This window comes from Streptomyces sp. NPDC029169 (genome assembly GCF_055563935.1).
On sequence record NZ_JBVHXA010000007.1, the window covers coordinates 343,412 to 394,581 of the forward strand.

Genomic DNA, 51,170 nt, shown 5'->3' on the forward strand with positions numbered 1-51,170 from the left:
TGCCGCGACAACGACCGCCCGGCCGGTGGCTTCCGTCGTGACGACCGTCCGTCGGGTGGCTTCAACCGTGACGACCGTGGCGGCTTCCGCCGCGACGACCGTCGTGACGACCGCCCGACCGGCGGCCACCGCGGCAGCGACCGCCCGTTCAACCGCGACCGCCGCGACGACCGCCCCGCGGGCGGCTTCCGCTCGGGCGGCGGCGACCGCCCGTACGGCCGCCGCGACGACCACCGCGGCGGCGACCACCGCGGCACCGGCTCGACGGGCGGCTCCTCCTTCGGCCGCCGCGACGAGAAGCCGCGCTGGAAGCGCAACGGCTGACATCGCGTAGAACGCTGAGCAGGGCCCGTACGACACTTCGGTGACGCACGGGCCCTGCTTCTTTGAACAGGTTCGAAAATGCCTTCCGGGGCCTGTGGGGCTGCTGTTAGCATCGCGGCATTCGCATGGGGGCGATGTGGCTGGGGGGCCTTTCTCGCTCGTACTCGCCTGGCTGGATGAGCCGACGCCGTGAGCCCCCTGCCTCATGCCCTGGGGAGGGACCTCACTTTGGCTCGTACGAGCAATGCCCGGCTGCGTGGAAACGGCCGCACCCGTGCCGCTCTCGTCCTGGCGCTGGCGACGCTGACAGCGACCGCATCAGGAATCACGGCGCCTCTGGCGACCGCCGACGCGGCCTCGGACGTGACCGTCCTGCCGGCGGCCCCGCGCTTCGTGCCGCGCGCCACCTCGATCCTCAACGCGGGCGAGACCGGCTACCTGCTGGCACAGGAAGGCGACGACCGCCTGCTGTGGATCGACTATGCGACGGGTTCGGCGACGCCGCTCGCCATCAGCCTGCCCGAGAAGCCGGGTTATGACGTCGAGGAGGGGCACTTCTTCTCCTACGGGGACCTGCACCTCGGAGGCGGTGGCTACTACGGCGACGGCTCTGACACGGTCGCCCTCTACTCCGACGAACCCGCACCGCATGTGACGCTCCAGAAGGGCGCGGGCGCCGTCTTCGCCGACATCGTGCTGCCAGAGGGCCAGTCGTACGTCGGTACGTTCGGTGACACCGTCCTGACGCGTGCCGGCGGGTCGTATGCGCCGACCGTCTACCACTTGCTCCGGCTTGAGTCCGGCGAGGTGACGGACACGCCGATCGCCGGCCTCCCCGAGGGGGCTGCGTTCGACGGCCTGGAGGACGCCGACGCGAAGTCGCTCATCCTCCGGTACAAGGAGTCCGGCGACGCGATGGCGACCACGCGCTGGACGATCGTGGACTTGGCGGACGCGGTGGCGAAACCGCTGCCGGACCGCCCGAGTCCTGACCATCCGAGCGAGGTCAGCGGTTTCCGGCTCGGCGCCGGATCGATCCTGCGGCTGCGTACCGGAAACTCCATGGTCGACGTCCTCGACCGAGGCGCGCCGGACTCGGTGATCCGCACGGTGGGTACGAACCCCGTGTCGTACAACCCGACCTTCGCCATCGTCGGCACGTCCGTCCTCGCCGTCGACCTCCAGAACCCCGACCTCGATCAGTACCGGGGAACGACCCTGTGGCGCCTGGCGGACGGGGACGGGGCCAGTGAGCCGGTGCTGGAGCTGGCGCGTGAGCAGATCGTCGTGGCGCCCGACGGGTCAGCCCTGGTCGCCGGAGCGGCGTCCGCCCCGGAGCGGGGCGACATCGACTGGGCCGTGCACCGGCTCGTACCGAAGGCAGGCGGCGGCCTGGAGAGGCGCCGCATCGCGACGGTCGAGCCCATGCCCGCGCACGTCTACGGACTCTCCCTCGGCAGCGGTGTACTCACCACGGCCGAGAGCAGCACGTACTTCCAGCCGTACACCGAAATCGGCGCCTACCGCAGCACCTGGCTGAGCGCCACGGGGCAGCCGGTCCGTACGACCCGCGACGGGTTCGTCGACCGCTGGGACGGGGACTGTGCGCACCTGGCCGTCGATCGTTGTGTCCCGCTCTTCGCCAGCGGCGACGGGTTCCACGGCCGGAGGCGCGGCACCGAGCAACTCCACACCATGCTCTACAAGAACGGCGAGGCGACGTGGGGACCCCGCGTCACCACCGGCGACGAGAACCCCAAACTCGCTGACCTGTCCGGTCGGTTCGGTGTCGTCAACAGCGGCAGCGGCGATGGTCAGTTCGTCGTCGAGTTCAGGGGTACCGGCTCGGGCGTGGTCCTGGAGAAGCGCACCAAGACCGCCTCCGCCCTGTGGGGATCCACCCTCTGGAGCGCCGGCAAGGACAGCGCGACGGTCACCTCGAAGTCGCTCCCGTCCCGTACGGCCGGCGAGTCGTTCACCACACCCAACCAATGTGTCCCGAGTGAGCTTCAGGCAGCGGGCCGGTGGATCTACTGGGACTGCGGCGACCTGGGCGGCGTCTACGACCGGCAGACCAAGCGATTCACGACCGTGCCGGACGGCAGCGTTCTGCTGGGTGACGGCTACCTCGTCCAGCAGCGCCACGGCGATGGGCTCACGCTCTACGACCTGCATGGCGGGCTCCCCGCGTCCGGGTCGTACGCCGACCTGCCGAAGCGGAAGCTCGTGGGCTACTCCGACCTGGGTACGTCCATCGGCCGCCGTACAGGCTGGACCGTCGACCGCTTCGGCGGCCAGGTCGCCTACGTGGGTGACGACGAGCGCGTCCGCATCGTCTCCACCGGCGTTCCCGCCCCGGCCGTCACCGTGATCGACTCCGCCGTCAGCGGCACAGCGCTCGATCTCGCCACCGCCGGTCAGCGCTGGTCGGGCACCTGGTGGACCTCCAAGCCCGCCGGTGCGTGGCAGCTGTCGCTGAAGGAGTCCGCCACCGGGACGGTGGTCCGTACCGTCTCCGGCACCGAGGCGCGCGGCCGTATCGAGGCCGCCTGGGACGGCAAGGACGCCTCCGGGCAGGTCGTACGGAACGGGTCGTACGTCTGGACCCTGACCGCCAAGCCAGCCGATGGAGTGAACGCCGATCTGACGGTGAGCGGCTCCGTGACCGTGACCGGCGGTGCCCCCGCTCCCAAGCCCCTCCCCAAGTGGCGGGACTTCAGTGGGGACGGCAAGGGTGATCTGCTCGCGCTCACGTCGGGTGGGGTGCTGATCGTGCGGACGGGGACCGGGACCGGGGGGCTTGGTACCGGGGCCTCGGGGACCGGGTGGCCGGCCACGTCGATGGTCGTTCCGTTCGGGGATCTGTCCGGAGACCGGTGCAACGACCTGCTCGTGCGCAGCTCGGCGGGCGTGCTGACGCGACACGACGGTGGCTGCGGGAAGGCCTTCGCGCCCAGCGGGCCGCGGCTGACGCTCGGTTCGGGATGGCAGATCTACAACGCCCTGACCGCGCCCGGCGATCTGACCGGCGACGGCCGGGCGGACCTGCTCGCGCGGACGTCGGCCGGTGAGCTGTGGATGTACGCGGACGACGGTGCGGGCAAGTTCAAGGGCCGCGTGAAGATCGGCGGCGGCTGGCAGATCTACAACGCGGTCGTCGGCGTCGGCGACCTGAACGGCGACAAGGCCGGCGATCTGCTGGCCCGCGACACGGCCGGTGTGCTGTGGCGGTACAACGGCACCGGCAAGGGCACGCTCGGCGGGCGGGTGAGGATCGGCGGTGGCTGGCAGATCTACAACGCGGTCGCGGGCGTCGGTGACATCACCGGCGACGGCAAGGCGGACCTGGTGGCCCGGGACACCGCCGGGGTGCTGTGGCGGTACAACGGGACCGGTGTCGGCACGTTCGGCGGGCGGGTGAAGATCGGCGGCGGCTGGCAGGTGTACAAGACGCTGTCCTGACCTGTGACCTGTAGTTCGGGGCCTGTACGGCGGATGTTCGCCATACGGGCCCCGAGCCATTGAAGGGGTCCGAATCGGGCTGGTGGGCATGGGCTGGGGTCGGTACGACGTGCTGACGTCTCCCGGCGCTGTGAACGGCGACGGGTTCAAGGACCTGATCGCCCGCCAGGCGTCCACCGCCCGGGTCGTGATCGGCAGCCTGTGCTGAGGCGCCGCGCGGAGACGGGGCCGTGTCGGATACCCGATCGGTTCCGGCGATCGATACGGCTATGCTCGGGGGTGCTGCGCCGAGGGCCGTTAGCTCAATTGGCAGAGCAGCGGACTTTTAATCCGTTGGTTGTGGGTTCGAGTCCCACACGGCCTACTGGTCGGCGAATCTTCGTCGACCGTGTGACCTGCGTGATCTGCGGCCCGATCGGGATTTCCCGGTCGGGCCGCAGCTCGTCTGACGGCCTTTCGGGGTGTCTGCGTGCCCAAAGCGTGCCCGAACCGCGCCGAGGCGGTTCCGGCCCGGACCGGCCTACGGGGTACGAGGTTCGCCGCGTCGTCGGCGAGCTTCTGGTCGAGCTCGACGAACCGTGACGTGTACGTGTCGCCTGCGAGCTTGATCGTCGAGTGCCGAAGAACCGTTTTCACCGCGTAGATGTCTCGGCTCGCCGCATAGACGAGGAGGCAGCGACGTGGCGCAGGTCTCGCAGGTTGATCGGCGGGAGATCGGTCGACGCGAGGATGCGCCGGACGCATCGCTCACCTTCTCCGGGGTGCAGCCATGAACCGTCGCCCCCGGTGAACACCTTCCCCGTGTCGAACCACGTCTCGCCGCGCGCCAGTCGGGCCCGCCTCATCATCTGCCACGCGCGCCCGCTCTTGTCGACGAACGTCCTCAATCCCCGGTCGGTGAAGCGTTCGAGGGCGCGCTGCGTGGCCTGCCGGCGGGTGTCGATCCCGAGTAGCGGCGTCGCCGATACCTCGCTGATCACCTGCCGGTATCCGTCCTCGACGCCACGGAGAAGCCCGCGGTGCGTCTCGGTGACGAGCTCGATCGTCTCGGCGGCGAGCCGATCAACGGCCCGGGTGTTCGGGGTGCTGTCTGCGATCCGGCGCGCGTCGCCGTCGGCCAGGGCGCCGAGCTCGGCGAGGCTGGCCCGCGCCCCGATCTCGTATGCCGTCGGTGACGGCCGAGAACACTTCGAGGTCGAGTGCGGTCCCGAGGACGTCGACGACGCCCTGCACCCCACGGCGTAGCGGCTGGACGTCGCGCAGCTTTGCAACCGCCCACCCGGGGGCGTCGAACCCGTCGGCGAGCTGCCGCGCGACGATCCCGAGTAAGCGCTGCTCGGCGTCCGCGTATAGGCCGCGGACAGTGGCCGAGAGATCCTCGACCATTCCAGGGGGGATCAGCACCGCACCCCCCTGTGACACTGCATGGATGATCGACGGCCATGACAGTGGTCTGGAATCTAAGCCCTATCGAGATCGGTTCTTTTCGCCCGACAGCTTTGGGCATATCGGCGTTGACTCGGAGAGCGTGGCTGCCTCTCGCCGATGCCTCGCGAGTACGAACGAATGAACCTTCTAGGCCACGTGCCGTACGCCGGGTGCTAGAGCGTCGTTAGGCGGGCAGGCTAATGTGCACGACTTGCGCGAGGGCGGTGTAATGACAGGTGAGGTGGGAGGCGGGGGCCAGCAACACGGAGACGGGGGGCCAGTTCGAACCGGCTCCCATGCCAGTAGTCATGATCTTGCGATCTTCCTGCTCTCGGCCGTTCCCGTGGGCGGTTTCATTATGGCGCTGGTTGCGGCGTTCGTTCTGCTGCTCGTCGGGGCCTCCGGTAGCCTGGTTGTCGCGACTTTTGTTCTCGCTGCAATTATCATCACCTATTTTCTCGCCACAAGGTTCTGGCAGTATTTGGCTGGGCTAGGAGCCGAGCCTCATGAGAACGGAGAAGCGCCATCCCTGTCGCCATCCATGACTGGTGCGACCCAGCTAGCCGTTACAGTTCAAGGTGTCGTTTTGGGTCTGATCTTCGCGTTCATCAAAGATCGGGCCGCGACTACCACGATTCAAGTCGGCGCAGTGTCATTGGCGGTCGGTGTAGTTCTTGGCCTCCTTCTGTACAGTCTTGTGAATTACGAAGTTTCTGCCGTTGGGTGCAGAGTCATGGCTGCCACGCTGTTCCACATGACGCTTTGGAGTGCCGGGTACGGGCTCGCCTGCATTGCGTGCTCGCTGTTCAGTCAGCCGTTGACAGGTCCGTAGTAAGGTTAGGAATCGGCCAAAATGACCAGCTCTGGCGACCTCGGTGAAATTGTTGAAGGCCTACAAAGTGCCAACTTGTTTCACTATTCCAATGAAGCAATTGGGGCTATTGATGGCTTCTGTGGAACGTTGGCCCAAGCTTCGTCTGACGTGAGGGCAGATGTGTCGAAGGTTAGAGATTTGCTGCATCTCGCGGCGGCCGAGTTTTCGTTGATTCCGTCCTTCGTTGAGTCTCGCAGATTTGACCTTCCCTCTAAGGTAAGCGCTAATGACGCACTGTTGGCGCTGCTCAAGTGTGATACAACGCCGATGACTCCAATTCATAGGCACGCGATGTCTATGGGGCACCCGGGCTTCGTCTCGGCAGTCGATCTTTCTGTTTTCAGTGCGGATGTTTCAAAGCTCTTCCTTTTGGATCCAAGCTGGTGGGACAAGCTCGCTAGTCCAGGAGACCTCTGGCGTTCGGTGTCCCAAATGGAGTCCGCTCACATGGAATGCCCCTGGGAGTCGTTGAAGGATTTGGGGGAGTCGGGGCTTCTGCGACTTCAAGGGCTTCTCTGGGAGCTCCGGTTGACGGTGACGCGGCACAGTGGGTTTGATGACGACGTCCCACAAGTTATTCGCTCATTTGTGAATGAGAGGGGCGACTTTCTTCGGCGGTAATGCTGAAGCTAATAGAAATTGCCCTGTATGGGATCGGGAAGAGCTGCACCGGGTCTCGACCATGATGCGGTCGATCTCGGCTTGCACGTCTGTCGCGTCCCATTCGGGGTGCAGTATCCGCACCTTGGTCTGGGTTGAGACCGCTTGCGCCTGCTGGAGGAGTGACAGGGTCTTTGCGAGCGAGGACGTGTCCTCGGTGATTGTGTCGCCGAAAGTGACGCGGGTCCGCTCGGGCGCAAGACGAGGTGTGAACAGTGCCCGGTCGAGCAGCAGCAGCACGAGCAGCATCTCGGCGACCGGCGGCGTCCAGTGCCTGACTTTCTTGCCTCCTCGGTCGCGGTGACGGCGGCGCCCTGCTCGCCGAGCCCGAACGTCGCCGCGCTGTATCCGGCGCTCATCACCGCAGATGCCTTCCCCGACACCTCGCATGCCCTTGCTGGAGGCGCTGCCTCCCACGCTCATCGTGCAACGCGTTCAGCAGCGACACGAACTCATCAACCGCATGCTCGACAACGGCTACCCGCTGAGCGAGGTGGCTCGAAGAGTCGGCCTGACCGAAAGACCGCCCGACGCTATGGCGACACCGAGCTCGACGTTCTGATTGCGTCCGCCCGAGATCGACGCAATGTCCCACTCGACCGCTACAAGCCGTTCCTCCAGGCACAGTTCGCATCGGGCACAACCAGCGCGAAGGAGCTCTACGACCAGATTCGCGCGCAGGGGTTCCAGGGCGGGTACTCAACTCTGTCTCGCTACGTTCTGTCTCTCCGCAAGGGAATAGCCGTCGCGGCACCGGCACAGATTCCCAGCCCTCGATCTATTACGACGTGGATCATGCGCCCCAGAGAAAACCTGTCGGCGAGCGAGGCAGCTCGGCTCGACGAGGTTCGAATCGCATGCCCCGACATCACCGAAGCCTGCAACCTTGCGCGTGCCTTCACCGACCTGGTACGGCATCGCCGCGGCGCACTGCTCGGGCAACGGATCCGAGAGGCAGAGCAGTCCACGATCGGACCTCTCCGGTCGTTCGGCAGCTTCCTGCGGCAGGACATCGACGCGGTGACGGCCGGCCTGACCCTGCCCTACAGCTCAGGCGTCGTCGAAGGTCACGTCTGCCGCGTGAAACTGCTGAAGAGAAGCATGTACGGCCGCGCGTCCTTCGCCCTCCTTCGTGCCCGTATCCTCACTCCGCCCTAGGAGTACTTCATCAGCGTCTCGAAGCCAACCGCGTCGCAGTACGCCGACACGCGCTTCTCCGCGTCCCGGTCGTTGTGCGAGACCGCTTGGGACGTGTCGTTCAGGATGTGGCTGCCCCCGTAGTCGAGGTGCTCGCGGTCAATGACCTTCGCCGCGGAGATCACCGCCGCGGCGGTGAGCCCGGGCTCGTTGTCGTAGCCCTTCTCGGGCGGGTCGTGGGTGATCCGCTGCCAGGTCGACAGGTCCCAGCAGTAGTCCTCCCGCCAGGACGCGACCCGTTCCCGATCGGGCTCCTGCTGGCCGCAGGCCGAGAGGACCCCTGTCAGGACCACGGCCAACAAGGCTGACACCTTGCGCCCATTCGTTTTCCGCACCCGCAGCACCCCCGTTGTCAGGACAGGCCAAAATCCTCGGTCAGTGATCGACGAGACGCTCCCTAGCGGCGATTCAACCCCGGCGGCTGGCCACGGGGGCGACGGTTGCCCACACACACATGCCGACAAAGACCACGGCCGCCGCCGACCCGGTCCAGCGATACACGTCCTCACCGATGTGCGCGAGCCGGGAGGCAATCGCTTCGCCCGGCGTGTTGTAGTCCGCGCTGTTGTTCCTGCCCTTGCACTGATGGCTGGAGGAGAAGACCCAGCCAACGCCGCGAAGGATCACGAGAATGACTAGAAGGACCATCCCGGTAATGATCGGCGGTAACAGGGTTCGGCCTGGCGCATGTGAGTAGGCGTCCACACAGCCACGGTTCCACTCCCAGCGCCTCGTGCGCCTGAGTACGCGTACTCAGAAGCACGCGCCCGCTCTTGCCGACCGATGCGGGTCGTGTGCTTCACCGAACTGCGGACAGAACCGTTTTCAACGAGCGCCATCACCCCGGCCGACTAGCGACCTTGAACTGCCCGTACCCGTTACGCTTGATCTGACCCGTCCAGTCCCAACAACCGAGCGGCCCGCGGGCGACCTTGTCGAGAAAACGGTCAGTCAGAGAACGGGGCACGTGACCACCCCCTCGACGTGCTTAGCCCAGTGCGGTGCGCCCCGGACGTGGATGATGGCGCTCTCTGAGACTGGATCTGACCGGAGACGAACCACGAGATCGTGCGGCATGATCGGCTGTCATGGACCCTGCCGTAATTGCCGCTCTCATCCCAACGCCTGTAGCGGTCGTGGCTGCGGCAGCTGCTTACGCCGCAGGCCGCGCCCAAGCCCGCGGCGCGCACCGCGGCCCCGTGGATGCCGTACGCCGACAACACCAACGCGACGCCTACGCCACCTTTCTCGCCGCAGCGAACACATACGCCGAGGAAACGAGGTGGTCCCGGTGCGTGAACCGGGCATGGCGTGAGTTGTGTAGATCCAACGGGCGGCCAGATCTGGCCGTTCTAGAGCCGGCGCGGTTGCGCGCCGAGGAGATTCAACAGTCAGTGTCCACCCAGCCCCTCGGTGCTCCTCTCGCCGTCGTGGCCCTTGAAGGTCCCGAGCACATCGCCACCCTGGCCCACAAGGTCGATTCCGCCGCGCACTTAGTCTGGTCCTCCGAAGCTCGGGCGATTTACGAGGAGAGCGATGACGACCTAGTGCTGGGCTCGCCCCGCGGCGGTAGCTCGTCCCGCGGCGGCGACTACTACCACCGGCAACTCACCGGAGCGATCGACGCATTCACCAGGGCCGCGCGCGCCCATCTCAACGGCCACCAAGCGAAGTAGCTCGTGCTCCCTGCCTCACGAAGATGGCAAAAGAGCCTCATCGGGGACCGGAGGCAGAGATCAGGTGTGCAGGCCGCGCCACTCGTGCACGGTGCTGTGCACCGCGTACCGCAGCGCGTCGAGGCTGTGGTCAGCAGCTCGGTGATCCTTGTGCGCCTGAGCGGTCGGTTCCCGTATCGTCGCCTGGGTGACCGACGCGCATGTGGCGGACAGGACGCGCATCCCCTCCGATGATCTTGCCGAGCTGATCAAGGCGTTCGGTATCGGCGATGTGCTGGATCGGCGGCACCTGGCCGATGGCCTGATGAACGTGAACTGGCGGCTGGACACCCCGGCGGGGAGGTTTGCCCTCAAGCGGATCACGGACGTGCCGCTCGATCGATTGCGCCGAAACCTCGCGGTCCTCCCGATCCTCGCCTCGCGCGGTGTCCCCGCGTGCACCCCGCTGTCCACCGTTTCGGGTGACGTGGTCGCCGAGGTCGGCGGCAGCGGCTACTGCTTGTTCTCCTGGTTGGATGGGAAGCACGTTCGTGGAAGCGACCTGCCGCTGCCGCAGGCGTCCGAGCTCGGCGCACACCTTGCGCGACTCCACGTGGCGCTCGGCCGCGCTGTCGACGACGCAGGGCTGCCCGCCGTGCCGGCCGCGGTCACCGCTGAGGTGACGGAACCCGGGCGAGCCGTACAGAAGGTCGACCGGCTTTCCGGAGCGGTGTCAGCCCGTGGCGTGGGCGACGCCTTCGACGCGGCTGCGGGCGTTGCCCTCGCAGAGCGCAGGGTCCTCCTCGACAAGCACGCCCACCTGCGCCCCGAGGGAGACGCGCCTGTGGGCCCGCATGGCTGGACGCATGGTGACCTCCAGTACCGGAACCTCCTCTGGGCGGACGGCGAGCTGGCCGCAGTCCTGGACTGGGACCGGCTGGGCGTTCGCCCGTACGCGGAGGAAGTCGTGCGTACGGCGCAGGTGCAGTTCGGGGTGGAGGGCGTGTTCGACCTGGAGCGGGTGTCGGCGTTCGTGGGCGGCTATCGGTCGGTGCTCCCACTGGAGGCATCCGCGCTGGTCGACGGAGCGCGCCGACTGTGGTGGAAGCGGATGACGGACTTCTGGCAGCTCGAATTCCATTACAACCGGGACGACCACTCCTGCGACGACCTGTTCATCGCCGACGAGGCCCTTCTCCACTGGTGGACGGAGCGGCTCGACGTGGTGGAGCGGGCGTTCGCCGGGGCCGTCTAGATCCCTAGTTCCTGGAGTTCGGGCAGGCACGGTCGCGTGAACCGGACCGCTCGGCACCGAGCCCTCATGCCCAGTGCCTCGTGGTCGGCGTCCCGGATCGCGCGCGCCCACGCCTCGGGGCTGGCGGTGCTGGGCAGGACGATCCCCGTGTCGCCGATGGCTTCGGGGATGCCGCCCCGATCGGTTCCGATGCTCGGGACGCCGTGCAGCGCGGCTTCGATGATCACGCGTGGGAAGGCGTCTTCCACGGTGGACGGGACCAGCAGCAGTCGGTTGCTGCGGTACAGGGGCCCCATGTCGTACACCCGGGGCACGTACGTCACGTTCGGGTAGGCGATGAAGTCGTCGGCGGTGTCCCACCAGCCTTCGACCAGGGTGAAGTGCTGTTCCGGCATGAGCCGGACGAGCTGGTGCAGTAGCTCGGATCCCTTGGCGGGGATGGGGTTGATCATGAGTACGGATGGGGTGCGGGCTGCGTCCGTACTCCGCCCGGGCAGCGCGAACGGCGGGTGCATCACGGCGAGGCGGGTTCCAGCGGTGTGGGGTGCGCGTGCCTGGACGAACTCCGACACGGCGAGCCCGTAGTGGGGGCGGCCTGCGAGGACCGCCAAGCCCGTGGCGGACACGGAGTGCAGCAGGCCGGCGACGAGGGCGTTGGGCCGGGCCTGCGTGGCAAGCCGCGCCGAGCCCTCCTGCGAGGTGAACACGATGTCGGGGTGGAGAGCTCCCAGCAGGCCCCCCAACGCATGCTCCACCCGGTTCTGGGACACGGCAGCGCATTCGATCCCGTTCCAGCGGTAGCGCAGGGCGCCGCCTTCCTTGTCGTACGGGATGCGCCGCGTGTCCAGGAGGGCGCGCATCCCGGGGAGCTGGGTGGCTCCGTCCCAGGGGGCCTCGTGCGAGCCGAGGTAGGTGACATGCCAGCCCGAGGTGGCGAGTTCTTCGGCGAGCAGTTGCTGAGTGACCTCGGCGCCACCGATGAGGAAAGGAGGCGGGGTGCGGCGCCACGCGAACAGGGCCGTGGGCATCTGTCTTCACCTCGCCCAGAAGGACACGAGGGCTTCCACGGCCTGGGCGACGTCGTCCGGGCCCGCGTCGGCGGCCAGGACAGTGAGCTCTCGCGTCACGGGCCGGCGGGGCATGTGGACGAAGTATTCGCGGGCGTGGTCGAGGAAGCCGGGCTCGTGGAGGAAGTAGTCGGACTCGGCAGCGGTGTGACCGGCAGTCTTGCGCCGCAGGTGGAGGGCTTCGGCTGGTACATCGAGGTAGAGGGTGTGGTCGGGGCGCAGGAACGGGAGGGCCTGGAGCCGGCGGTGGAGCTGGTGGTGGACGCCGTACCCGAACAGGGCGTCCAGGGCGTACGCGTGGGCAAGGAGGGTGTCCACGGACCGGTCGAGGATCACGAGCGGCCTGCCGCTCGCGGCGGCCTCGGCGACCCGGGTGGCCTCGATCTCCATGAACCTCTCGAAGGCGGCGAGTTGAGCCGCCGCGCAGTCGGTCCGGGCCGGAGGAATGTCGTCGCGGTGGGCGATGTGCCTGACGTAGCAGTCGGAGATGAAGGCTTGGGCTCCGAGGGCGGTGTGGCGGAGGTGGCGCATCGCCGTGGACTTGCCGGCGTAGGAGGGGCCTTCCAAGGCGATGATCAGCATGCCCGCTGCTCCTCCGTCCGGTAGAAGCGTTCGGCATAGAGGCCGGCTCCGTCGACGAGGTCGGCCGCCATGGTGAAGGCGTGCCGGATCGGCCGGAACATCTTCCGGGCGGGGTACATCTGCGAACCGTGCATCCGCAGGATGGTGACCTTGTCCAGGACCACGTCGGTGATGTCGACCAGCTCGGACCGCATCGCCGCCCCCGTGCGCGTACGGAACAGGTGCTGGTCGCAGCCGGCGAGCGCGTACGTGGACCAGAAGGCCAGGTCCTCCCAGAACCAGCGGCATCCGAGGCGGACGGCCGCCTCGTGGACAAGGAGATGGTCGGGGTGGCGGGTGACGGCGGCGGGTGCCAGGAGTTCGGCGCCGGGGTGGGCGGCGGCGATCTGCCGAAGCTCCTCAGTGACCCGGTCGAGCATCTGGGGGTCGTAGTGCCGGTACGGGGGCTCAGCGTCTTTGTGGCCGAGGAGATGCCGGCGAGCGGCGAACGGCGCGAGGGCTGCGGCACCCTCGCGGTCGCGCAGCTCGGACACGGTGTCGACGTCGGCGTACGTGGCTTCCAGGGCGGGGTGGACGCTTCGGGACCGGGTGAAGACGGTGACTACCGTCAGCGGTCGGGGGTGGGCGAGGAAAGTGCCTGAAGCGGACAGGGCGAAGTCGTCGTGGTGCGGTTCGATGACGAGGACCGGGCGGCCGGCGGGCGTGCGGGCCTCGATGAAGTACGGGACGCGGGTGTGGGGTGCGGTCACCTCCAGGAGGCGGTGGTCGTGGGCCTGTTGGCGGTCGGCGAGCTGCCGGTTCCACTCATAGTGGGCTCGGTGGAGGTCGTCGGGAAAGGTGTAGATGCCGTTTCCGTCCGGCACGGGCAGGTTGACCGTGGGCAGGGACGATTCCACAGAGGTCTCCTTCGTCATCGCACGGTGGTCTCGTACCAGTGGCGCCACTTGCGGGGCGACTGGAGGCGCAGGCGGGCGGTCACGGGGTTCTGCCACCAGAGCATCCGCAGGCTCGACCACTGGTCGTAGCGGCGGGTCGACGGGCGTACGCGCAGCTCGTCGAGGATCGTCACGGGCCGGCCGATGGCCTGGCCGTGGGCGGTGAGGCGGGCGAAGAACTCCACGTCCTCGCTCATGAACAGGTCGTCGCGGTATCCGCCGATGTGGTGGAAGGCGTCGGCGGTGCAGAACTGGTTGACGCCTTGGGCTCCACCGCGCCGGGTGCGGTAGTGGTCCCAGTAGGCGCACAGCAGACGGGCACTGAGCCGTTCGGGCGTGTAGAGCGGCGGGATGGCGCCGCCGATGGCCCCGGCGTCCAGGGCGGCAGCGGCGGCGGCGACCGCCTCCAGGGGCAGCGCCACGTCGGCGTCGGTGAAGAACAGCCGGCCGCTGCGGGCGGCGGTCGCTCCGGTGTTGCGGACCCTGGCGATGTTGCGGACGGTCTCGGTGACGACGCGGACCCCGAAGGAAGCGGCCATGTCGGCGGTGGCGTCGGTGCTGGCGTTGTCGACGACGATCACTTCCCCCGTGCGGCCGGTGACCTCCTCCCAGCGGGCGAGGGAGGCGAGGACGGAGGGCAGGTAGCGAGGCAGGTAGGCGGCCTCGTTGAAGGCCGGGATCACGACCGACAGGGCAGGGGTGCTCATCAGCGTGTCCTTTCCGGGCGGGGCATGCGGAAGAGATGAGGGTTGCGTCGGCTCAGGTCGTCCAGGCGGCGGGCCCACAGCGCGCGGTCGTAGCCCGGGAAGGAATAGGCCCAGGAGCGCGTGGTGTGGAAGACGACCCAGGCGGCCAGCAGGTGGTGATCGAGGGCGAGGGGGTACGCGTCGGTGACCGTGCGGGCCCTGAGCGGCGAGAGGGCGTCGGTCATGACCAGGGTCTGAGCGACGTCGGATTCGCGGGGTCCGGCTGCGGCATCGGTGAAGTCGACCACGTGGCGGACAGCCCGGGGGTCGGCGATCACGACGTTGTCGCCGTGCAGGTCGCCGTGGCACCACACGGGCGTCGTGTGGGTGGCATCGGTGATGGCGGCCAGGGCGGGCGCGATGCGGTCCAGGCTGCTGGGCGGGCAGCGGCGACCCAGGGAGGTGACCTGCTCGTAGAACGGTCGGCGTGGCGCCCACGGCTGGACGGGCACTCGGTGCAGGCGGCCGAGTAGGCCGGCCATGTCTTTCAGCGCTCGATCATCGGAGATCCGGCCGGAGCGCATGGCGCTGCCGAGGGTGAGCGGACCGAGGTCGGCGGTGATGAGGGCGGTCGCCTCGTGACCGGGGACGTGGCCGCATCCGATCACGGCCGGGACGGGGACGTGGTCGGCCACGGCCCGGATTGCCGTGTGCTCCGTGATCGCGTTGCGGCGTGCGGTGGCCGCATACAGCTTGATCACGACGCTTCGCCCGTCGGCCAGGCGTGCCCGGTACACGGCCGTGCGCGAGCGGGCGGACAGACGGCGTGCGGTGAGTGTCGGAGCACCGGTCAGGGCGACGGCGGCGCGCGAGACGGGGGCCGGAACCCGCGCGTTCACCGCACACCCACGGGTTCCGTGCTGACGGCGCCCAGACGCCGAACGTGCCGCATGGTGCCCGCCAAGTGCCGGCGGTACTCGACGACGTCCTCCGTGACGGGGCAATCGGCCTGCCACGGCTTCTCGGGACCGACGAAGTGCACGAGGGCAGCGGTCGGGTCGGGCTTCGGCGACCGCGTGACGACCCGGCGCACCCAGTTCCCCCGCTCAAGGAACCGGCCGACCTCGAACCGGTTGAAGCCGCCGGCCGCCGGTCGCACGCGGCCGGATCGCAGAAGCCACAGGTTCAGGGCGTCCTGGTCGTTGTGGAGGATGTGACGCCGAGCGTGGATGAGGGCCTGCTCGACGCCCCGGCGAATGCGGGGCATGTGGTCGGTGTGGGTCCAGAGCACGCCCGCGTTGAAGTAGGGACGCCCTCTCAGGTGGGGCCAGCGTTCGGCGGCTCCGGGCAGCGCCGGGCACTGGCCGACGGCCGGATTGAACTCGTCGCGCACAGCGCCGGTCTCGCACGGCCCGAGGGAGCCCAGTGGGTCGGTGAGGTCGCCCCGTACGAGGACGTCGGCGTCCACGTAGATCAGGTAGGGCCGGCGGACGAAGTCCGACGTGAACTCGAAGCGCAGGTAGGTGGTGACGGTGATGTAGGAGGCGTCGGCCATGCGGGAGGTCCGCAGCGGGGAGCAGCGGCGGAGGTCGAAGGAGCCGAAGCCGGCCCGATTGGCGAGGTCGGAGAGAAGGAGGGCCTGCGCTCGGGTGAGGTCGAGGGTGAGCACCCGTACGGCGGCGTTGCGGCGGGCGGCCGGGCTGAGGCTGTCGGCCAGGCCGCCGAGGGTGGCGAGGCCGGGGACGAGGTACTGCTGGTCGATGCACAGGCCGAACGCGTACATAGGGGCTTCGCCTTCCGGGAGTGGTGCACGGGCATGACGGAGGTGGCGACGGCTGCCGATGAGTGCCGGGTGCGTGGGGATCACCAGCTGTCCCAAGTTCCGGCGCGGGCGAGGATTTCGAGGGTGTCGGGGTCGGTCTCCCAGTGAGGGCCGCCGCCGGTCGGCGGTCGAAGCACCCACACGGTGCCGTCGGCCCTCACGTCGGTGACGATCGCCCGCCGTCCGCTGCCGTCCCTGACGAGGTCCCCGACCCACGCCCGCTCCGCGGTCACGAGGTACCTTCCTCGGGCGAATCGCTCTGCGGGGTCCATCCGGAGGCCGCGTCCGCGATGTCACGGCGCCGTCGGCGCTGGCCGGGGGTACGACGGACCGGCGAGGCGCCCGAGGCATCGACGAGGAACCCGCCCCTCTCACGGACGAGAACTCCGAGGCCGGCGAACTGGGCCGCGTCGGTGGTGACGTGGGTGAGGGAGCTGACGACGATGCCCCGGATCATCCCGGCGGAGAGAGCGGACGTGACGGCCTGCCATCCGGGCCGTTCCGCGAGCGGCAGCGCCGGGTCGAAGTCGGACCAGGCGCCGGCGACGTGCCAGTGCCGGGCGTCGGCGTAGTAGCGGCCGCGCTCTTCGCCCTCACGGACGGCGGAGGAGGTGGCGGCGCAGGCGTAGACGGCGATGGGCACGTGCCCGAGGCCGCCGGACGGATTGATCGGCATGCACACAAGGCTGCTGCGCTGCCGCGCGCGGGCCCAGGCACGACCCGTGACGTCGACGTCAGTCCGTACCCGGTCTCTGTGCCACGCTCCGTGGCGGTAAGAGGACGCGTGCCCACATGACTGCAACGACCCGTAGCAGTCGAGCTGATGACAGCAACGCGACTACTACGGGTCGTTGCAGTCCTGTCGAGGGTCAGCGCACCCCGAGGGGAACACCCGCGGAGTTGGCGAGACCCCGCAGTCGGTTGACGGACACACCGGCGAGCCGGCTGATGATGACGCCGGGAAGCATCTGATGGCGCACCCACCCCGGAGCCATCGCGCAGACGGCTTGGAGAGTGTCGGCAGCGGCATCCCATCGCCGGCATTCGACCTGGGTGAGGGCGACGTCCAGGCCGTAGCGGGCACGGGTGGCCAGGGGAACGTTGTCGTCCAGGCGGACGGTATCCATGAGCCGCAGCGCTCCGGCCGTGTCGCCGAGGGCCACGGCGATGCTCATGGCCTGCGTGGCGGCGTACATCGGTCCGTACGGCTGGGCGTGGGAGCCGCGGGCGTGCTCCTCACCGATGCGGGCGGCGACGGCATGGGCCTGGGAGAGGTACTCGCGGGCGCCGTCGACACTCGCACCGCCCCTGGACGCGGCGACGGCGGCGTTCGTGACGAGCTGGCCGTACACGCTCAGCCGGTCCGGGGCGTGCTCGCTCATCTTGGGTTCGATCCGGTCAGCCTGGGCTGCGGCGAGGAGGAACCCCTGCTTGGTCCGGCCGTCGCGGAGGTTGACCCACGCGGTCGTGGCAGCGAGGTGGGCGTCACGCAGATCGTCACCGCCCTGCACGGCGATCTGACGGCCGTACGTCAGCGCCGCATACGCGAGGTCGCGGGAGCCGAGCACGTTGGCGGCCATGCCCGCGGTCTGGAAGGTGTCGACCAGAACGCCGGCGGCGGCCTCCCGCTCGGCCACGCCGGCGGCGTCGAACCTGGCCCGCGCCTCGGGGAGCAGCCGCCCCAGGAGAGTGCCGAGCTCGGTGTACCGGCCTCCCCAGTAAGCGGCGTCCGCGCGGCGGACGACGGCGCGGAGCTCTTCGACGGTGCCCGGCTCGACATCGGCGGGGATGCCGATGGCGGCGTCGTGGGTGGCTGCGGAGACCAGGCGCAGAGCGGCCCGCTCGTCGCGGTCCATGGACCGCCGCGGCGCCTGCTGGCCGAGGAGCACGGCGATGTCCGTACCGAGCGAGTCGGCGATGGACAGCAGAGACGGCAGCGACGCCGACCCTCCGCGTTCCAGCTTGCGGACCACGCCGACGGACACGCCGGCGGCCTCCGCCAACTGCTCCTGTGTCATGGCGCCGCGCAGCGCCTTCAAGCGCTCAGAGGTGGTGTACTCCGACCACTGCATGATCCAGAACCTCCGCGTGATGGGCCCAACACGGACAGTACCGGCGGAAACGGCGAAGCCGACAGCCTTTGCTCAGACTGCAGTTGGGCTCACGCGGCGAGCACCGCCGTAACACCGAGGAGGGTCTCCAACTCAGCCACGGCCGTGTCTTCGTCCGTGACGTGGACGGTGGCGATGCCCAACTCGGCAGCCGGCGGAAGGTTCACCGCGTGATCGTCCACGAAGACACACCGCTCCGCGGGCAACCCGATTCGGTCCAGAGCGAGTTGGTAGATCGCCGGATCGGGCTTGGCCACCCCGACCAGCTCGGACACGACGTGCACGTCGAACAGGTCCCAGATACCGACGTGTTCGTACGGGTTGAACGGGTCGAGACCGAAGCTGTTGGACAGTAGGGCAAGCCGGTGACCGGCGACTCGCGCGGCACGCGCGAGCGCGACCATCCGCCGGGCCGCAGGCACCCCGGCCCAGGCCCGCCCCATCAGGTTCACCGGATCCACATGCTCACCCAGCAGGGCCGCTGTGCCCTCGTTCCACTCGGCCTGCCCGATCTCACCGATCTCCAGCGCCGCGTACAGACGCCGCCCTTCCGGGTGATCGTTCAGGGTGCTGCGCCAAGCCCCAGGAGGCAGCCCTTCGGACACGCACCACTCACGGTGGACGGCGAAAGGGCTGGCGGTGAGCACCCCGGCGAAGTCCAGGATCAGGCCGCGTTGTCCACAACTGTCGGCGACATCAACCCTGTGCGGCATCCGGTGACCGTCCCTTCCCTGATGGGTTCTCTCGGCGACGCTACCGCGCCCCCACACACGTGGAAGTGCGAAGCCTCCCCAACCAGCGGCTGCTGATCGACTTCCTGGAGTCGCATCCCGCTTCGTCGTTCTAGGACCGACTCGGGACCGTGGAGAGTTATCGGTCGGTGTCGCCCGGCAGGGTCTGGGTGACGCGCCAGAGGCGGCGGGGGAGTTCGCCCTCCTCGAAGGGGTGGATCTCGTCCAGGGTCCAGCCCTCCGCGAGGGCGTCGACGAGGGTGCGGGAGAAGAAGTGGACGGCGAAGCCGCCGTGTTCGTGGATGTCGTCGCCGTGGGCGATACCCGTGCCGTAGTGCGCGTCCCCGGTGTGGCGGACCGTGTAGACGAAGACGCCGCCCGGGCGCAGGACACGGCGGACCTCGGCGACCAGGGTGTGGATCTCCTCCGTGGAGAGCGCCATGCACATCAGCATGTGGGCGAAGACGGCGTCGGCCGAGGCGTCCGGCGCCGCCAGTGGTTGCCGTACGTCCTGGAACGCCGTGCTGACCCGGTCCGCGAGCCCCTGCGTCAGGGCCGCCTCGCGCAGCTGGGCGAGGCCGGTCTCGCTGAAGTCGGTGGCCCGGACCGTGAAGCCCTGGCGGGCGAAGTGGAGGGTGTCGCGGCCGTGGCCCGCGCCGAGTTCGAGGACGTCCCGCGCCCCGCGCCGCCGGAAGACCTCGGCCGCGTGGCGGGCCGGGTCCGAGGGCTCGGAGCCGTACATCCCCGGATGGGCCGCGTACGTCGACTGCCAGTGGCGGCGCTGCTCCTCCACCAGGTCCCGGTCCACGCCCCCGTCGCCGTTCGTCGTCATGCGCCGAACGTACACGTACCGCTCAGATCTCCAGCGCCGCCAGCCGCTCCGGGTCCGCGATGATGTCGATCTCCACGATGCGGTCGCCCACGATCGTGAAGGCCATGAGAGCGGCCGTCCGCCCGTTCGCGTACGAGAGGACGCCCGGCGCGCCGTTGACCAGCACCGTCCGGTACGCGCGGCGGAAGCGGGCGAAGGTGAGCGCCTGGCTGATGACCGCCTCGGCGCCGCGGACCAGCTTCGAGGCCGCCGCGAGCACCTTCCCGCCGTCCGCCCGCAGCAGCACGTCCGGGTCGAGGACCGCGAGCAGGCCCTCGAAGTCGCCGCCCTGGGAGGCCGCCATGAAGGCGTCGACGACCTCGCGCTGGCGGGTGACGTCGGGCGCCGGGGCCGGGGCCGCGCCCTGGACGCGGCGGCGGGCCCGGCTGGCGAGCTGGCGCGTCGCGGCCGGCGTGCGGTCCACGATCGGGGCGATCTCGTCGAAGGACACCGCGAACATGTCGTGCAGGACGAACGCCAGCCGCTCGGCCGGACCGAGCGTCTCCAGGACCACCAGCAGCGCCAGGCCGACCGAGTCGGCGAGCAGCGCCTCCTCCTCGGGGTCGGCGGTCGTGCCGTCACCGTCGCGGACCAGCGGATCGGGGACGTAGTACTCCAGCGGGTCCTCGCGGCGCGAGGCGCGCGAGCGCAGCATGTCCAGGCAGACGCGCCCGACGACGGTCGTCAGCCAGCCGCTGAGGTTCCGCACCTCGCCGATGTCCGAGCGGCTGAGCTTGAACCACGCTTCCTGGACGGCGTCCTCGGCCTCGCTCAGCGAGCCGAGCATCCGGTAGGCGACCGCCTTGAGATGGGTGCGGTCGGCGTCGAACCGTGCGGCCAGGAGGTCCTTCTCGTCCATCTGTGCCTTCCCTCGTCGCTTCCCGTGAGCCCATGAGCATCGCTGTAATGACGGACGGCGCCTGCTGTATGTGACCGCAGCGTGAGATTCCCTGTCGCCGCTGCCATGCGCCTGGGTTTTCCCGGCAGACTTGTCAGAGAACCGGGGATTGGCCCTTCAGCGTCGTGATCTTCGACCGTAGATTTTCATGCATGACGACAACTGCGCAGCTCAACGCCGTACTTCGCACCCCGCCCGCCTCCCCCGAGGCCGCGGCCGCCTACTTCTCCGCCAGCCTCGCCTTCCACGCCGACGTCTCCGACGTCGCCGGCGCCATCGCCGCCGACGGCGACCCCGGCTTCGTGGTCCTCGACTCCCGCTCCACCGCCTCCTGGGACCAGGGTCACGTCCCCGGCGCGATCCACCTGCCGACCGCGCTCATCGCCGAGCAGGCCGAGCAGCTGCTCGACAAGTCCGTGCCCGTCGTCACGTACTGCTGGGGCCCCGGCTGCAACGGCGCCACGCGCGCCGCGCTCGCCCTGGCGCAGCTGGGCTACCAGGTGAAGGAGATGCTCGGCGGCTTCGAGTACTGGGTCCGCGAGGGCTTCCCGTACGAGACGTGGGAGGGCCCGGAGAAGAAGGACGCGGACCCGCTCACGGCCCCCGTCGACGCCGAGGACTGTGGCTGCTGAGGCCGCTGCCGGGAAACGGATTAGGGGAACTGCCTCCCATGCCGTAAGGTCATATTCACCGACGCGGGGTGGAGCAGCTCGGTAGCTCGCTGGGCTCATAACCCAGAGGTCGCAGGTTCAAATCCTGTCCCCGCTACTCAGTAGCAAACGAAGGCCCGGATCCAGTCACTGGATCCGGGCCTTCGTCGTGTCCTCAACCTCGCGCTTGACCTTTACGTAGCGTCAAGACTTAGCGTTCTCGGCATGGAGTGGTCCATCCAGGAGATCGCCAAGAAGGCCGGCACCACCAGTCGCACCCTCCGCCATTACGGCGAGCTGGGCCTCCTTGAGCCCAGCCGGATCGGCGCCAACGGTTACCGGTACTACGACCAGGCGGCGCTCGTGCGGCTGCAGCGCATCCTGCTGCTGCGCGAGCTGGGGCTCTCGCTGCCCGCCATCGCCGAGGTCCTCGAAGGCCAGCGGGACACGTCCGCCGCCCTGCGCACCCATCTCCTCCTCCTGGAGCAGGAGCGGGAGCGCATCGGCCGGCAGATCGAGGCCGTGCGGACCACTCTCCACAAGACCGAGACGGGAGAAGAGCTCATGGCGGAAGAAGTGTTCGACGGGTTCGATCACACGCGGTACGAGGAGGAGGTCACCCGGCGCTGGGGACGTGACGCGTACGAGAAGGGCGACCGCTGGTGGCGCTCGCTCAGCGCCGCCGAGAAGCGGGAGTTCAGGAACCGGCAGGTCGCCATCGCCCGCGACTACGCGCAGGCGGCACGCGACGGCCTGGCCGCCGACAGCGACGAGGTCCAGGCGATCACGCGGCGCCACGTGGAGTGGCTGTCGATCACGACGACGCCGACGAAGGAGTACGTGATCGGCCTCGGGCAGATGTACGTCGACGACCCGCGCTTCGGCGCGAACTACGACCAGCACGGCGAGGGCACCGCGCTCCTCGTCCGGGACGCGATGAAGGTCTACGCCGAGCGGAATATGTAGCGGTACGACCGTAGGTAAACGGTGGCCAAAACCGCGCCTGTCGCTTTGCGGGTGCGAGCCGCCCACCGTAACGTCACGCGCACCATGCGTGACAAGGCAGTGATCGACGTACGACGGCGGGCGCCCGCCGTCCTCGTCCTGCTCGCGCTCCTCGCCCTCCTTGTGAGCGTCTGCCACAGGTCGCACGGGCATCATCTGCTCGTCTCACCCGACACGACCACCGTCGTCTCCGCCCCCGCACTGCCGCACGGCTGCGAGCAGCCCGGGGAGACGTGGACCTTCGACGCCCATCTGCCCGCGTCGCAGACCGCGCCGCAGGCCGGCGCGCCGGACGCCGACGGGGCCGTATCTCTTTCCTACGCAGAGGTCTTCCCCGACGGTCCGCACGCGCGCTGCGTCCGCGACCGCGCGGGACCCGGCCCCGAGCCGGGCCGGCTGCTGATCGCCCTCGGAGTGGACCGGAACTGAGCCGGGTCGCACGACACGACCAGGCTTCCTTTCGGCGTACCACTCCAAGGACGTATCCAGATGAACAACCTTCTGTCCGTCGCCGCCCAGACCGTCGGAAACACCCCCGTGCTGTGGATGGACGACGGCTACTGGGCCAAACTCGAAGGCTTCAACTTCGGCGGCATCAAGGACCGCGCCGCCCTCCACATGGTCGAGAAGGCACGCCGCCGCGGAGAGCTGCGGCCCGGCGCGCCCATCGTCGAGTCGACTTCCGGCACTCTCGGCCTCGGCCTCGCGCTGGCCGGAGTGCTGCACGGCCACCCCGTCCACGTCGTCACCGACCCCGGTCTCGAACCGATCGTCGAGCGGATGCTCGTCGCCCACGGTGCCCGGGTCCATGTCGTGCCGGAGCCGAGTCCGCAGGGCGGCTGGCAGCAGGCGCGCATGGACCGGGTGGCGGAGCTGCTTACGAGCCTCGACGGAGCGTGGTGGCCGAACCAGTACGGCAACCCCGACAACCCCGAGGCGTACGGGGGGCTCGCCGCCGAGCTCTCCGCGCAGCTCGACCGGATCGACGTCCTGGTCTGCGCGGTGGGCACGGGCGGGCATTCGGCCGGGATCTCCCGCGCGCTGCGGGCCACGTCCAGCCCCGCCCTGGAGCTGGTCGGCGTGGACAGCGTCCACTCCACCGTCTTCGGGCTCCCCGCCGGTGAGCGGCTGATGCGGGGGCTCGGCTCCTCCATCCACCCCGGCAACGTCGACCACGCCGCCTTCGACGAGGTCCACTGGGTCGGTCCGGCGGACGCGGTCCGGTCCGCCCGGCGCCTGGCGTCACGTCAGTTCGCCACGGGCGGCTGGAGCGTGGGCGCGGTCGCGCTGGTGGCCGGGTGGGTGGCCCGCACCCGGCCGCGCGGGACGCGGATCGCGGCCGTCTTCCCCGACGGGCCGCAGCGGTACTTCGACACGGTCTTCAACGACGAGTTCTGCGCGGCGCACGGGCTCCTCGACGGCCCGGTGCGCGAGGAGCCGGCGGCGTACGAGGGCGATGCGCGGGTCGACGGCTGGACCCGCCGTGTCCTGGAGCGGGAGCGGGTCCGATGAGCGTGCGGACCGAGGCCCCCGCCAAGGGCGGGATCTGGCGGCAGAGCCGTACCTTCGAACCGGCCGTACGGCTGCTCTTCCTCAACCAGCTCACCATCAACCTCGGCTTCTACATGCTGATGCCGTACCTGGCCGCGCATCTGGCCGATGGGCTGGGGATGGCGGCCTGGGCCGTCGGGCTCGTCCTCGGCGTGCGGAACCTCTCCCAGCAGGGCATGTTCCTGGTCGGCGGGGCGCTCGCCGACCGGCTCGGCTTCAAGCCGCTGATCGTGGCCGGCTGCGCGCTGCGGACGGCGGGCTTCGGGGCGCTGGCGTTCGCCCAGTCGCTGCCGGTGCTGATCGCCGCCTCGGTGGCGACGGGCCTGGCGGGGGCGCTGTTCAACCCGGCCGTGCGGGCGTACCTCGCCGCGGAGGCGGGGGAGCGGCGCGTGGAGGCGTTCGCGCTGTTCAACACGTACTACCAGGCCGGGATCCTGCTCGGCCCGCTGGTGGGGGTGGCCCTGACGGGGGTGTCGTTCCGGCTGACGTGCGGGGTGGCGGCGGCGCTGTTCGCCGTACTGACGCTGGTGCAATTGCGGCACCTGCCGGTACGGCTGCGGGAGGCGGCGCCCGGGGACGCCGAGGAGCGGGGGCAGTTCCGTACGGTGCTGGCCAACCGTACGTTCTGGCTCTTCTCGCTGGCGATGACCGGCTCGTACGTGCTGTCCTTCCAGGTCTATCTGGCGCTGCCGCTCGCGGCGGGCGGCACGGCGGCGACGACCGCGCTGTTCGTGGTCTCGGCGCTCGTGGCGCTCGCCGGTCAGCTGCGGATCACTGCCTGGTGCAGGCGCCGGCTGAGCCGGGAGCGGTGTCTGGTCCTGGGACTCGCGCTGATGGGCGGGGCGTTCCTGCTGCCGGTGGCCGTGCCGGGACTCGGGGGCCTGCTGCTGTGCGCGGCGGTCCTGGCCGTCGCGAACGCGGTGCTGTACCCGTACGAGATGGACACGGTCGTCGCGCTCTCGGGCGGGCGGTGGGTGGCCACCCACTACGGGCTCTACAACACCGTCTGCGGGATCGGGATCACGCTCGGGAACCTGGGTACGGGTGTCCTGCTCGACGTCACGGGGTGGTCGGCGACGCCGTGGCTGGTGCTGTGCGCGGTCGGGCTCGTGTGTGCGGGCGCGGTACGGGCGCTGGGGCGGGGCGGGCGGCTGGGCGGGCGGCTGGGCGGGGGTGGATGACGCGTCGTAGTTGAGCCCGGTGTCCCCCACTTGGCCGAGTGGGGGTCGCCGCGCGGCGCGGCTCCCGCCACCCTGGGGAGGGCGCGGTACCGTCCGTCGCCGTCGCCGCGTACGGACCGGGCAGGAGAGCACAGGTGGGGCAGGGGCAGGGGCAGGGTCAGGGACGAGGACGGAACCAGGGACGGAACCAGGGGCGGAACCAGGGCCGGAACCAGGGACGGAATCAGGGACGCAGCCAGGGGCGGAACCAGGGCCGGAACCAAGGGCAGGGGCGGGGAGAGCCGAACGGGCGCCCCGGGCCGCGCGCCGAGCAGGCTCGCCGGTTCATCCGCGCCCTGCCCCCGCTCGTCATCCTCGGCGGTGTCGTCTTCGACCTCTCCACCCCGCCCTCGTACACGGCCTCCCCGATGTTCTCGGCCGCGCCGCTCATCGCGGCCCCGTTCTTCTCGATGCTGACGACGCTCCTCACCGGCATCGCCGCGGTCCTCGCCGGCGTCGGTCTGCACGTCTACAACGACACCGTCACCGATGTCCCCTCCCTTATCGAGATGTTGACCGTCGTCACCGTCGCCGGCCTCGCCCTGCTCATCAACGGGGTCGTCCGGCGCAGCGGGCAGCGGCTCGCCTCGGCGCGGGTGATCGCCGAGACCGCGCAGAAGGCCGTCCTGCCGACGCCCGCCGAGCGGATCGGTGGGCTCCACGTCGCGGCCCGCTACGAGGCCGCGCAGGCGGACGCGTTCATCGGCGGCGACCTGTTCGCCGTCCAGGACACGCCGTACGGGGTACGGCTCGTGGTCGGCGACGTGCGGGGCAAGGGGCTCGACGCCGTCGAGGCGGTCGCTGTCGTGATCGGCGCCTTCCGGGAGGCGGCCGAGCAGGAGGCGACCCTGGAGGGCGTCGCGCAGCGCCTCGAGCGGGCGCTGGCCCGGGAGGGCACGCGCCGCTCCGGCCTCGACGCCTTCGAGGGGTTCACCACCGCAGTCCTGGCCGAGATCCCGCGCGGGCGCGGGCGCGTACGGGTGGTCAACCGCGGCCACCCCGAGCCGCTGCTGCTGTACGCGGACGGGGGCGTGGCGCTCCTGGAGCCGACCGAGCCCGCGCTGCCGCTCGGCATGGGCGAGCTGGCCGCCTGGCCGGACCGGGCCGACGAGGCCCCGTACCCGCCGGGCGCGACGCTGCTCGTCTACACCGACGGTCTCTCGGAGGCGCGCGACGCCTCGGGGGCCTTCTACGAACCGGCCGAGCGGCTCGCCGGGCGGATCTTCCCGGGGCCGGAGGAGCTGCTCGACGCGCTCGTCGACGACGTCCGCCGGTACACGGGCGGCGGCGCCCAGGACGACATGGCGCTGCTGGCGGTGAGCCGGCCGGGGGCGGGGCAGCCGGAGCGGCGCCGCACGATGCCGGTGGTGCCGTGACCACCCGTACGTGACCACCCGTACGTGACCATCCGTAGTGGAGAGGTACCGCTGCGATAACAATTGACGCACCGTCAGTTCCCAGGTCCCGGCAAAGGTCCGTACTGAAGCGGGATCAAATCGGGCTGTACTGGCTCAATCTCGCGAATGATCAACCGGAACGGCTTGGAATCCGGCCCTCGTGTCTATTAACGTTCGATAACGCAGCGCGGTCGTCCCAGCCGTCGCAAGAGACGGCACCGTGCGCACGCGCCGAATCCTGAAAAGGAACCGGGGAACCACCACTTGGGGTGAATCGGGCACCGTCGCACCCGTGCGGCACAGCCCGTAGGAGACCTTCCTGCTCCGAACCCGTCAGCTAACCCGGTAGGCGAGAAGGAAGGAAAGGAGCACGCCTCCGTGGCGTCCAACACCCCTGCCCCCGAAGCCCACTTCGATGCGTTCGGTGCCTCGGGCACCGCCGGGACGGACGACGACGCGACGGCGTGGGGGGAGTGGAACCCCACCGAGGACTCCCTGCGGCAGCAGTCCCGTTCGGGTGGCCGCCACCGCGTCGTGAAGCAGCGCTCCGGCTTCGCCCGCTCCTCCACCGTCCTCGGCGTCGGTGTCATCGCGGCCGTCGGCGCGGGCGGCATGGCGACCGCCCAGGACAAGGCCCCGGTCTCGATATCGCTCCCCGACCTCGACCTGCCGGACGCCTCCGAGCTGCCCGGCGTCGGCGAGCTCATCTCCGACGAGGACGGCGCGGACGGTACGGACGGTTCGGGCTCCGGGACGAACAACCCCCAGCCGCTCACGGCGAACCTCGCCCTGCCGGCCGACAGCGCCGGGCAGGCCGGGGGCTCCTCCGCCTCGACGGCGGACGCCGGTGAGGCGCTGCGTGCCCGCATCCTCCAGCAGGCCGAGCAGCAGCAGGCCTCCGCCGACGCCGCCGAGAAGGCCGCGGCGGAGAAGGCGGCCGCCGAGAAGGCCGCGGCGGAGGCGGCGGCCAAGGCGGACGCGGCCGAGAAGGCGGCGGCCGAGGCGAAGCGGAAGGCCGAGGAGGAGGCGGCGGCGAAGGCCGAGGCGGAGCGCCTGGCGAAGCTCGCCGCGAGCTACGCGCTGCCCACGTCCTCGTACACCCTCACCTCCACCTACGGCCAGTCCGGCTCCATGTGGTCCTCCGGCTACCACACCGGCCTCGACTTCGCGGCGCCCACCGGCACCCCGATCAAGGCGGTGCACGGCGGCACGATCAAGTCGGCGGGCTGGTCCGGCTCATACGGCTACCGGATCGTCCTGGAACTGGAGGACGGTACGGAGGTCTGGTACGCGCACCTGTCCTCGATGACGGTGAGCGTGGGCCAGTCGGTGGGCACCGGCGACACGATCGGCCGCGTGGGCGCGACCGGCAATGTGACCGGCCCGCACCTGCACCTGGAGGTCCACACCCCGGGCGGCGACGGCATCGACCCGGCGGCCTGGCTGGCGAGCAAGGGCCTCTCGGTCTGATCCTCTGACGCGGCGCCGGGCGGCGGGGTCGCACCCTTCGCGTCGCAGGGCCTGCCTCAGCTCCGGTACGGGTTGTAGCCGCCGTAGTCCAGGTACTGCGGCGGCGCCCACACCCGGCCCGTCGCCCGGGCCGCGTAGGTCAGGGCGGGGGAGGCGACCGGTTTGCGCTGCCAGAGGTGGTGGAGCAGCTCCTGCTCGCGCGCCGTGAAGTCCGGGACCGGCGCGCCGCGCTGGGCGCGGTGGCGCAGGAAGGCGAGGGTCGTCGCGAACGCCTCGTACTCGTTGACCGTGGTGGCGGCCGGCTTGCCGTAGGCACGGCGGGCGTAGTCGCGGGCCATGGAGCGGGCCCGCATCGAGGAGAGCGCGAGCGGCTCGGCGGGCGAGAGCCAGCCGGCCGCCGCGTACGCCGGGAGCTGCCCGGATATCGTGCGCAGCTCCCGCTGCCTGCTCCATATCGCGAGCCAGGTCAGCAGGCCGAAGGCGGGCACCATGAGCATGCCGTAGACCAGGATGAAGCCGAACGGGCCGAGGAGGGTCGCGGAGCCGTTCCACAGCGCATGCATGAGCATGGCGAGGAGCAGTCCGGCAAGGGGCAGCAGCGTCCGGCGCACCCGCAGGAACCTCCGGCGGGAGGTGGCGAGGGCGGCGAAAGCGAAGCCGAGGCCGGTGAAGACGGTGAAGAGCGGATGCGCGAACGGCGACATCACGATCCGTACGAAGAAGGTGCCCGCGGTCATGGAGCCGAGGCCGTCGGAGCCGAGATCCTGGTCCTCTCCGAAGGCGTTGCCGAGATAGAGGATGTTCTCGGTGAAGGCGAAGCCCGTGGCGGTGAAGCCGGCGACCACGACGCCGTCGACGAGGCCGGTGAAGTGCCGCCGCCGGAAGAGGAATATCAGCAGGATCGCCGCGGCCTTGGCGCTCTCCTCGACGACCGGGGCGACGACCGTGGCGCCGAGGGACTCGGCGGAGGCGGGGTCGGCGGTGGCGGTCGCGATCCAGCGGACCGCGAAGGAATTGGCGAGGATCGCGACGAGCGTGGCGGCGCAGGCGCCCCAGGCGAAGGCGAAGATCAGGTTCTTCCACGGGCCCGGTTCGACCCGGTCCAGCCAGCGGAACGCGGCCATGAGCAGCGGGACCGGCAGGACGGCCAGGCCGAGGCCGACGAGGAAGCCCTCGGTGCCGGTCTGCTCCCGGACGATCGCGAGGATCACCAGCGCGCAGAGCGCCAGCACGGTGACCACGGCGACGGCCCGGACCACCTTGCTGCGCCAGAAGGCGCGACGAGGCCTGTAGCGCCACTGGGCGCGGTCCGGAACGGCCGGGAAGGCCGGCTCCTCGGTGTCCCGGGTGGGGACGGGGACGCTGTTCGACACATGAGCGACCCTAACGAGCCGAACTGACACTGTGCGAGGGAGTTCTCCGTCTGATCTTGCGCAGCGCTCCCGTGCCTCGAAGCTGGTCCTTGGGCGGCTGATGCACTCGCAGGTGAACGTGGTCCTCTTCGCCGTCGTCGCATGTCGTCGGTGATCGTGTTGAACCGATACATGACATCGACAAATAGAGGTGTGTGCAGATCGCGTCCAATATGCATCAGGTTGCGACATCGCGGTTCTCGGTGTGCCGCAGCGATCTAGCTTCGGCGTGTGAGCGGGCGTGCGATGGTCAAGCGGCAGTTCGGGCATCGAGTCCGGCTGGCTCTGACGCCTGCGCAGGTCCGGCTCCTGGACGGCCAGGCGCACGCGGCCCGCACGATGTGGAACTGCCTGCACGAGTGGTGGACGATGCTCCCCAGGGACCGCAGGTCTCTGGGCGCCGCTGATGCGGCGATCCGTCAGGCCCGCAAGGAGATCGACTGGCTCGGTGTCCTGCCCGCCCAAGCCGCGCAAGCGGTGCTCAAGACGTACTTCCAGGCGTGGAGGAACTGCTTCGAAGGTCGGGCGGGCGAGCCAGGCTTCAAGGCGCGCTTCCGGACGGTGATGTCCGTGGACATCCCGCAGGGCCGGGACCTGCATGTCGTCCGCGTCCACCGCCGGTGGGGGCTGGTCAACATCCCCAAGGTGGGCCGGGTCCGCTTCCGGTGGACGACGGATCTACCGGTCGGTAGACGAGCCGACCAGGAGAACCGGATCACGGGGGCGCGGTTGGTCAAGGACGCGTTGGGCTGGCATGTCGCCTTCCGCGTCCAGACCCTTGAGCCCGAGCCTGAGCCGCATAGCGGGCCTGAGGTCGGCATCGACGTCGGGGTGGCCGTGCCGCTGGCCCTTTCGGACGGGGCGACGTACGAGCACGGCAAGTGGCTGACAACGAAGGAGCAGGCGACGCTGCTGCGCCTGGAACGGCGAGCAGCCCGCCGCAAGACCTGTCGCAAGCGAGGCGAGCGCATCTCGAAACGCCTGCGGGCGACCTATGACCGGATCCACGGGCTTCGCGCGAGAGCCAAGCGCAGGCGCCTGGACTGGCAGCACAAGACCACCACGAGCATCGCTCAGAAGTACGGCACCGTGGTGGTGGAGGCATTGCAGATCACGAACATGGTCAGGTCCGCCAAAGGAACGGTCGAGCAGCCCGGGAAAAAAGTCGCTCAGAAGTCCGGCCTCAACCGCTCCATCCAGGCTGAGGCGTGGAGTCGCACCGTCGAGCTGCTGACGTACAAGACCACCCGGCAAGGCGGCACTCTGGTGAACGTCCCAGCTCCTGGAACCTCGCAGCGTTGCTCCGCCTGCGGCATCACCACGCCGGGCAGCCGGGAGTCCCAGGCCGTGTTCGTGTGTAAGAACCCCGACTGTGGCTGGACCGGCAACGCCGACCACAACGCAGGCCGGAATATCCTGCACCTTTACCGGATGAGCCTCGGGCTCGTCCCGGCTGCCGGGAGGGCAGTCGTCAGGCGCGCACGTCGCGTCAAGCCCACCACCGCAAGGTAGGAGGGAATCTCCTCCGCTCGCGGAGGAGAGCACTTCAATTCCTGTGGAAAAGCAGATCGTGCACGACGTGACCCTTGTTCAGGCCCTGCCCCTCGAAGCGGGTGAGGGGGCGGAAGGCGGGGCGGGGTGCGTAGCCGCCGTCGGGCTGGGTGTTCTCGAAGTCGGGGTGGGCGGAGAGGACCTCGAGCATCTGCTCGGCGTACTCCTCCCAGTCCGTGGCGCAGTGCAGGACGGCGCCGGGCTTCATGCGCGTCGCGAGGAGCGTGAGGAACTCGGGCTGGATCAGGCGCCGCTTGTGGTGGCGCTTCTTGGGCCAGGGGTCCGGGAAGTAGACGCGGCAGCCGTCGAGGGCGTCGGGGGTGAGCATCTCGCGGAGCAGGATGATCGCGTCGCCGTTGGCGACCCGGACGTTCTCCAGACCGCCCCGGTCGGCGAGACCGAGGAGGTTGCCCTGGCCGGGGGTGTGCACGTCCACGGCGAGGATGCCGGTGCCGGGGTCGGCGGCGGCCATCTGGGCCGTGGCCTCGCCCATGCCGAAGCCGATCTCCAGGACGACGGGCAGGCCGCCGAACATGTCGTTCAGATCGAGGGTCCGCTTGCCGTCGATGTCGAGACCCCAGTCGGGCCACCGCTTGAGCAGCGCCTCGGCCTGCCCCGCGGTGACGCGGCTGCGGCGGGGCTGGAAGCTGCGGATCCGCTGCTCGTGGTGCGACCCGGCGGGATCGGGCAGCGGCCCTTCCCCGGCGGCGAACCGCTGACTGCCCCGCTGGAAGCCGACGGACTCGGTGCGGGGGGCGGCGACGGGGTGCGTGGCGGTTTCACGAGACTCAGACACAATGCGCCCAATTCTACGTGGCGCGGACCGGTCCCTGTGTGGGCGGCTACAGGAGCGCCAGGGCCCTGGACGCGACCTCGCGGCCGATCGGCAGGCTCGCCGTCGCCGCCGGGGAAGGGGCGTTCAGGACGTGGACCGTGCGCGGGGCCTCGCGGATCAGGAAGTCGTCGACCAGCGTCCCGTCCCGCAGCACCGCCTGCGCCCGCACCCCCGCGGGGGCCCGGCGCAGATCCGTTTCCTCCACCGACGGGAGCAGCCTGCGCACCGCCGCAGTGAACGCCCGCTTCGACAGCGAGCGACGCAGCTCACCCGCTCCGTACCGCCAGTGCTCGCGGGCGATCTGCCACGACCCGGGCCACGCCAGCGTCCCCGCCAGGTCACCGGGCCGGACGACCGACCAGTCGTACCCCTCCCGGGCCAGCGCCGGCACCGCGTTCGGTCCGACGTGGACGCCGCCGTCGGTGCCCCGTGTCAGGTGGACGCCCAGGAACGGGAACGCCGGGTCTGGGACCGGATACACCAGGCCGCGGATCAGGGCGGGGTTCGCCAGCTCGTAGTACTCACCGCGGAAGGGCACGATCCGCATGTCCGGCTCGTCGCCGGCCAGGCGCGCCACCCGGTCGCAGTGCAGCCCCGCGCAGTTCACCAGGACCCGGCCCCGCACCACCGTCCCGGCTGCCGTCCGGACGGCGACGCCCCAGGGCCGCCGGTCGACGGCGGTGACCTCCGAGCCGTACAGGATCCGCGCGCCGGAGGCCTCGGCGAGCTGCGCCGCCACCGCTCCGTAGTCGCAGATCCCGGTCGTGCCGACATGGATCGCGGCGAGGCCCCGCACGCTCGGTTCGTATGCGGCGATCTGCGCGGGCCCCAGCTCCCGCACCGGGATGCCGTTCTCCCGGCCGCGCTGCACGAGCGCGTGCAGCCGGGGCAGCTCGTCCCGCCCGGTGGCGACGATCAGCTTGCCTGTGACCTCGTAGGGCAGGCCGTACTCCGCGCAGAACTTGACCATCTCGGCCGCGCCCGCGACCGCGAACCGCGCCTTCAGGGAGCCCGGCCGGTAGTAGATCCCGCTGTGGATCACCCCGCTGTTCCGCCCGGTCTGGTGGCGGGCCGGGGCGTGCTCCTTCTCCAGGACCGTGACGCGGGTGCCGGGGGCGGCGCGCGTCAGGGCGTACGCCGTCGACAGACCGACGATCCCGCCGCCGATCACGAGCACGTCGCAGTCGACGTCGTGCCTGTACACCCGCACCACCTCCCACCCCGATAGTGCACTGGCCCACTGACAGACGGGCTAAACCCCCTGGGACACGCGTCACGCCGGGGTCATCAGCAGGGGCCGCGCCCGCTCCCGCAGCTCCATGACCCTCGGCTCGTCCCCGTACGGTTCGAGGCGGTGCAGCAGATCCCGTACGTACTCGGTGGTACGGGCGGACGAGATCCGGCCCGCGACCTCCACCGCGCGCGTGCCGGCCGCGCAGGCCGCGTCCAGATTGCCCGACTCCAGCTCCGCGACCGCCGACACCACGAGCCGCAGCCCGTGCGAGCGGACGAACTCCTCCGTCGGCCGGGACAGCGCCTGCTCGGTGAAGCGGCGCACCTGGCGCGGCGCCTTCAGGTCCCGGTAGCACTCGGCGGCGTCCGCGCAGAACCGGTCGTACGAGTAGAAGCCCAGCCACGACGGGTCGGCGTCGCCCTCCCGCGAGCGCTCCAGCCAGCCCTCGGCCGCCTTGAGCGCCCCGGCGGCGGCCGTGCCGTCGTTGGCCTTCGCGTGCGCGCGGGCCTCGACGAGCCGGAAGAAGGACATGGTGCGGGCGGTGGCGAGCCCCCGGTTGCGCTCCAGGGCGGCCTGGGCGAGGTCCACGCCCTCGTCGGCGAAGCCCCGGTAGGTGGCCTGGAGCGACATGGAGGCGAGGACATAGCCGCCCAGGGGCACGTCGGCGGCGGCGCGGGCGAGGCGCAGCGCCTGGATGTAGTAGCGCTGGGCGGCCTCCTGCTGGCCGGTGTCGAAGGCCATCCAGCCGGCCAGCCGGGTCAGCTCGGCGGTCGCGCCGAACAGGGCCCGGCCGACCTCGTCCGAGTACGAGCCGAGCAGCAGCGGCGCGGCGTCGACGCGTAAGCACTCGGGGACCATCGAGGAACGCCAGTCACCGCCGCCGTACTTGGAGTCCCAGCGGCGCGCGTCCTCGGCGGCCTCGCGGAGCTTGGCGACGTCGCTGTGCCCCACGCGCGCGTGGAGGCCGGTCTCCGGTCCCTCGGCCGGCGGTCCTTCGCCCGACGGGCCCTCGACGGGCTCAAGGAGGCGCTCCACGGAGGAGTCGGCGGGGGTTATCAGCCATCGGGAGGCGGGGGTCGCGTACGCGCTGACCGCGAAGGATCCGGCGAGCGACTGCCAGATCCCGCCGCCGCCGGCCCGGCGGCCGGCGAGATCCAGCCGGTAGAGCTCGGTGGCCGAGCGGACCGCCTCGCCCACGTCGCGCGGGAAGGCGAGACCCACCTCGGGCGCCGGGTCGGCGTCCGCGAGCCCGATCTCGTGCAGCGGCACGGGACGGCCGAGCTTCTGCCCGATCGCGGCGGCGATCAGATGCGGGGCCGCGCCCTGCGGCACCATGCCCTTCGACACCCACCGGGCCACCGACGTCTTGTCGTAACGAAGCGTCAGACCGCGCTGTGCGCCGAGGTCGTTGACTCGCCGGGCGAGACCGGCGTTGCTGATTCCCGCGAGGGCGAGAACCGTGCCGAGCTTTTCGTTCGGCCCGCGTTGCTCCCTGGACATGACGCCACCCCTCGACCACCCAGACGGCCGCCACGACGCCGGGCATAGGCGTGCGGCATTCGTAAACACAGCGTAGTTCGCCGCATCCCTACCGTTAAGGGGCGGACTTCCGTATGGCGGGATTGTTGTGGGAACAGACGGATGGCCGACAGATGGCGTAGCGGCGTCGGCGGGCGCGGTGCGCCGCCCGGAGCTGTCTGCCGCTGTCGGGGCCTACACGGCGGCTGCGTCCTGTGCGCCGTCCGGCCCGGTCCGCGCTGCCGGGGCCTGTCGGGGGGCTGCGGTCCGGTGCGCTGTCCGGCGCGTCCCGCGCTGTCGGGACCCTGCGAGGGCCCCCTGCCACAGCGCTGTCGGGGCCCTGCGTGCCACGGCGCTGCGGTCCGGTGCGCCGTCCGGCGTCGTCCCGCGCCGCCGGGCCCTGCCGGGGCCCCTGCCACGGCGCTGTTGGGCGGGTCGGGGCCGGCCACCACTTGCGCCGTCCGGCGCTGCCGGGACCCTGCCAGGGCCCCTGTCACGTCGCTGCCGGGGCGCTGTTCGGGCGCTGTTGGGGCGCCCGCGGGGCGCCTTGGGGCGCGTGCTCCGGGTGTGTGGCCGTGCGCCCGGCCGTGCGCTCTCGCCCGGTCGGCGGGGGAGGGCTTCCATGAGTCCTGCGTGGGTCGGCCCACTCGGCTGTGGACCGGTGGGCTGGGGGATACCGTCGCCCCGCTCCCCGCGGGCGACGGACGGCTCCGGGAGGCGGACACGCCTCCCGGACTGCCGACGGCCCACGATGCCGGGTCCGCGCCGTTTCCGTGCCCGTTTCCGTGCCGCGTCCGCGCCGGGTCGTGCCCGGTCGTGCCGGTTCTGCGCCGCGTCGTGCCGGGTCCGCTGCGCGTCCACGCCGTTCCGCGCCCGGTCCCCGCCCCGTCCGCGTCGAGTCCGCGCCAGGCCCCCGCCCGGTCCGCGCCCCGTCCGCGCCCCCGCCCACGCCGCGTCTGCGCCCGGTCGTGCCGGCTCCCGCCCCGTCCGCGTCGAGTCCGCGCCAGGCCCCCGCCCGGTCCGCGCCCCGTCCGCGCCCCCGCCCACGCCGCGTCCGCGCCCGGTCGTGCCGGTCCCCGCCCCGTCCGCGTCGAGTCCGCGCCAGGCCCCCGCCCTGTCCGCCTCCGAGAATGGCCGAATGACGACGGTCGTTGAACCGCTGACAACTGGCCCATGCCAGGGGCGCATTCGCGTTCGCCCGCGCGACCCCGGAGCCCCCTCCGCGCGCTCTTGTCGTGGCAGCATGTTCCTCCACTGAACCGACGTGGAGGCGCCGATGCGATGGCTGGTGGGCTGGAGCAGTGTCGCCGCGAGCTTCGGCCCGACGAGTACGGCCGGTGCCGTGGGGGGCCCGGCCGCCGACGGGCGCACGGTGCATCCGGTGGGCGCGCAGCTGCTGTGGGGTGACCCCGATCCGCTGTGGGCGGTCGGCGACTGGCGCCCCGACGAGGTGCGCGTGATCCGTATCGACGCGCACACCCGCCTTGCCATACTGGGGTGTTGTGCTGCGAGCGACGAGGAACTGAGGGTCGGGCTGCTCACCGCGCGCGGGGGCGCGCTGCGCCATCTCACCGCCTGGGCGGGCAGCTACACGGCGGTCGTGCAGGTCGGCCGCCGGATCACCGTGACCGGCGATCTGGCAGGCGCGCGGCCGGTGTTCCACACCCCGTGGGCCAACGGGACGGCGTACGCGACGGCCGCCCTGCCCCTCGCGGACCTCATCGAGGCCCAGCTCGACATCGGGCATCTGGCGGCGCTGCTCGCCTGCCCCGAGACCCCGGAGGCGCTGCGCGACTCCACACCGTACGAAGGGGTGAAGCGGGTGCCGCCCGGGCACGCGCTGATCCTGCGGGAGGGCTCGCGGGAGATCACCGGGTACGAACCGGTGGCCTCGCTCGCCGTCGCCGCGGCGGAGATCGAGCCGCGGCGGGCGGTGGAGGGCGTACGGGACGCCCTGATCGACGCCGTACGGGCCCGGCTCACCGCGCCCCGGCACGCACCGGAGTCGCCGCTTCCGGACCCGGGGCCCGTGCCCGGGATGGGGCCCGCCGAGCGACGCGCGGCCCGGGGCGGCGGCCCGGCGCCGGGCATCGGGGCGGACCTGTCCGGCGGCAGCGCGTCCGGCACGCTCGCGCTCCTCGCGGCCGGCCTGCCGGGGGTGCCCGGGACGATCCTGGGCCACGGGACGGGAGCGGGGGAGCGGCTGCTCGCCGTCACCTTCAACGACCTGACGGCCCGTGGCGGGGAGGACGAGCTGGAGCGGGCCCGGGCCATCGCGGCGAACCCGCGGCTGCACCACGTGGTCGTGGCGACGGGCGAGGAGGCGCTGCCCTACGCCGAGCTCGAGGGGCCGCTGACCGACGAGCCCGGTCCTTCGCTGGTCGTCGCCGACCGGCACAGGCGGCGGCTCGCGGGCGGCAGCGCGGACCACTTCACGGGCCTGGGGGCCCGTCAGGTCCTGGACGCGCACCCGGCGCGGCTGGCCGATCTGCTGATGGACCGCCGGCGCCGATCCCTCCTACGGCCGGTGACGGCACTGGCCAAGGCGACGGGCCCGTCGGCGGGTTCGCTGCTCGTCCCGCTGACGGTCTACCGGGCGGCGCGCCGGCTCGCCCGTACGCCGTACCGGTCAGGCATCGAGGAGGCGGCGCGGCGGCTCCTCGACGCGAACCGTCCAGGCCCCGGGGCCTTCGGCCCCCTGGAGGCGTCCCTCTCCGCGCTGACATGGTCGCGCCCCGGCCCCGCGGCACGGTGGCTGACGGGTGAGGCGCTGGCTGAAGTATCGGTTCGCCTGACCCGGGCGGCGACGCTGCCGACGTCGGTGCAGCGGCCCGGGGAGGCACGCGCGCGTGCGGCCCTCGCGAGGGCGGCGGCGGACCACCGCGTGCTCGAACAGGCCGCGGAGATCCGCGGCCAGCGCCTTCACGCCCCCTTCCTGGACAACCAGGTGGTACGGGCCTGCCGCGACCTCCCCGAATCGCTCCGGGTCCAGCCGGGCGCCCGGGCGTCCGTCCTGCGCACGGTCCTCGCGGGGGCGGGCGTCCACGACCTCCCGCCGGGCTGGGGCGCACCGAACCCCGCGGTCCCGGCCGCGGCCAACCGCGCGGGCCTGCGCGCCGCCCTCCCGGACCTGATGGCCCTCTTCGAGGCCCCGCTCCTCGCCGACGCGGGCCTGATCGAGGCTCGCGTGGTCCGCAAGGCCCTCCACGCGGCGGCCGACGGCGACCCGGTCCCCCTGGACGGCCTCGCCGACCTCGTCTCCACCGAACTCTGGCTCCACCGCCTCCTGGCCCGCCGCGGCACCTGCTGGACAGGCACGGCGGCCCCCCGCCAGCGCCAGGCGGTGGTGGGCCCGCTGGTCCCGGCGACCCGGAGGTCGCTGCCGGCGTGAGGTGGGGGCGGGGCCGGGGGGCGGGCGGGGTGGCGAAACGTAACAGCACGCTCGTTCGAGTGAACGTCGTCCGGATTCCGGCCCGCCGGCGGGCCTACGCTGGGAGCGTCGCACCCGAGCGAAGGAGGTCCGTCATGGCGATGCCGCTGCCGGTTCCGGGGGACGAGTTTCCCGACTACGTCGAGCCTGATGATGAGGGTGCGAGCGTGGAGCAGACCTTCCAGCTGTTCAGTGCGGCGGCCCCCAAGGGCTGGCGCGTGGAGCTGATCGAAGGGGAGATCTACGTGGTACCTCCGGCGAATGGGCAGCACGAGGAGATCGTGTCGGAACTCAGTGGGCAGATCCGGGATCACGACAAGGGGGTTGGCCGCTACACCGGCATCGGCTTGTACCTGCAAGGCGCCTCGGACACGATCCACGTCATTCCTGACCTCGTCATTGCCCCCAAAGGCAGCTTCGACGACCAGCAGGAGTGGCACGCACCCGACCCCGTCCTTCTGGTCGCCGAGGTGACGTCTGCCTCCACCGCGAGCCGCGACCGGGTCCAGAAGATTCGCGGCTACGCCCGCGCCGGCATCCCCCTCTACTTGCTGATCGACCGCGACTCGGGCGAAGCCGTCGTCTGCTCCGGCCCCTCGGGCGACGACTACGCACACAAGGCCAGCCACAAGCTGGGGTTGCCCGTGCCTCTCCCGTACCCTCTCGGCTTCGAGCTCGACACCTCGGAGTTCTGAGCGGGGACGCTCCGGGGAAACCCCGAGGCGCAGCGGACCGCCCCCAGGGACAATGGCCCGCGTGCGGTATCTGATCCTCGGTTCCACCCTCGCGCTCGACGTCCACGGCACGCCCCTGCCCCTCGGCGGTGCCCGGCTGCGCGCGCTCCTCGCCGCGCTCGCGGCGCGCGGCGGACGGGCCGCCCCCGTCGCCGAGCTCGTCGACGACGTGTACGAGGATGAGCCCCCGCACGACGCCCCCGCCGCCCTCCAGGCCCTCGTCGGGCGCCTGCGCCGCGTCGTCGGGCGGGAGGCGGTCGAATCCACGCCCGGCCCCGGGTACCGCCTCGTCGCGGGACCGGACGACATCGACCTGTACGTCTTCGAGCGCCACGTCCGCGACGCCGGCGCCCGCCTCGACGCCGGGGACCCGGACGCCGCCGCCGGCCTCCTCCGTACCGCCCTCGCCCTCTTCCGCGGCCCCGCGCTCGCCGATCTGCCCGCGCACGCGCGCGTGCGGCCCGAGGCGCAGCGGCTGGCCGCCGTACGGCAGCGCGTCGAGGCCGACCTGAGGCGCGGCGCCGTCGACGGACTCGTACCGGAGCTGTCGGAGCTCATCGCCGCGTACCCGTACGACGAAGGCTTCCGCGCCCAACTCGTCCGCGCCCTGCGGGCCGAGGGCCGCGAGGCCGACGCCCTCGCCGCGTACGAGGACGCCCGCCGCGCGCTCGCCGAGGGCCTCGGCACCGACCCGGGCGCGGAACTCACCGCGCTCCACCGGGAGCTGCTCCGGCCCACGCCACCCCCGCCGCCGCGCCAGACCGGCAACATCCGGCGCCGCCTCACCTCCTTCGTCGGCCGCGAACCCGAACTCGCCGCCCTCCGCGCCGACCTCGCCCACTCCCGCCTCGTCACGCTCACCGGCCCCGGCGGCTCCGGCAAGACCCGCCTCGCCGAGGAAGCCGCCCTAGCCGCCGAGGGCACGCAGGCCCCCAGCCGAACGCCCGCTGGGCCCGTTGGAACCGCCGGGCCAGCCGGGATCGCTGGAACCCGCGACGCCCGCGAGGCTCCCGACGCCCTCGCCGCCCAGGCCGGGCAGCCCTCCGCCGGAATCGGCGATTCCCGCGCCGGAATCCGCGAGGACCCCGCCACGACCGCCACCCCCGACGCCGCCTGGCTCGTCGAGCTCGCCCCGCTCGACGATCCCTCCGCCGTCCCCGGCGCCGTCCTCTCCGCGCTCCGGCTCCGCGAGACGAACCTGATCACGCGCGAGGGCCAGCCCCTTCACGACGAGCCCACCGACCGGCTCGTCGAACACCTCGCCTCCCGCTCCCTCCTCCTCGTGCTCGACAACTGCGAGCACGTCATCGACGCGGCCGCCGCCCTCGCCGAGACCCTCCTCACCCACTGCCCGCACCTGCGCGTCCTCGCCACCAGCCGCGAGCCCCTCGGCGTCCCCGGCGAAACGGTCCGCCCCGTCGAACCCCTGCCGCCCGACCCGGCGCACCGCCTCTTCGCCGAACGCGCCCGTGCCGTACGCCCCGACCTCGACCTCGACCTCGCCGCCGCCGAAGGAACCGCCGACGACCTCGACGTCGTGGACGAGATCTGCCGCCGCCTCGACGGCCTGCCGCTCGCCATCGAACTGGCCGCCGCCCGGCTGCGGCTCCTCTCCCCGCGCCAGATCGCCGACCGGCTCGACGACCGCTTCCGTCTGCTCACCTCCGGCAGTCGCACCGTCCTGCCCCGCCAGCAGACCCTCCGCGCCGTGGTCGACTGGTCCTGGGACCTCCTCGATGCCGCCGAACGCGACCTGCTGCGTCAGGTCTCCGTCTTCGCCGGCGGCTGGGACCTCGCCGCCGCCGAGGCCCTCACCCCGAACGCCGCCGACCCGCTCGGCGCGCTCGTCGACAAGTCCCTCGTCGTCGCCGCCCCCACCGACGAGGGCGAGATGCGCTACCGGCTCCTGGAGACCATCCACGAGTACGCCACCGAACGCGCCGCCGAACGCCCCGACCTGCTCGCCGCCGCCGAGGCCGCCCACACCGCCCACTTCACGGCCCTCGCCGAGCGGGCCGAGCCCCTCCTGCGCTCCGGTGAGCAGCTCCCCTGGATCCGGCGGATCGAGACCGAGCTCGACAACATCCGCGCCGCGTTCCACCGCACGACCGTCACGGCTCCCGACGAGGCCGCCGCGCACCGCCTCGTCTTCGCGATGGGCTGGTTCTGGTGGCTGCGCAACTACCGCCCCGAGGGCCTGGCCTGGGTCGGGCGCACGCTCCGGCTCGGCGAGGACCCCGACGACCCGGAGGACGCCCGGTACTGGCCCCGCATGCAGTTGCGCATGCTGTCCTTCTTCCTCGCCGTGGAGAGCCGCACGGTCGCCGACATCCGCGACGACCCCGAGGCCGCCGAGCTGGTACGGCGGGTGCGGACCGCGTTCGGCGAGCGGCCCGGCCCCCAGTCGGCCCGCTTCCCCGGGCTCCTGTGGCCGTTCACCGCGTACATCACGGAAAACCACTCCGTCATCCGCGCGCTGCTCGACAGCTCCGTCGAGACCTGCCGCAGGTACGGCGGGGAGTGGGAGGTCGGCGTCAGCCTGATGTTCCGTACGCACCTGGTGATCGACATGCCCGGCGGGACGCCCGACGTGGATGAGGACCTGGCCGAACTGCGGGCCCTGTGCCGCCGGGTCGGCGACCGCTGGATGCGGGCGCAGGTGGCGAGCGCGGCGGGCGAGGCGCACATGATGCGCGGCCGGCACGAGGAGGCGGGGGAGGCGTATCAGGAGGCTCTCGACCTCGCCCGCGAGGTCGGCGCGCACGCCGAGTCCCCGTTCCTGATCGCCCGGCTCGCCGAACTCGCCTACCGCTCCGGTGACATGGAGACCGCCGAGAAGGGCCTGGACGAGGCCGCGGCGGAGGGCGCGCGGCACCACGTCAACGACACCGAGGCGTTCGTACGGTTCCTGCGGGCCGAGATCGCCCTGTGCCGCGGCGAGGTACGGCACGCCCGCGAGCACCTGGAAGCGGCCGGCCGACTGATGCTCACCGGCACCCCGCCGCCACACTTCAACGCGGGCCTGGTCGGGCTCTCCGCGCGCGTGTCCGCGGCGGAGGGCGGGGGCGCCGCGGCGGTGGCGGAGGCGATCAAGGCCCTGCGGCTCGCCCGGGAGGCCCAGTGCTCCGACTTCATCACGGCCCGGCTGGCGGAGGGCCTGGCGACGGCGCTCGGCATGAGCGGCGCGCTCGCGCTCGCGGTCCGGGTCCTCTCCGCCGTCGACACCTGGCGCGCCGCGATCCCCCGCTCGGTCCCCGGACTCCGCGATGCGGAGACCCTGATGACCCGGGCCCGCACGGCGCTGGGCGAGGCCGGGAACGCGGGGGCGTACGCCGAGGGCGCCCGGCTGACCCTCGACGAGGTCATCGCCCTCGCGGACGCGTACGTCACCGGAGGCTGAAGGCCGCGGCCGACCTCCGGCGCCGCCCGGCCCCGCTCACGTGCAGCTGATGCGGGACTGTGCCCAGTCCGCGATCGCGGCGCGGCCGAATGCGGTGTCTTCCTCCACGACCAGGCGGATCGTCTCGCGGCCCGCGATCCCGACATGGACCGGGATCGCCTGGTCGCCGGGCTGGACGACCTCCGAGCGCCAGAGCTGCTGGCCGTCTCCGTAGACGGAGAAGCGGACGCCGCCGATCCCGAGCGACGCGCTCATGTCGTCGATGCCGACGAGCGCGTCGTAGCTGGTGCACTGCCGGTTGAGGTCGATCACGAGCGCCGACGGCGCGTGCACGCTCACCCCGTGCGCGTACTGTGTGCCGCCCATCGACAGGCCGTCGCGCTGCCACATCCAGCTGCTGTCCCCGAGCCGTACCTCCGGCTTCGTGCCGTCGCCGAAGACGCCGTAGTCCAGCTGGTTGACCTGGTAGACGGTCGGCGGGGCGGGCGGCGGGGGCTTGGGCGCCGGCTTCGGCGGGACGGGCGTGGGGCTCGGCTTGGGCGGCGGTGTCGGCTTGGGGCTGGGCTTGACCGACGGCTTCGGCTCGGGCGGCGGGGTGGGCGTCGGCTCGGGTGCTTCCACGGCCGGCGGGGCGGGCGGCGGCGGGGGCGTGGGGCTCGGCTTGGGCGGCGGTGTCGGCTTCGGCGGTACGACGGGGGAGACGGCCGGCGGCGCGGGTTCGGGCTTGGCGACCGGCTGCGGGTCCCCGGAGAGCGCCCACACCAGACCGGCGGCCGCGGCGACGGCCACCGCGGCCGCGAGGCCGGCCTTCGCGGGGGCGCCGAGCCCTTCGGCCGCGGCGGCGGAGGACGCCCCGGCCGTACTCGACGAACCGGCGCCCGTCGTGGCGGCGGCCGCACCGGCCCCGGCCGCGCCCGCGACCCCGCCGGCCACGACACCCGCGGCCTTGAGCGAGAACCCGGCGGCGAACCAGCCGATGACGGCGACCGGCAGCAGCGCGGGGATCCCGGCGTTCACGTGCGCCAGCTCACCGGCGGCGAGCCGGCACTTGGCGCACTCCTCCAGGTGCTTGCGCAGCCCGCGCTCGGCCCGCATCCGCAGTCCGCCGCGCGCGTACGCGCCGAGCCGGTCGGCATAGCGGGCGCAGTCGCCGCCCGCGGTGAGGGACTGGCTGACGTGCGCCTGGAGGTAGGCCTGCTTGAGGCCCTCGCGGGCCCGGCTGGCGAGCACGGCGGTGGCGTTGGCGGTCAGCCCGAACAGCGGCGCGACCTCGCTCGGCGACTCCTCCTCGACGGTGGTGTGCCACAGCACGGCCTGCCACCGCTCGGGCAGCGACCGGAACGCCTGCATGGCCAGCGACTGTTCGGCCTCGTGCATGGCCCGGACGTCGGCGCCGAGATCGAGTGTGTCCTGGTCGGAGACCTCGGCGGTGCGGGCGGCCTGCGCCGCGAACACCGCGAAGTCCTCGACGAGGTGCTCCCGCTTCTGCGTGCGCGTCCAGTTCGCCGCCACCCGCCGGACCGTGGTCAGCAGATAGGCACGGACGGCCTGTTCGGGCCCGGCCCCGCCCCGTACGGCCTGGAGCGTGCGGGCGAACACCTCCGCCGTCAGGTCGTCGGCGGTGTGCGCGTCCCGGCAGCACGTCCTGGCGTAGCGGCGCACGGCGTCGGAGTGGCGGCGGAACAGCTCTTCGTACGCGCTGTCGTCGCCCGCCCGCATGAGCTGGATGAGCTCGGCGTCGGAGGGCGGCAGTTCGACCGGCGGCGGAAGGACGGTGTCGTGCGCGTCGCCGGCGCCCGCTACGGAGAACGGAGCCCGGCCCTCACGCTGCTGCGGCACGCTCGGCTCGCGCCCCGGCACCGCACCCGCGGACCCCGTGGGGGCGCCCACGGCACCTCCGGGCCCGCCCTGGCTCGGCACCTGCCGGGAGGGAACGCCCCCGGTCTCCGTGGCGCCGCCGTTGCCCAACGGCTCGTCCCGACCGTCACCGCTCATCGCGGAAGCCCCCGTATGCACGCGCACGCTCAGACCCGAACACCGGCCAAGCGTGCCACAGCGTGATGGCGCGCTGAACCTCCGCGTCCACTTACCACTCGTCCGGGGCGACTTCCCGTATCCGGGCGTAACCGCTCACGCGTTCGTGTCATGCTCGACGATCCGCCCGGACCCCCGGGCACGACCCAGGACTTCCCGAACCGGCACCGCCGCTCCCGCTCAGGCTCCCGCTATCGCGAGCGCAGGCCCTCCAGGAGGATGTCGAGGAGCCGTGCCGAGGCCGCCGCCTGCTGGGCCGCGTCCGGCAGCGCGGGCGCCGCCGTGGCTATGACGAGCAGGACGTCCGCCACGGTCACGTCCGCCCGCAGTTCGCCCGCCTCACGGGCCCGGTCCACGAGCCGCCCGACGACCTCCAGGAGCTCCGCCGCACCGGCGTGGTCCTGCTCGGCCCCCGGCACCGCGCGCGGCGCGACCACCCGCGGCTCGGTCGGGTCCGCGAAACCGCGCTGGTGCGGCACCCGGGCCTCGTCCTCCGCGGCAGGCGCCGGCAGCAGCAGCTCGTCCGCGTCCACGCCCACCCGCAGGATCTGCGGCGGCAGCAGCCGGCCCGCGCCCGAGGCCACCGAGGTCCGCAGGAACCGGGAGAGCGCCGACCAGGGCTCGTCCTCCTGACCGAGCGCCGCGCGGGCCTGGTCGGTCAGCCGGGAGGTCTCCTCCTCGGCTATCCGGCGCACCAGCACGTCCTTGCTGGGGAAGCGGCGGTAGACCGTGCCCACGCCGACCCGGGCGCGCCGCGCCACGTCCTCCATCGGGGCCCCGTAGCCGAGTTCGCCGAACACCTCGCGTGCCGCGCGCAGCACGTGCTCCAGATTGCGCTGCGCGTCCACGCGCAGCGGCGCCGACCGCCCGACCTGCGCCGACACTTCCATGCCCGTACCCGTGACTGCCCCCGTGCTCGTACCCGTACTCACACCCGTACCGCGTCCGTCGAGCGAGCCGTTCGTCGTCCCGACGACGGCCTGCCACCGTGAATCCTGCATGTGCATAAGCGTTCCCCCGCTCATGATGTCTCCCCCCGGAGACTCCCCGCCCTGACACGGGGTCCACGGACACCGCAGTGCTCTGGTCCCTGCACCGCGATCCGACACCCCGACGAGGTACGAACATAGTTGAGTCGAGGTCAATTCAGAAGGGGGAGTTCCGTACGGTGCGCCCCCCGATCGGAGCAAGGGCCTGAACTCTCCCGATTCCGCTTCCGTACGCCACCCCCCACGCCCACTCTGACCTGCGCACTTCCCGCTGTACCCACGGCGTGCGCCACCCCGCGCCCCCGCGCACCTCCGGTCACACAATTTGCCGGGCCTGTGGACAAACCCCGGACGGCGTTGCGTCATGGGACAGTGACCGAACCTGCGCGCATTCTCGTTGTCGGCGGTGGCTACGTCGGGATGTACACCGCGCTGCGCCTGCAGCGGCAGCTCAAGGCCGAGCTCAGAAGCGGTTCCGTCGAGATCGTGGTGGTCACGCCCGAGCCGTACATGACGTACCAGCCGTTCCTGCCCGAGGCCGCGGCCGGCTCGATCTCCCCGCGCCATGTCGTCGTCCCGCTCCGCCGCGTCCTGGACAGGTGCCGGATCGTCATCGGCGAGGTCCACGCCGTCGACCACGCCAAGCGGACCGCGACGCTCTCCACCCTCGCCACCGAGGAGGAGGGCACCGGGAACATCCAGCTCACCTACGACGAACTGGTCATCGCGCCAGGGTCGATCTCCCGTACCCTCCCGATTCCCGGCCTCGCCGACTACGGCATCGGTTTCAAGACCGTCGAGGAGGCCATCGGCCTGCGCAACCACGTCATCGAACAGATGGACATCGCCTCCTCCACCCGCGACCCCGGCCTGCGCGACGCCGCCCTCACCTTCGTCTTCGTCGGCGGCGGCTACGCGGGCGTGGAGGCGCTCGCCGAGCTGGAGGACATGGCCCGCTACACGGCGCGGTACTACCACAACATCAAGCCGGAGGACCTGAAATGGGTCCTGGTCGAGGCCTCGGACCGGATCCTGCCCGAGGTCGGCGAGAAGATGGGCAAGTACGCGATCCGCGAGCTGCGCGGCCGCAACATCGACGTACGTCTGGAGACCCGGCTCGACTCCTGCGAGGACCGCGTCGCCGTCCTCAGCGACGGCAGCCGCTTCCCGACCCGTACAGTCGTCTGGACCGCAGGCGTGAAGCCCGCACCCGTCCTCGCCGCCACCGACCTGCCGCTCAACGGCCGCGGCCGGCTCAAGTGCACCGCGCAACTGGCCATCGACGGCGTCGAACACGCCTGGGCGGCCGGAGACGCCGCGGCCGTCCCCGACATCACGGCGGACGAGCCCGGCAAGGAGTGCGCGCCGAACGCGCAGCACGCCGTACGCCAGACCAAGGTGCTGGCCGAGAACGTCGCCGCCTCCCTGCGCGGACAGCCGCTCAAGGAGTACGGCCACAAGTACGCGGGCTCGGTCGCCTCCCTCGGCCTCCACAAGGGCGTGGCCCACGTCTACGGACGCAAACTCAAGGGCTACCCCGCCTGGTTCATGCACCGCGCCTACCACCTCAGCCGCGTCCCGACCTTCAACCGGAAGGCCCGCGTCCTGGCCGAGTGGACCCTGTCCGGCCTGTTCAAGCGGGAGATCGTCTCGCTGGGCTCGCTGGAACACCCGCGCGCCGAGTTCGAACTCGCGGCCGCGCCCCCGCCCCCCAAGAACGGCCCGAAGCCGGGCTGACACCGATGTCAGTGCGGTCGGTCACACTGGACGTGTGACCATAGGTGGGCTCACACCTGCACAGAGTGACTCAGCACGGCCAACAAACCACGAGGCATACAGATCCGTGAACTTCACCCGTTGGAGCGCCCGACTTCCCGGCACTCAGCGCCGCACGGCGGCGCGGGGGACCGAAGGCTCCGTGCCCGCGGCCCGCGGTGAGTACGAGCAGCAGCCTGAGCCCCTCCCCGACGAGGTCCCCACCCTGGAGGACTTCTCCGCACGGGAGATCATCGGCCGACTCCCCGGCCTGGTCGCGCTCGCCTACGGCCCCGAGCATCGCATCGCGTACGTCAACGACGCGTACGCCGCCGCCTTCGGCCCCCGCCCCGCCGGGGCCACCGTCGCCGACGCCTGCCCCGAGGCCCACGAGCTGGGCCTGCTGCCGCTGATGGAGCAGGTCCTGCGCAGCGGGAAGCCCCGGACGGTCAAGTCCCGCAAGACCGCCGACGGCGGCTCGTACACGGTCACCTGCCTGCCCGTGGAGTCCCCGCGCCTCGAGGGCGGCGGCGTCCTCGTGCACGCCGCCGACGTCACTGACCACGCCGAGGCCGCCGAGCGGCTGCGCGCCAGCGAGCGCCGGCACCGCGAGACCGCCGTCACCCTCCAGCGCTCCCTGCTCCCGCAGGAGCTGGAGCAGCCCGACGACCTGCGGATCGCCGCCACGTACCAGCCGGGCGGCACGGACGCGGCCGTCGGCGGCGACTGGTACGACGTCATCACCCTGGGGGCCGGGCGCACTGCACTCGTGATCGGCGACGTGATGGGCCGTGGGGTGCGCGCCGCGGCCGTCATGGGCCAGCTCCGCACGGCCGTCCGGGCCTACGCCCGCCTCGACCTGCCCCCGCACGAAGTGCTCCAGCTCCTCGACGGCCTCGCCGCCGAGATCGACGCCAGCCAGATCGCCACCTGCGTCTACGCGGTCCACGACCCCAACGAGGGCAAGCTCGTCTACGCCTCCGCCGGCCATCTCCCGATCCTCGTCAGGGACGAGGACGGCACGGTCCGCCGCGCCGAGGACCCCACCGGACCCCCGCTGGGCACCGGCGGCTGGCTGCACACCTCCGGCGCGATCGCCCTGCCCCCCGGCTCCACCGCCGTCCTCTATACGGACGGTCTGGTCGAACGCCGTCGCGAGGACATCGACGAGGGCGTCGCCGCACTGGAGCGAGCCCTGTCCGGCGCCCTCGGCACGCCCCAGGTCGTCTGCGACCGGCTGCTGCGCTCGCTCGGCGTCACCGCCGAGCACGACGACGATGTGGCCGTCCTGGTCGTCCAGCACCCGTCCCGCGTGGGAGGGAACGCGGAGCTCTTCCACAACGCGGCCCTTGAACTGCTCGGCGGTGTGGAGGCGGCTCCACGCGCGCGTGCCTTCGCCTCCGGCGTCCTCGCCAGCTGGCGCTTCCCGGTCGAGCTGTGCGATCTCGGCGTCCTCGCCACCAGCGAGCTGGTGGCGAACTCCCTCAAGCACGGCACCCCGCCGATGCGCCTGCGGCTGCGCCGCACCGACCGGCGGCTGATCATCGAGGTCACGGACGGCGACGACCATCTGCCGCGCCGCCGCAGGGCGGAGACGGAGGACGAGGCGGGCCGCGGGATCTCGATCATCGCGACGATCGCCTCGTCCTGGGGCAGCCGCCGTACGCCGGGCGGCGGCAAGGCGGTCTGGTGCGAGTTCGCCCTGCCCGACTAGGCGGCTGCGGTCTCCCGCTCGGGCACATGCTGCGCCACCACCCGCGAGGTCCTGGCGGCCAGGGACGGCTGGTCCTGCACCGGCGTGAGCCGCTTGCCGAGCCGCAGCGCCAGGAACGTGATCCCGAGCGAGAAGAGGACGAAGGTCACGATGTACGGCCCGTGCAGCGCGGCACCCATGGGCCCGCCCACGGCCGGGCCGACGGCCAGCGCGAGCTGCTTGACCAGCGCGAACGCCGAGTTGTACTGACCGACCATGGAGTCCGGCGCGAGGTCCGCGACCAGCGGCGCCACGGTCGGCGACAGCATCGCCTCGCCGAGCCCGAAGAGGGCGTACGTGGAGATGAACGCGGCGGTCGCCATGGCCTGGCTGCCGTGGCCAAGGCCCGCGTACCCGGCGATCACCCACGCCACGGCCCAGAGGAGACCGACGGCCGCGATCACCCGGCTCCGGCGGCGGCGCTCGACGAACTTCAGCACCACGAACTGGGCGACGACGATGACGGCCGTGTTGGCGGCCAGCGCGATCCCGAGCGTCGCCGGATCGATCCCGGCGGCCTCGGTGCCGTACGCCGCGAGACCTGACTCGAACTGCCCGTAGCAGGCGAAGAAGAGCACGAAGCCCAGGACGCACAGCTGCACCATGGCCTTGTGCCCGAGCAGCGCCTGGACGCCGCCGCCCTTCGAGCCGGCCGGCCGGGTGCCCTGCAGGGCGGGGGAGCCCGGCATACGGACGGTCAGCACGATCCCGGCGAGCACGAGGAACATCGCCGCTTCGATGGAGAAGAGAAGAAGGAAGCTGTCCGGCCGGCTCGCGTCGACGAGCTGGCCGCCGATCAGGCCGCCGACACCGAGCCCGAGGTTCTGCAGAAAGAACTGCATGGCGAAGGACCGGGTCCGGGCGGACGGGTCGGAGCACCACACGATCATCGTCGCGAGCGCCGGCTGCATCACGGCCGTACCGGCCCCGAGCAGAGCCGCGGAACCGACGGCGGCGGGCACGCTGCCCGAGAGCCCCATGCCCAGCGCGCCGAGCGACGCGAGGACGGCGGCGACGAGGAGGACGGGGACGGGACCGCGCCGGTCGATGGCGCGTCCGCTGAAGGGCAGGACGACGAGTGCGGCCATGGCGAAGACGGCGAGCACGATGCCCGCCGTGGTCGCGCCCAGGTCCCGCACCTGAGCGACGTACACATAGAGGTACGGAACGGTGAAGCCGAGTCCGAACGCGCTCAGCGCGCTGCCTGCCTGGATCCGGCGCATCGCTGCACCCATCGCCTTGGTCACGCTCACCCACTTCGAGAGGAGGGCTTCAGCCCTGTAGGACTGAACCCTGAAGACTTAAATACTAAAGTTCGATCCTTAACAATACACATGGAAGGACTTCAACGCCAATGGCGCGCGTGGGATACTCCCCGCATGTCCCACACCCCCGAGCCGAGCCTCGACGAACAGATCGCGGCCTATCAGCGCGAGTACCGCGACCTGGACCCCCAGGTCGAGAAGGTGGTCTCCGCCCTCGGCCGGCTGAACCGCCGGATGAACGTCGCGTACGGCCGCCAGCTCGCCGACCTCGGCATCAGCAACGCCGAGTGGGAGGTCCTCAAGACCCTCGTCCTCGCCGGCGCCCCCTACCGCCTGGGCCCGGGCGAGCTGGCGAAGCGCCTCGGCCTCACCCCGGCCGCGATGACCCACCGCATCGACCGCATGGCGGGCGAGGGCCTCGTCACCCGCGACCGCGACGAGACCAACCGCGTCCGGGTGATCGTGGAGCTCACGGACGAGGGCCGCACGAAGTGGCTCGAGGCGATGCGCATGGCGACGGACTTCGAGGAGGAGCTCCTCCAGGACCTGACGGCCGACGAGCGCGGCGACCTCGGCGACATGCTGATCCGCCTCCTCCGCAGGGTCGAACACACCCAGCCGGACGCGGGCGGCCGGCTCACGGACCTCGACTAGACGAGTCGTCGGAGAGGTCACCGGAGGGGTCACCGGACGGGTCACCGCACGGAGTTGACACGCCCCTGCCGTATCCGTAGTGTTCTCCGAGTTGTCACGGAGCCGGAACGGTTCTGCGACAGCCACTCCCGCCGCTGATGCGGCACCTCTACTCAGCACGATCTCCCAGCCGGGACGAATTTCGGCATGCCGAAATTCATTTCGAAAGACTCGATTATGAGTCGCCCGGGAAATCCGCTAGAGTTTGAGCGTCGGAACGGCCCAACAGCCGCGAGGACAACCCCCTCTGACTGGGAATCAGGCCCGAAAGGATCTGATAGAGTCGGAAACGCAGGAAGGCCGGAACGGGAAACCGAAGAAGCCGGAAAGCACCGAGGAAATCGGATCGGAAAGATCTGATAGACTCGGAAACGCAAGACCGAAGGGAAGCCCGGAGGAAAGCCCGAGAGGGTGAGTACGAAGGAAGCGTCCGTTCCTTGAGAACTCAACAGCGTGCCAAAAATCAACGCCAGATTAGTTGATACCCCGTCCATCTTCGGATGGCGAGGTTCCTTTGAAAAAGTCCACCCCTCGGGGTGGCACACAGCGAGGACGCTGTGAACGACCGGTCCTATTCCGACCGATCGTTCCGCTCTCGTGGTGTTCGACCCGATTACGGGTAAACATTCACGGAGAGTTTGATCCTGGCTCAGGACGAACGCTGGCGGCGTGCTTAACACATGCAAGTCGAACGATGAAGCCCTTCGGGGTGGATT

Annotated in this window: 42 protein-coding genes, 2 tRNA genes, 1 rRNA gene, 1 pseudogene and 1 riboswitch; of the genes and pseudogenes, 23 read left to right on the forward strand and 23 right to left on the reverse strand. The window is 71.2% G+C overall.

Annotated features, from left to right (window positions below):
* The 3 genes and pseudogenes from ACZ4VI_RS16765 to ACZ4VI_RS16775 all read left to right on the forward strand — a co-directional run.
* Nucleotides 1-324: pseudogene (locus ACZ4VI_RS16765) on the forward strand (DEAD/DEAH box helicase); the annotation flags it as partial.
* A 228-nt stretch (nt 325-552) separates the two neighbouring features.
* The gene (locus ACZ4VI_RS16770) at nt 553-3,786 is read left to right on the forward strand and encodes an FG-GAP-like repeat-containing protein (RefSeq protein ID WP_467999935.1); all 3,234 of its coding nucleotides are present in this window, start codon (nt 553-555) and stop codon (nt 3,784-3,786) included.
* Nucleotides 3,787-4,077: 291 nt separating this feature from the next.
* Nucleotides 4,078-4,150: transfer RNA gene (locus tag ACZ4VI_RS16775), tRNA-Lys, on the forward strand.
* Nucleotides 4,151-4,418: 268 nt separating this feature from the next.
* On the opposite strand, the gene ACZ4VI_RS16780 is transcribed toward ACZ4VI_RS16775, so the two are convergent.
* Entirely contained in the window at nt 4,419-5,024 is a 606-nt protein-coding gene (locus tag ACZ4VI_RS16780; protein ID WP_467999936.1) for a phage minor capsid protein, read from the reverse strand.
* Nucleotides 5,025-5,557: 533 nt separating this feature from the next.
* Between ACZ4VI_RS16780 and ACZ4VI_RS16785 the strand changes: the two genes are divergently transcribed.
* The gene (locus ACZ4VI_RS16785; protein WP_467999937.1) at nt 5,558-6,046 is read left to right on the forward strand and encodes a hypothetical protein; all 489 of its coding nucleotides are present in this window, start codon (nt 5,558-5,560) and stop codon (nt 6,044-6,046) included.
* Between the two features lie 624 nt (nt 6,047-6,670).
* Here ACZ4VI_RS16785 and ACZ4VI_RS16790 read toward each other — a convergent pair.
* Nucleotides 6,671-7,171 carry a phage capsid protein gene (locus tag ACZ4VI_RS16790; RefSeq protein WP_467999938.1) on the reverse strand — a complete coding sequence of 167 codons (501 nt, stop codon included), beginning with the start codon at nt 7,169-7,171 and terminating at the stop codon, nt 6,671-6,673.
* A gap of 372 nt (nt 7,172-7,543) precedes the next feature.
* Here ACZ4VI_RS16790 and ACZ4VI_RS16795 point away from each other — a divergent pair, with 372 nt between their 5' ends.
* Nucleotides 7,544-7,906: a transposase gene (locus tag ACZ4VI_RS16795; RefSeq protein ID WP_467999939.1), complete on the forward strand. Its 363-nt coding sequence runs from the start codon at nt 7,544-7,546 to the stop codon at nt 7,904-7,906.
* Here ACZ4VI_RS16795 and ACZ4VI_RS16800 read toward each other — a convergent pair.
* Both ACZ4VI_RS16800 and ACZ4VI_RS16805 read right to left on the reverse strand, forming a co-directional pair.
* Entirely contained in the window at nt 7,903-8,247 is a 345-nt protein-coding gene (locus ACZ4VI_RS16800) for a hypothetical protein (protein WP_467999940.1), read from the reverse strand. The genes ACZ4VI_RS16795 and ACZ4VI_RS16800 overlap by 4 nt on opposite strands.
* Before the next feature lie 106 nt (nt 8,248-8,353).
* Entirely contained in the window at nt 8,354-8,650 is a 297-nt protein-coding gene (locus ACZ4VI_RS16805; protein ID WP_467999941.1) for a hypothetical protein, read from the reverse strand.
* A gap of 689 nt (nt 8,651-9,339) precedes the next feature.
* On the opposite strand from ACZ4VI_RS16805, the gene ACZ4VI_RS16810 reads away from it, so the two are divergent.
* Together ACZ4VI_RS16810 and ACZ4VI_RS16815 are read left to right on the forward strand one after the other, a co-directional pair.
* A complete protein-coding gene (locus tag ACZ4VI_RS16810; protein ID WP_467999942.1) occupies nt 9,340-9,621 on the forward strand; it encodes a hypothetical protein in 282 nt (93 codons plus the stop codon).
* Nucleotides 9,622-9,808: 187 nt separating this feature from the next.
* Nucleotides 9,809-10,855 carry a phosphotransferase gene (locus ACZ4VI_RS16815; protein WP_467999943.1) on the forward strand — a complete coding sequence of 349 codons (1,047 nt, stop codon included), beginning with the start codon at nt 9,809-9,811 and terminating at the stop codon, nt 10,853-10,855.
* Here the strand turns inward: ACZ4VI_RS16815 and ACZ4VI_RS16820 are convergent.
* From ACZ4VI_RS16820 to sigJ, 12 genes are all read right to left on the reverse strand, one after another.
* The gene (locus ACZ4VI_RS16820) at nt 10,852-11,883 is read right to left on the reverse strand and encodes a glycosyltransferase (RefSeq protein WP_467999944.1); all 1,032 of its coding nucleotides are present in this window, start codon (nt 11,881-11,883) and stop codon (nt 10,852-10,854) included. The two genes, ACZ4VI_RS16815 and ACZ4VI_RS16820, sit on opposite strands and share 4 nt — an antisense overlap.
* Before the next feature lie 6 nt (nt 11,884-11,889).
* A complete protein-coding gene (locus ACZ4VI_RS16825; protein ID WP_467999945.1) occupies nt 11,890-12,504 on the reverse strand; it encodes an AAA family ATPase in 615 nt (204 codons plus the stop codon).
* Nucleotides 12,498-13,418: a PIG-L deacetylase family protein gene (locus ACZ4VI_RS16830; protein WP_467999946.1), complete on the reverse strand. Its 921-nt coding sequence runs from the start codon at nt 13,416-13,418 to the stop codon at nt 12,498-12,500. The genes ACZ4VI_RS16825 and ACZ4VI_RS16830 overlap by 7 nt, the downstream gene beginning before the upstream one ends.
* Nucleotides 13,415-14,146, reverse strand: coding sequence for a glycosyltransferase (locus ACZ4VI_RS16835; protein WP_467999947.1), 732 nt, complete (start codon nt 14,144-14,146; stop codon nt 13,415-13,417). The genes ACZ4VI_RS16830 and ACZ4VI_RS16835 overlap by 4 nt, the downstream gene beginning before the upstream one ends.
* Nucleotides 14,146-15,024: a phosphotransferase enzyme family protein gene (locus ACZ4VI_RS16840; protein ID WP_467999948.1), complete on the reverse strand. Its 879-nt coding sequence runs from the start codon at nt 15,022-15,024 to the stop codon at nt 14,146-14,148. Before ACZ4VI_RS16840 ends, ACZ4VI_RS16835 begins: the two co-directional genes overlap by 1 nt.
* Nucleotides 15,021-15,908 carry a glycosyltransferase family 8 protein gene (locus tag ACZ4VI_RS16845; protein ID WP_467999949.1) on the reverse strand — a complete coding sequence of 296 codons (888 nt, stop codon included), beginning with the start codon at nt 15,906-15,908 and terminating at the stop codon, nt 15,021-15,023. The genes ACZ4VI_RS16840 and ACZ4VI_RS16845 overlap by 4 nt, the downstream gene beginning before the upstream one ends.
* 80 nt (nt 15,909-15,988) lie before the next feature.
* Nucleotides 15,989-16,180: a hypothetical protein gene (locus tag ACZ4VI_RS16850; protein ID WP_467999950.1), complete on the reverse strand. Its 192-nt coding sequence runs from the start codon at nt 16,178-16,180 to the stop codon at nt 15,989-15,991.
* Nucleotides 16,177-16,623 carry a recombinase family protein gene (locus ACZ4VI_RS16855; protein WP_467999951.1) on the reverse strand — a complete coding sequence of 149 codons (447 nt, stop codon included), beginning with the start codon at nt 16,621-16,623 and terminating at the stop codon, nt 16,177-16,179. Before ACZ4VI_RS16855 ends, ACZ4VI_RS16850 begins: the two co-directional genes overlap by 4 nt.
* A 193-nt stretch (nt 16,624-16,816) precedes the next feature.
* Nucleotides 16,817-18,019, reverse strand: a complete 1,203-nt coding sequence (locus tag ACZ4VI_RS16860) for a helix-turn-helix domain-containing protein (protein ID WP_467999952.1) — start codon at nt 18,017-18,019, stop codon at nt 16,817-16,819.
* 89 nt (nt 18,020-18,108) lie between these two features.
* Nucleotides 18,109-18,771: an HAD-IA family hydrolase gene (locus ACZ4VI_RS16865; RefSeq protein WP_467999953.1), complete on the reverse strand. Its 663-nt coding sequence runs from the start codon at nt 18,769-18,771 to the stop codon at nt 18,109-18,111.
* A 157-nt stretch (nt 18,772-18,928) separates the two neighbouring features.
* On the reverse strand, nt 18,929-19,621 hold the full coding sequence (locus tag ACZ4VI_RS16870; protein WP_467999954.1) for a class I SAM-dependent methyltransferase: 693 nt from the start codon (nt 19,619-19,621) through the stop codon (nt 18,929-18,931).
* Nucleotides 19,622-19,643: 22 nt separating this feature from the next.
* Complete coding sequence (gene sigJ, locus ACZ4VI_RS16875; protein WP_467999955.1) at nt 19,644-20,519, reverse strand: RNA polymerase sigma factor SigJ; 876 nt, start codon at nt 20,517-20,519, stop codon at nt 19,644-19,646.
* 191 nt (nt 20,520-20,710) lie between these two features.
* Here sigJ and ACZ4VI_RS16880 point away from each other — a divergent pair, with 191 nt between their 5' ends.
* The 8 genes from ACZ4VI_RS16880 (at nt 20,711) to ACZ4VI_RS16915 (ending at nt 27,851) form a co-directional block, all read left to right on the forward strand.
* Nucleotides 20,711-21,190 carry a rhodanese-like domain-containing protein gene (locus tag ACZ4VI_RS16880; protein WP_467999956.1) on the forward strand — a complete coding sequence of 160 codons (480 nt, stop codon included), beginning with the start codon at nt 20,711-20,713 and terminating at the stop codon, nt 21,188-21,190.
* A gap of 62 nt (nt 21,191-21,252) precedes the next feature.
* Nucleotides 21,253-21,326 (forward strand) — tRNA-Met (locus tag ACZ4VI_RS16885).
* Between the two features lie 107 nt (nt 21,327-21,433).
* Entirely contained in the window at nt 21,434-22,174 is a 741-nt protein-coding gene (locus ACZ4VI_RS16890; RefSeq protein ID WP_467999957.1) for a MerR family transcriptional regulator, read from the forward strand.
* A gap of 84 nt (nt 22,175-22,258) precedes the next feature.
* On the forward strand, nt 22,259-22,642 hold the full coding sequence (locus ACZ4VI_RS16895; RefSeq protein ID WP_467999958.1) for a hypothetical protein: 384 nt from the start codon (nt 22,259-22,261) through the stop codon (nt 22,640-22,642).
* Between the two features lie 60 nt (nt 22,643-22,702).
* Nucleotides 22,703-23,725 carry a PLP-dependent cysteine synthase family protein gene (locus ACZ4VI_RS16900; RefSeq protein ID WP_467999959.1) on the forward strand — a complete coding sequence of 341 codons (1,023 nt, stop codon included), beginning with the start codon at nt 22,703-22,705 and terminating at the stop codon, nt 23,723-23,725.
* Nucleotides 23,722-24,945, forward strand: coding sequence for an MFS transporter (locus ACZ4VI_RS16905; protein ID WP_467999960.1), 1,224 nt, complete (start codon nt 23,722-23,724; stop codon nt 24,943-24,945). Before ACZ4VI_RS16900 ends, ACZ4VI_RS16905 begins: the two co-directional genes overlap by 4 nt.
* A gap of 134 nt (nt 24,946-25,079) precedes the next feature.
* Complete coding sequence (locus ACZ4VI_RS16910; protein WP_467999961.1) at nt 25,080-26,360, forward strand: PP2C family protein-serine/threonine phosphatase; 1,281 nt, start codon at nt 25,080-25,082, stop codon at nt 26,358-26,360.
* A 240-nt stretch (nt 26,361-26,600) separates the two neighbouring features.
* A riboswitch (cyclic di-AMP (ydaO/yuaA leader) is annotated at nt 26,601-26,748 on the forward strand.
* A gap of 11 nt (nt 26,749-26,759) precedes the next feature.
* On the forward strand, nt 26,760-27,851 hold the full coding sequence (locus tag ACZ4VI_RS16915; RefSeq protein WP_467999962.1) for a M23 family metallopeptidase: 1,092 nt from the start codon (nt 26,760-26,762) through the stop codon (nt 27,849-27,851).
* A gap of 56 nt (nt 27,852-27,907) precedes the next feature.
* Here the strand turns inward: ACZ4VI_RS16915 and ACZ4VI_RS16920 are convergent, their stop codons facing one another.
* Entirely contained in the window at nt 27,908-29,224 is a 1,317-nt protein-coding gene (locus ACZ4VI_RS16920; RefSeq protein ID WP_467999963.1) for a PrsW family intramembrane metalloprotease, read from the reverse strand.
* Between the two features lie 285 nt (nt 29,225-29,509).
* On the opposite strand from ACZ4VI_RS16920, the gene ACZ4VI_RS16925 reads away from it, so the two are divergent.
* Nucleotides 29,510-30,775, forward strand: coding sequence for an RNA-guided endonuclease InsQ/TnpB family protein (locus ACZ4VI_RS16925; protein WP_467999989.1), 1,266 nt, complete (start codon nt 29,510-29,512; stop codon nt 30,773-30,775).
* Nucleotides 30,776-30,809: 34 nt separating this feature from the next.
* On the opposite strand, the gene trmB is transcribed toward ACZ4VI_RS16925, so the two are convergent.
* From trmB to ACZ4VI_RS16940, 3 genes are all read right to left on the reverse strand, one after another.
* Nucleotides 30,810-31,610 carry a tRNA (guanosine(46)-N7)-methyltransferase TrmB gene (gene trmB / locus ACZ4VI_RS16930; protein ID WP_467999964.1) on the reverse strand — a complete coding sequence of 267 codons (801 nt, stop codon included), beginning with the start codon at nt 31,608-31,610 and terminating at the stop codon, nt 30,810-30,812.
* Between the two features lie 46 nt (nt 31,611-31,656).
* Nucleotides 31,657-32,853 (reverse strand): L-2-hydroxyglutarate oxidase, encoded by a 1,197-nt coding sequence (lhgO, locus tag ACZ4VI_RS16935; protein WP_467999965.1) that lies wholly within the window; start codon nt 32,851-32,853, stop codon nt 31,657-31,659.
* A gap of 69 nt (nt 32,854-32,922) precedes the next feature.
* A complete protein-coding gene (locus tag ACZ4VI_RS16940; RefSeq protein WP_467999966.1) occupies nt 32,923-34,383 on the reverse strand; it encodes an MFS transporter in 1,461 nt (486 codons plus the stop codon).
* A gap of 1,294 nt (nt 34,384-35,677) precedes the next feature.
* On the opposite strand from ACZ4VI_RS16940, the gene ACZ4VI_RS16945 reads away from it, so the two are divergent.
* From ACZ4VI_RS16945 to ACZ4VI_RS16955, 3 genes are all read left to right on the forward strand, one after another.
* Nucleotides 35,678-37,792, forward strand: coding sequence for an asparagine synthase-related protein (locus ACZ4VI_RS16945; RefSeq protein WP_467999967.1), 2,115 nt, complete (start codon nt 35,678-35,680; stop codon nt 37,790-37,792).
* Between the two features lie 134 nt (nt 37,793-37,926).
* The gene (locus ACZ4VI_RS16950) at nt 37,927-38,526 is read left to right on the forward strand and encodes a Uma2 family endonuclease (RefSeq protein WP_467999968.1); all 600 of its coding nucleotides are present in this window, start codon (nt 37,927-37,929) and stop codon (nt 38,524-38,526) included.
* 61 nt (nt 38,527-38,587) lie between these two features.
* Nucleotides 38,588-41,965: an ATP-binding protein gene (locus ACZ4VI_RS16955; protein ID WP_467999969.1), complete on the forward strand. Its 3,378-nt coding sequence runs from the start codon at nt 38,588-38,590 to the stop codon at nt 41,963-41,965.
* A 36-nt stretch (nt 41,966-42,001) separates the two neighbouring features.
* Here ACZ4VI_RS16955 and ACZ4VI_RS16960 read toward each other — a convergent pair whose 3' ends face one another.
* Both ACZ4VI_RS16960 and ACZ4VI_RS16965 read right to left on the reverse strand, forming a co-directional pair.
* Complete coding sequence (locus ACZ4VI_RS16960; RefSeq protein ID WP_467999970.1) at nt 42,002-43,960, reverse strand: sigma-70 family RNA polymerase sigma factor; 1,959 nt, start codon at nt 43,958-43,960, stop codon at nt 42,002-42,004.
* A gap of 230 nt (nt 43,961-44,190) precedes the next feature.
* Nucleotides 44,191-45,006 carry a TetR/AcrR family transcriptional regulator gene (locus ACZ4VI_RS16965; RefSeq protein ID WP_467999990.1) on the reverse strand — a complete coding sequence of 272 codons (816 nt, stop codon included), beginning with the start codon at nt 45,004-45,006 and terminating at the stop codon, nt 44,191-44,193.
* A 354-nt stretch (nt 45,007-45,360) separates the two neighbouring features.
* Between ACZ4VI_RS16965 and ACZ4VI_RS16970 the strand changes: the two genes are divergently transcribed.
* Both ACZ4VI_RS16970 and ACZ4VI_RS16975 read left to right on the forward strand, forming a co-directional pair.
* Nucleotides 45,361-46,725, forward strand: coding sequence for an NAD(P)/FAD-dependent oxidoreductase (locus ACZ4VI_RS16970; protein ID WP_467999971.1), 1,365 nt, complete (start codon nt 45,361-45,363; stop codon nt 46,723-46,725).
* Between the two features lie 106 nt (nt 46,726-46,831).
* Nucleotides 46,832-48,457 (forward strand): ATP-binding SpoIIE family protein phosphatase, encoded by a 1,626-nt coding sequence (locus ACZ4VI_RS16975; RefSeq protein WP_467999972.1) that lies wholly within the window; start codon nt 46,832-46,834, stop codon nt 48,455-48,457.
* Here ACZ4VI_RS16975 and ACZ4VI_RS16980 read toward each other — a convergent pair.
* The gene (locus ACZ4VI_RS16980; RefSeq protein WP_467999991.1) at nt 48,454-49,731 is read right to left on the reverse strand and encodes an MFS transporter; all 1,278 of its coding nucleotides are present in this window, start codon (nt 49,729-49,731) and stop codon (nt 48,454-48,456) included. The two genes, ACZ4VI_RS16975 and ACZ4VI_RS16980, sit on opposite strands and share 4 nt — an antisense overlap.
* Before the next feature lie 144 nt (nt 49,732-49,875).
* Between ACZ4VI_RS16980 and ACZ4VI_RS16985 the strand changes: the two genes are divergently transcribed.
* A complete protein-coding gene (locus ACZ4VI_RS16985) occupies nt 49,876-50,415 on the forward strand; it encodes a MarR family winged helix-turn-helix transcriptional regulator (RefSeq protein WP_467999973.1) in 540 nt (179 codons plus the stop codon).
* A gap of 665 nt (nt 50,416-51,080) precedes the next feature.
* Nucleotides 51,081-51,170, forward strand: a 16S ribosomal RNA gene (locus tag ACZ4VI_RS16990); the annotation flags it as partial.

Excerpts from the sequence above, each read along its gene's own strand:
- ACZ4VI_RS16790 (WP_467999938.1), bottom strand. The coding sequence starts at position 7,171 with ATGAGCGTGGGAGGCAGCGCCTCCAGCAAGGGCATGCGAGGTGTCGGG.
- ACZ4VI_RS16950 (WP_467999968.1), top strand. The coding sequence starts at position 37,927 with ATGGCGATGCCGCTGCCGGTTCCGGGGGACGAGTTTCCCGACTACGTC.
- ACZ4VI_RS16795 (WP_467999939.1), top strand. The coding sequence starts at position 7,544 with ATGCGCCCCAGAGAAAACCTGTCGGCGAGCGAGGCAGCTCGGCTCGAC.
- ACZ4VI_RS16960 (WP_467999970.1), bottom strand. The coding sequence starts at position 43,960 with ATGAGCGGTGACGGTCGGGACGAGCCGTTGGGCAACGGCGGCGCCACG.
- ACZ4VI_RS16925 (WP_467999989.1), top strand. The coding sequence starts at position 29,510 with ATGGTCAAGCGGCAGTTCGGGCATCGAGTCCGGCTGGCTCTGACGCCT.
- ACZ4VI_RS16900 (WP_467999959.1), top strand. The coding sequence starts at position 22,703 with ATGAACAACCTTCTGTCCGTCGCCGCCCAGACCGTCGGAAACACCCCC.
- ACZ4VI_RS16905 (WP_467999960.1), top strand. The coding sequence starts at position 23,722 with ATGAGCGTGCGGACCGAGGCCCCCGCCAAGGGCGGGATCTGGCGGCAG.
- ACZ4VI_RS16865 (WP_467999953.1), bottom strand. The coding sequence starts at position 18,771 with ATGCCGCACAGGGTTGATGTCGCCGACAGTTGTGGACAACGCGGCCTG.
- sigJ (WP_467999955.1), bottom strand. The coding sequence starts at position 20,519 with ATGGACGAGAAGGACCTCCTGGCCGCACGGTTCGACGCCGACCGCACC.
- ACZ4VI_RS16945 (WP_467999967.1), top strand. The coding sequence starts at position 35,678 with ATGCGATGGCTGGTGGGCTGGAGCAGTGTCGCCGCGAGCTTCGGCCCG.
- ACZ4VI_RS16855 (WP_467999951.1), bottom strand. The coding sequence starts at position 16,623 with ATGCCGATCAATCCGTCCGGCGGCCTCGGGCACGTGCCCATCGCCGTC.
- ACZ4VI_RS16965 (WP_467999990.1), bottom strand. The coding sequence starts at position 45,006 with ATGCACATGCAGGATTCACGGTGGCAGGCCGTCGTCGGGACGACGAAC.
- ACZ4VI_RS16820 (WP_467999944.1), bottom strand. The coding sequence starts at position 11,883 with ATGCCCACGGCCCTGTTCGCGTGGCGCCGCACCCCGCCTCCTTTCCTC.
- ACZ4VI_RS16845 (WP_467999949.1), bottom strand. The coding sequence starts at position 15,908 with ATGTACGCGTTCGGCCTGTGCATCGACCAGCAGTACCTCGTCCCCGGC.
- ACZ4VI_RS16895 (WP_467999958.1), top strand. The coding sequence starts at position 22,259 with ATGCGTGACAAGGCAGTGATCGACGTACGACGGCGGGCGCCCGCCGTC.
- ACZ4VI_RS16870 (WP_467999954.1), bottom strand. The coding sequence starts at position 19,621 with ATGACGACGAACGGCGACGGGGGCGTGGACCGGGACCTGGTGGAGGAG.
- ACZ4VI_RS16835 (WP_467999947.1), bottom strand. The coding sequence starts at position 14,146 with ATGAGCACCCCTGCCCTGTCGGTCGTGATCCCGGCCTTCAACGAGGCC.
- ACZ4VI_RS16890 (WP_467999957.1), top strand. The coding sequence starts at position 21,434 with ATGGAGTGGTCCATCCAGGAGATCGCCAAGAAGGCCGGCACCACCAGT.
- ACZ4VI_RS16860 (WP_467999952.1), bottom strand. The coding sequence starts at position 18,019 with ATGCAGTGGTCGGAGTACACCACCTCTGAGCGCTTGAAGGCGCTGCGC.
- ACZ4VI_RS16980 (WP_467999991.1), bottom strand. The coding sequence starts at position 49,731 with ATGGGTGCAGCGATGCGCCGGATCCAGGCAGGCAGCGCGCTGAGCGCG.
- ACZ4VI_RS16880 (WP_467999956.1), top strand. The coding sequence starts at position 20,711 with ATGACGACAACTGCGCAGCTCAACGCCGTACTTCGCACCCCGCCCGCC.
- ACZ4VI_RS16940 (WP_467999966.1), bottom strand. The coding sequence starts at position 34,383 with ATGTCCAGGGAGCAACGCGGGCCGAACGAAAAGCTCGGCACGGTTCTC.
- ACZ4VI_RS16830 (WP_467999946.1), bottom strand. The coding sequence starts at position 13,418 with ATGACGAAGGAGACCTCTGTGGAATCGTCCCTGCCCACGGTCAACCTG.
- ACZ4VI_RS16985 (WP_467999973.1), top strand. The coding sequence starts at position 49,876 with ATGTCCCACACCCCCGAGCCGAGCCTCGACGAACAGATCGCGGCCTAT.
- ACZ4VI_RS16825 (WP_467999945.1), bottom strand. The coding sequence starts at position 12,504 with ATGCTGATCATCGCCTTGGAAGGCCCCTCCTACGCCGGCAAGTCCACG.